Raw genomic sequence first — 57,671 nt, forward strand, 5'->3', positions numbered from 1 at the left:
TCGAACTCGAGATCGTCGTAACCAAAGGTGAGCTTTCCCTCAAGAAGAATCGTAATCAAGATAGCGGAGTGAGCAGTCGAAACTATGTTGCTGTCGACCAATTCAATACAGCGGCCGCCATGCACAAAAATTTGGTCATTATATTGATAAGAAAGAAACTTTCCCTCAGCAAGCGAGGTCTGCTTGGTTTGACCTTGAGTGACGATAATCTGCTTTTCTGTCTGTTCTAGCTTTTTGGTCAAGGCTATTTTCTTAGTTAATGTCGATTTTTTGGCTATTACATTTGCTTTTGCCACAGCCGTTTCGGCAAGTTTAGTCTGCTTTGATGTTACTTCACCCATTTGACCGTTCCTCATAACATCTGTGCGTTTTTGCATAAGTAAATCATCTGTGCATTTATAAATTACAACTCTATCATATTTGAGAATTATTATCATTTACATCTAGGATTGAATTTATGGAAAGCCCCGTCAGCTCAACAATTAAGCTTTCAGCCCTCTGTATTGCTATTGCCAGCGCATTTAGCAGCCCTGTAACTGCAGAAGAGAACACATCGCACTTTGATGAAGTCGTGGTGTGGGGAACGAGAGTATCAAGCAACACTGAATCGATCATTGCCGATGACATGTCACTCAAGCAAGCTGACCATATGTCAGATCTGCTGCGTGAAATACCTGGTGTTGATGTTGGGGGAACGCACTCGGTCAACCAACGAATTACTATTCGTGGCCTAAGTGAAACTGACTTAGATATTCGACTGGATGGTGCTTCTCAACACGCAAATATGTTTCACCATATTGGTAACTTAACCCTAAACCCAGACATCTTGAAGTCGGCGGATATTCAAGTGGGTAATAACTCGGTGACGCAAAGTGGGTTAGGTGGCTCAGTATTGTTTGAAACCAAAGATGCCAAAGACCTGCTTCGTTATGACGAGAGTTTTGGCGCTCGTGTTTATGGCGGCTACGCAACCAACGCAAGCCAGCAAGGTTCACTCACTGTGTATGGTTTGTTGTCAGATAACGTCGATGCGATGCTTTACAGTCATTACATGAGTCGTGATAACTTCGAAGACGGCGCCGGCAATGAAACCTTTGGGTCAGAAGGCGATGTTTACAACATTCTCGGTAAGATTGGTTTTGAACCGAATGACTTACACCGCTTTGAACTCTCTTATGATCTGTATCGTGATAGTGGTGATTACAGCCCACGTCCAGATATGTCAGGTGGTGCTAACGAAGGCTTGTCTAGCGACATCCTGATTCCAACTGATTATGACCGTGACACTATTACGGCAAGTTATGAGCTACGTGGCGAAAGTCATCAAGGTAACGTCACTCTGTACAACACAGAGACCGAGATTCAGCGTGATGAAAGTGTTATGGCACCGCGTTGGCCATCGAACCGCTTATCTAACAATACGGCGAAAAACCAAAACTTTGGCCTGAATGCTAAGTTCCAATCGGACTATCGCCTGATGTCATTTGATAATATCGCGACTTATGGCTTTGACTACATGGACAAGTCATCGAGCAGCTATTACGGCAGCAGTAAGTTTATGGATGAGTCAGCAATTTCTACCGCACTTTTTGTTGAAGACCAGTTCTACTTTACTCAAGCCTTTTCGATCACTGCAGGTGTTCGTTTTGATGATTACCAGCGTAAAGCCGAAACAGGAAACGATGACTTTGACGACGTAACATGGTCGTTGGCAACGCAATGGGACGTGACCCAAGATTGGACGCTGTTCGCGAGCACCCGTTCGCTGTTCAAAGGACCCGAGTTGATGGAGACCTTTATTGCTTACCAAGACGCAGCGTTCTTAGCTGACGACATTAAGGCTGAAACAGGGCAGAACACCCAAGGTGGTGTGCGCTTCGATAAACGTTTAGATAACCACTTTATTGGCGCAAACTTAACTGTATTCCAAACCAATATCGATGATTACATTGCCGAAGAGTATCAGCCCGCAAACCAGAGTTACTTGATTTACAACTTAGGTGATGTCGAGATAAAGGGTTTTGAGGCGAGCTTGTCTTATGGTTACGAGATGTTTAACAGCAAGCTTTCTTATGCTCGTTCAGATACTAAAAACAAAGACACAGGCGGCGCTGTCGCGGGTGGCAATGGACGCAGTATTGATATGGGCGACAGCATCACGCTAACACTGGACTATCAATCTGAAGCGTTGGAAACGATTTTTGGTTGGAATTCAATGTTTGTTAAAGACGAAGACAATGTATTCGATGGTCAGCCGATAAAAGAAAGCTATGACGTTCATAACCTGTATGCTCAGTGGGTGCCATCAAATGTGGATGGATTGTCTGTCACCTTTGGTATCGATAACGTGTTTGATGAGCAATACACCTCACACGCGTCTCGTTCGGGTACAGCAAGAGGCTTTACCTTGGATGACTATGAACCAGGTCGTAACTACAAGCTTTCCGCTGCGTATCAGTTCTAGAGAAGGTTCTAGTTCTCAGGGTTGGTTAGCGCAATAAACTGGCGGTCGTAGGGATCCGCAAAGTTTATTGACCAAAACTGAAGCTATTCCTTTAAGTCAGTCGTTTAAGCATTCATTTAAGTCATTCTTTTAAGTGATTACTTTAGGTGGCTAGTGAAAAGAAAAGCGCCTTTCGAGCTCTAGAGCAAGAAAGGCGCTTTTGCCTTGTTCGTTATTGTGGGAGTCATTCAATAGGCAAAGACACCACACCGCCATTGAGTTCGACTTGTTTTAGCCATTCGGTTGGAATTCCACCATCTTCTTCGTAGAAACACGCCGCTAATACCGCGCCAATAACAATCGCACGCCCGCAGCTGTCACCGCCACATAAGATATTGTCTCGAATACCTTGTTTATAGCTCTGAGCACCCGCAATGATGCGAATCAGCAAGGGAAATGCGGCACTCAGTTCACAATGCAATCCGAACTTCTTCGCGGCATCTGTTATTGAAAGTTCGGGATCAGCCAAAGCCATGTCGATTTGGTCGTGTACAAACTTGCTACAGGTTTGTCGCACCATTTCTACCGACTGCAAGGGCGAGTTGCCTTGAATTGCCGCTTGAACCAATAGGGTGATGGCTTGGGCCCATTCTACGGCTTTGTCGTTGTTGTTGGTTACTCGTACCGCGCTCTCTACCATCGCTGGTAAGGTGTGAGAGGTGTAAGTACACGCCACTAATGGAATGATCTTTGAGACTGCGGGGAGCTGTGTATCATCCGCGCCACACGCTGTAATCGGGGCGTTTGCCAATTCTAATTGATGAATGTTCAACAAGCTCAAACGAGTTGCTTTATCAATGTAGCCCCGCCAACTACCACCAAAATCAAACCAGAAGCGGAAATGTTGAATATAGTTTGCTTCATCGTATTTTTGGTTGTCGATTAAGCTGTCGACCATCGCCAATAACTGAGCACCATATTGCGATTGCTCGCCTGCGGTTTTACCTTGGTGCGCAAAGTAGCCTTTATCTTGATAATCGAACCGATTCGGTGAGCGAAATTCAGGCTCAAAACCAGCCACGTGTAAGATCCTCTCTTGGTCATACAGCCAGTGCAGCCCCATTGAAGCGGCGTCTCCAACCAATGCGCCAACAACGGCGTAAAAAGCTCTTTCTTTATGATTGTCCATGTTGAGTGATGTCCTTGAGAAGAATCAACGTAGTTCGATACTTTAAGTATAGTAATCAGCCGAGTATTTTGCTGCGTTTCTAAGAAGAAATATGAAGGGATAAATCCTGATTGGTCAATAGCTTAAACCAATCAGGTGAAATTGATAAGGGCGATGAATAGCCTGGTGAATTCGTATTTTTGATTGGTGGTGTTATTGATGGTTGAGATAGGCACTAGAGCGCTGCTCAATCACTTTGAAAAGACGTGAAAGCGCAAAGCATAAAGCAAAATATACGAAGCCTACAATCAGCCAGATCTCGAAGATCAAACCCGAGGAGTTTGCCATTTCAGTACCAACGAAAGTCATCTCTTGGATCGAAATCAGAGACACAATCGACGTGTCTTTAACCAAGGAGATTGCTTGGCCAGCCAATGGCGGTGTGATGGCCGTTAATACTTGCGGGCCAACCACAAATCGATACTTAGACAATGCAGACAAACCGAGCGAATCGGCCGCTTCCCATTGGCCTTTTGGAATACCTCCTAAACCGGCTCTAATCACTTCAGCAATATAAGCAGAAGAGAGCAAGCCAATACAGATAACACCAGACGCCAAGTTTTCCCAAAGGTTAGCTGGGCCGAACAGGAAATCTTGAACAGCATTAATCTCGCCGTTGTGTTCACGTAAAATGCTTTCTAAACCAAGCAATGGGATCAGCTGGTTAGAAACAAAGAAGTAAAAGATAAAGACAAACACCAGCGGCGGAATATTACGAACCAACTGGATGAAAATAAGTGCCGGTGTTTTGAAAAAAGCGAGCTTTGAGTGTCTTGCCACACCTAACAATGTGCCAAAAGAGAGTGCTAACACCATACTCCATAAACTTAAGCGCAGCGTTGCGATCAAGCCTTGGAAAAAATAGGGAATACTGCCTTGAGAAGGCGGAATAAAAATTAGTGTAAACGCATCTTCCCAGCGCCATTGGTAGTTAATACCAACAGCAGAGCGATAATAAAACCAGCCTGCAAACACACACATGACAGCGAGTAACACGCCATCCAAAAGGTTAAGGCGTTGATACCAAGGCTTCATATGAACGTTGGGCTTAGGTGTTGTCAATGCGCTAGTACTGCTCACGTCATTCCTGTTTAAACAATAATAATTAGTAGGCTGTTTTGTTGAGTTTTAGATCATCAATAAAGCGAATCAAGTTGCCGATGAGAAGGCAGTGCAGACAACGCACTGCCTCGATTCACTAGCAAAAGTTCTGATTACTGACCTTGAGCAATCTGGTCTTGCCAATCTAGAGTAGAGAACCAGTACTCGTAACGCTCTTTCAACCAACCGTCTTCAGTACGTGCTTTGATCCATTCGTTGAAGAATTCTGCCTTGTCAGTTTCACCTAGGCGAACTGCAAATGCTTCGTTACCTTTGGATAGGCGCTCTTCAAATGGAATAAATAGCGTGTCTGCGTTTTTGATCGCTTCGTGTTCTGGTTTCGGACTAGACGCGATAACTGCGTGCGCGTTGCCGTTTAACACTTCTTGGAATGCTTGAGCATCGTCATCGAACTGTAGAACTTTCGCTTTAGGAAAGGTTTCACGAGCCACTTGAACTGTGAACGCACCACGACGAGCAGCAATTTTCACGCGACGAGAATCAAAATCAGAGATCTGAGTAAAACCTTCCGCTAGCTCTTTGTTAGCCGCCAGTTGAACACCAGAGTGCGAGTATGGTTCAGTGAACAGCACGCTTTTAGCACGAGCTTCAGTGATAGACATACCGCCGATGATTACATCAAACTTCTTCGACAATAGAGAAGGGATGATTCCGTCCCAAGCTGTAGGTACAAATTCGACTTTCCAACCAGAATCTTGGGCAAGGCGTTTCGCCACGTCGATTTCAAAGCCAACGAGATCGCCTTGTTTGTTACGCATCGCCCAAGGAACAAATGTCGACATCCCAACGCGCAGTGAGCCACGTTCGTTGATTTTATCGAGGTTAGGCGTTTCAGAAGCAAGTGCAGGCAAACTTACGGCAAGCGCAAGTAGGGCTGTAATCGCGGTTTTAAATAGCTTCATGCTGATAAATCCTTATTGTGTTCGCCAGTTAGCCCCGAGCTTATGCTCAAGCCAAGCAGCAACGGCAGAAAGTGAAAGTGTAAGAGCAAGATAAATGATCGCCACAGAGAACCAAATCTCGAATGGCATCGCGGTTTCAGAAACGATGTTTCTGGCTTCAGTCGTCAGGTCAAAAATAGCCATGACACTCACAATTGAAGAGTTTTTAATAAGAGAGATCACTTCATTGGTCAAAGGTGGCAAGGTGCGTTGCACCACCTGAGGAAGAATCACATCCCAGTAAGTATAGGTCTTTGATAAGCCCAAGGATTGAGCTGCTTCAAATTGTCCTCTCGCAATACCATTTAAACCGGCACGAAATATCTCGGCGGTATAAGCGCCTTGGAAAAGTGCCAAGGCTAAAACGGCAGTGCTAAAGCGCTCGAGCCCTAATACGGGGCCAAATACAAAATAGAGCAAATAAATTTGTACTAATAACGGCGTGTTACGAATCAACTCAACATAGCTGGTGGCTAAGGTGCGTCCAACCACAGAATTTGAGTTTCTCAATAGCGCTGTCGTTAAACCAATGATCAGTGTGGCAACCAAAGAAATCAAAGAGATATTGATAGTAACCAGTAACCCTTCAACTAATTCTGCAGGCCACCATTCATCATCTTCATAGAAAGCAATATAGTCCGGCACACGCTCCCATTGCCAGCTGTATCCCATGGTTTGTGCGCCAGAGTCTAGAATCCAAACAACAGCAGCCACCAGTACAACAATCTGTACTAAAGCAGATAGGGCGGGTTTAATAATTCGAATCAACATTAATAAGTCAGGATCTGATTTAGGAACGCTTGAGTACGTTCATGTTGAGGGTTTTCAAAGAGCGCTTGTGGCGTATTCGATTCCACAATTTGTCCTTCATCCATGAAGATAACGCGGTCGGCCACTTGTTTCGCAAAGCCCATTTCGTGGGTCACGCACACCATGGTGATACCTTCGCTCGCCAGTTCAACCATCACGTCGAGCACTTCGTTAATCATCTCCGGATCAAGCGCTGAAGTCGGTTCATCAAAAAGCAGTAATTCAGGCTTCATGCACAGCGAACGGGCGATAGCTACACGTTGTTGTTGACCGCCAGAAAGTTGCACTGGGTATTTGTTGGCTTGTTCAGCGATGTGTACGCGCTCGAGATAGTGCATTGCAATCTTCTCGGCTTCTCGTTTGCTTTTTTTCAGCGTACGTATTGGAGACAGAGTCAGGTTTTCAAGCACGGTAAGATGGGGGAATAAATGAAAATGCTGAAACACCATTCCGACTTGGCCTGGTGTGTTAAATTTACTCGGAAGTACTTGTTCTAAAACGCAAAGCTCGCCACTTTCGAAAGGTTCTAGCTGATTGATACAACGGATTAAGGTTGATTTACCCGAACCTGATGGCCCGCAAATCACCACTATCTCTCCTTGTTCAATATTTAAATCGATATCCTTTAGGGCATGAAAATCACCATACCACTTGTTAAGTGACTTAAACTTAACCATTTCCTTGAGATTGTTCAAATCGTTGTTCATACCTAGTAAAGAGACAGGTTTACCTTACCAATATAGAAATCTGAATGCACATAAAATTAAGGACTTATGAGAATTTAATAGCATCTTGTAGGGCAAATTAAAAAGCAGCGCCCAAAATGAACGCTGCTTTGTTTGTACGAAAGAAATAAGTAATGGGTTCAGTCAGATGTCAAAAATCATCTTTGTGTGACCATTGCCTTTGCTTTCTCTCTACTTTAGCAATTCTTAGTGAATCGCAGACTCTAGAATCTCGCGTGTTTTCTGAGGCGTGATTGCTTTGTTCTCGCCAAGCTCTAGGTAACCGTGTGATTCAAGTTGCGCTACAACACTATCAATCGCAGTTGCTTTGTTTGTTTCGTAACCGTCGAACATCGTTGGAACGTCTAGGCTGTGGTAGAACGCTTCGATTGCAGCAATAGTGCGCTCTGCTAAATCCGCACCCGTTTCTAGGCCAAATACGTTACGACCCATTTGCTCTAGCTTGCCACGCTTCGCTTCGATTTGATTACGAAGTAGTGAAGGTTGAACAATCGCAAGAGAACGAGCATGGTCTACGTGCCATAGTGCTGTGAACTCGTGGCCAATCATGTGTGTTGCCCAGTCTTGAGGAACGCCAGTACCAATCAGGCCGTTAAGCGCTTGGTTTGCCGTCCACATTAGGTTTGCACGCCATGCGTCGTTGTCACGCTCGTCGTATTGCTTACCCAGTACAAGTAGGTTCTTCAGCAGTGTTTCAGCGTAACCGTCTTGAACCATCGCGTCTGTTGGCATTGTGATGTATTGCTCACATACGTGAACCCATGCGTCAACTAGACCGTTGATCAATTGACGCTCTGGAAGAGACTTCATTACGTCTGGATCCATAACCGCGAACTTAGGTTGTACCGCAGGGTTCATGAACGCCAGTTTCTCTTGAGTCTCTTTACGAGTGATTACAGCACCCATGTTAGATTCAGAACCTGTCGCAGGAAGCGTCAGTACTGCACCAATAGGAGTTGCTTCAGTAACTTGGTGCTTGCCCGCTAAGATATCCCAACCGTCGCCGTCGTATTTAGCCGCTGCAGCAACGTATTTAGAACCGTCGATTACCGAACCACCGCCAACAGCGATAATGAATTCTACGCTTTCTTCTTTAACAAGAGCGACTGCTTTATCTAGCGTCTCTTTCGTTGGGTTAGCTTCAACACCTGCGAACTCAATCCAAGCGTGATCCTTTAGAGAAGCGACAACTTGGTCGTAAACACCGTTGCTTTTGATTGAACCGCCACCGTAGATGACTAGTACTTTCTTCGAAGTATCAACCGCTTGGCTGATAGCGTTGATTTGACCTTGGCCGAAATGGATTACAGTAGGGTTAACGTAAGTAAATTGCATCAGAGATTCCTTGTGTAAAGCTAAATTTGTTATTTTGGTTTATTGCTCAATTTCTATATTTGCATATTAGTACAGTCATTCGGGGTAATGAAGGGCTGTTTCTCCAAATAAATTGCCTATTTCTACAAAGTTGATATTCTTCCTCTGCTTTAGCTTACATACTCTTAGCACTTGGAATGGAAAGTCGCCACTTATGAAAGAACTCGCGCAGTTATTACAGTCTTACGTTGAACACAAAGGTTGGGATGATCTTGAAGGGATCAGAGAAACAGAAATTGACGGCGTGTGGTTATATAGAAGTAGCGGTGGCAATCAGCGTCAGCCTTTTACTTACCAATCTGGCATCATAATGCTGGGGCAAGGTAAAAAGAACATCTATATTGGCGAACGCCCAGTCACTTACGCAGCTGGTGATTACCTTGTAGTCGGTGTGCCAATGCCGTTGGAGTGTGAGGCCTTGCCTGTTAATGGCGAACCATTGCTTGGTTTATCTATCAACATTGACTCTCAACGTTTGCACAGCTTGGTAAAAAAGTTAGAAGACCAAGGTTTTCTTGAGAGCTACTGCAATAAGCACAAGCAGAATTCTAGCGGCTTAGAGTCCACGCCGATGGAAGAGCAAATGCTAGAAAGTTTTACTCGATTGGTGAAAATGCTGCATTGCGACATCGAAGCCAACATATTGGGTGATGCCATGGTCAGCGAAATTGTCTACCGCGCCCTAACCGGTTCAGAAGGGCGAGTGCTGTTTGATTTGGCTCATCATGACGGTCATTACGCACGTGTTGCTAAAGCACTATCTAAAGTGCATGAAGAGTATGACCAAACTATTACTGTTCAATCGCTTGCCGACGAAGCCAACATGAGTGTGTCTGCCTTCCACAATGCGTTTCGTAATGTCACCTTTGAATCACCTCTTCAATATTTGAAGAAGGTAAGACTCAACAAAGCCAAAGAACTGATTCAGCTAGAAGGCCTTCGCATCAGCGATGCTGCTCGCCGAGTCGGCTACTCGAGCCCATCCCAATTCAGCCGCGAATTTAAGCGCCACTTCAACACTACTCCAAGAGCGGTGTAGTTCTTTATATTGTTGATTGGCGGGAGAAAGTAGAAGGCTTCATTGCTCTTGGAGGCTAGTTAATGTCACTTCCTGATAGTAAGCATTGAAGCCGAGACCTCACCGCTATAACGAGTTGCCCCATAAAGTCAATCGCTAGAATGCCATACCAATAGACACGTTAAACGTATCCTCATCAATGTCATAAGGTAGATCCTCACCCTCTGACTCGCCGCTGTCCACTTGGTAGTTTCTCCATTCCATTTTGAGCTCTGCAAATTTCCATTTAGTCGATACACCGAGGGCGTTGAAATAGGTTGCGTCAGGGTTGGCCGCGTCATCAACCTCGTCGCTGAGCTGAGCGCCACCGATGCCAAAATTATAATAAGGGCGAACCGTGATGCGTTTAAGCGGGAAGCTGTAACCTGCGCCTACCTTTAAAAACGCCATGCCTTCACTGATCGCGTTTTGGTCGTAGTCTTCTAGCTGGTCATCACGCTTTCTGTTCTGGTACTCACCGCCAATCTCCAATATGTCACCACGAAACATCAGGTCGACGTATTGAGATGAGAGTTTATCACCCTCCTGATACCCTAAGCCGAACGCAATATCAGCCATAGAGGGAGCGGAAAATCCTGCTAATAGGGCAGCTATCACTCTTGTTTTAATGAGTTTTCTCATTGCCGAATCTCCTTAGTTCAGGGGGGGTATTTCTTATCAATCATGCAGTTTCTCAACACCGTCGCATACATGGCTTTGTTATCTTCTTCGGCCTGAGCCCCTGCTCGTCGGCCACTAACTCTACCGGATACCACACCAATCGCCGCGCCGGTCTTGGCAGCGTCAGAGCCAGACCCGCCAGATATAGCGCCAACAGCAGCTCCAGCGGCCGCCCCTTTCGCTGCACCTTTTACGCCGCTTCCCTTCTTGGTTTCTGAGGGTACTGTCAGTGTTGACTCAGCAACACCTTGGCATGTTGCAAGTTCTTGCTGAGCAACTTCAAGGGTCACGTTGTCGTAATTGAATGAAATGTGAGTGGTTGGGTCTGTGATGTAGCCACCACTAGCAATAGCAGAGAGGGAGCCCATAACTAGGCTAAGACCTAACAGTTTCGTTCTTTTGTTCACTTTCTAATCCTCAAGTTGATTAAACAAATTGGTTTAATCATTGATATTGAACTCTCTTCGAGGTCGACAAATAGATTTAAACGTAATGAAGCGATAAGTGATCGTCATGTTGCGTGCATACTATCTTGGCGGGCATATGTTGGATAATGACCTTGAAACATAAGAGTTATTTGTCTGATGCATAACATGTTTCAGCTATGAGCTATTTACTCAGGCTGTTATTGAGAGAGCGGGCTTAGAAAAGGGATAGCTTGTGAGAACATCACCCCTTTGTTAATCAAGATGAGCAAATGTATCTAATGGTAGGTAATATTAGTCTGCTGGTATTCGATTTTCGAATATATTATTAATGTGTTTATATAATATCAGCCCTCTAAAATAATTAGTTAACCAGCCTAAGAGTTTATGCACGTAGATAAGATAGTTAGCTCAATAATTAGTCTAGTAAGAGGATTTGAGGACTTTTAATGTGAACAACCTATCAAATCTTTTCTAAACTTAGAAAGTTATCCATCTCTTTATCTGAGTGAGTATTCATGATTGTTGAATATATCAAAAGATAAAGAGAATTTATTACTCGTTTCGCCCTATTATTGCGGATAATTAGTCGTGTTGTGACTAATTATTCTGTAACTCCCTGATTTATGGTTAAGTGATAGCCTGACGGGTATCACGTTTACCCTAAAATAATTCACTTAACATGGCGCTACTTTAATCATTCTTTCCAATACGATTGTTCAATATAAATACGTATTCCTATATTATTAAAAGGATAATTCCGATGAGTAGCGATATCATTAAAATTTCAAGAAATACTGAAAACGCACCAATTAATTCTGTATCTACACAAACGGTCGCTTTTTCTCATTATAATAACTTTTCTGCTCAATTACCTGTTGACCCTAAAACAGGTCAAATAGTAGCTGGTGATATTAAAGACCAAGCAACGCAATGCTTAAATAATATTAAAGCGATTGTTGAAAGCATCGACCATGTTATGGATGATGTCGTGAAGATTAATGTTTTCGCTAAGAATATTTCTGATATCGATGCTATTGATGAAGTTTACAAAAGCTTCTTCCACAACAGCCTTCCGACACGCACAGTCGTGGGTGTCGCTGCGCTGCCGAACAGTGACGCTTTAGTTCAAATGGATGCGCTTATTTCAAACGGCGAAGGCACTAAACCACAAGCACCTTGCGCACTAGTTAAGGTATCAAGGAATACGGATAATGCGCCTCAAAGTGCTGTGTCCACGCAGACTGCGGCCTTTTCTCACTACAACAATCTTTCAGCTCAGTTACCGATAGATGTAACCACAGGTGAGTTGGTTGATGGTGGTATCGAAGCGCAAACGGCCCAATGTCTATCAAACATTAAAGCTATTTTAGAAAGCATCGGACATGTCATGAATGATGTGGTTAAAACGACTATCTACGTAAAAAATATCGCAGATGCGGAAGTGGTAAATGAAGTATGTGCTAAATTCTTCCCAAGCTACGTTCCTGCTCGTACCGTTGTTAACGCAGCTGAATTACCAATGGGTGCTTTAATTCAAATTGATACATCCGTTTCACATGGCGACGGTACACCGCCGCAATTACCAGAAGACACTCGCTTACTGGTTATTGAAACCTATAATACTGTTGCAGCACCATTCATGCCTTATTCGCATACTGTTGCTTTCTCTCACTACAATCATATTTCAGGACAATTGCCTTTAGACCCGAAAACAAATGAAATTGTTGCTGGTGGTGTAAAAGAGCAAGCGGAACAATGTTTAAAAAATATTAAGGCGATAATTGAAAGTGTTGACCATAGCATGGACGATACGGTGAAAATTAATATTCAACTTAAGGATATTTCAGATATTGATGCGGTAAACGAAATCTACACCGCATTCTTTAATGCTGAGCTGCCTGCAAGAACGGTAGTAGGGGTTTCAGAAATTCCAATGAATGCTCTAATTCAAATTGATGCCGTCGTTTCTAACTGCGAAGGCACGCCACCACAAGACGTGGTTGCTTAAATTAATTGCACCCTTCTCGATAATAGCGATCAGATCTCGGCTTTAGTTTCCAAACAGGGAGCAAATTCAACAGGCCGTGATCTGATCCGTTCACCTCATTACTCAAGTCCATCGAAGCGACACACCTAAGCTTATCCCGTAAATATGGTATTTATAAGGTTGAAGTGTTTTAATATGAAAAACAGACGCTTAACGTAATAAAGAAAACCAGCTTATGCAATTTCGAGCCATTTTACTGCTATGCCTTACCCTAATAGGGTGTTCGTCCAATCAAGAGTTGGTACCCGACCCAACAACCATCACGCTATTTTATGGTGATACATCCATCTCTGCAGGTGTTTTAGAGGATAAAACATTTAATTCGGTGCTAGCCAATAGAAAAGAGAGTGTTACTTTCTCGGGCTCAATATCAAAGCAAAACTCAGGCTACTTTGTCGATATGTTAGTGATTCGAGAAATGAAAGAGCCACGTTCAACACGACAGCTGAACGCCTCGCTTGTTATGAAGCCGGGAGAGTTAGTGGATGTTGGCGGCGTGAATAACGATGTGTTCAGGGTAGTCCTCGAGTAACAAAACTAAAGTGTCCAATTAATCTGAATTTTTGCTTTACTTCAACCTAACTTCAAGTCTTAAGCTTCTCTTACTCATTGAAAAGGAGCTTATTATGCAAAATAACTACGTTAAAAAACTCGCTGTTAAAACTTATCAAGAAGATCTTCAGAAAGAGTACGTAAAATCTAAAGCTCGCCCATTTCATGCCCCAAGTTTTATTAGTGGAGTGTTATTGTCAGTTTTGCTGGTTGGGTTGTTTTAGTAAACAGACTCGTGGAATGTTTGATCCACCGCCAACTCTCTCTACTCCAACTTGCTTGTGCTTAAATGGCTACGGCACAATCGCTTATGTTGAATTGTGACGCTAATGTCGAGAGGAAGTATGGCCAGTCCAAGAGTGTTAAAGGTACAGATTACTGACATTACCTGTGGCGAGAATGTCACGATCATCGAACCAAGCAACGTTTATGGCTGTGAGCTTAACGATGATGTGTTCGTTGGCCCTTTTGTTGAGATTCAAAAGAACACCGTGATAGGCGAGAGAAGTAAGATTCAATCTCACACCTTTATTTGCGAGTATGTGACTATCGGAAGTGACTGCTTTGTTGGGCACGGGGTGATGTTTGCCAATGACTTGTTCAAAGATGGCAAACCAGATCCAAACCCAGACAGTTGGGGACGGACCGTTATCGCAAATAACGTTACCATCGGTTCTAATGCGACAGTGTTGTCTGTCAGTGTTTGTGAAGGAGTGGTAATCGGCGCGGGCAGTGTGGTGACAAAAGACATCACCGAGAAAGGTATCTATGCTGGCAACCCTGCTAAGAAGTTAAGAGACTTACCTTAGATTCATAAGACAAGCTGAGCTGTATGAATCATAAGGTGCGGCTTTTTAGATAAGCGACAGAGTATTGATTATGGATGTATTTTTACACTTACTTCACCCAAGCGATGCCAGTGCTTTATTGGAGTTTGAAGTTGAAAATAGAGAGTGGTTTGAGCAATTTGTCCCAGCCCGGGAAGACCGTTTCTATTCTAATACGGGTGTTGTCGAGCAAGTCACTAGCTTTCTAACAGAGTATGACAATGGCGAGATGATTCCTATGTTGATCAAAGACGCTAATGGCACTATTTGTGGGCGAATCAATGTTCGTGATATCGACCAGAACGCTGGAAGTGGGGAGCTAGGTTATCGAGTAGGTCGACCCTTTGCTTCAAAAGGCATTGCGTCTAACGCGGTGAGGAAGTTACTTATCTACTTGGCCGAGCACTCATCCCTTAAATATGTTGATGCCTATGCGTTAGTGGGTAATGTTGGTTCAAACAAAATCTTATCCAATACAGGCTTTGATTTAGTTGAGCGCGTTGAAAGTTACGCCGTGTTCAAAGGGAAGGCTCAAGATGCTCATTATTATCGCAAAGCGTTATCTGTGTAACTGAATACTTTCAATGTTAACTCATCTTATAGTAAGGAAAGATTATGTTTATTGTTTCTCTTGAGTACCAAGTGCCTTTGGAAGAAGTAGATCGCTTCATTCCAGAACATGTTGAGTTTTTAAACAAGCAGTATGAACTCGGGCACTTTCAGTTGTCGGGTCGTAAGAACCCTCGAACTGGTGGTGTTATTTTATCCACGCTTAGTAACAGGGAACAGTTAGACATGATTTTGACCGAGGATCCCTTTCTACGAGAGAATATCGCTAAGTATGAAGTCATCGAGATATTGCCGACCAAGGCGTCTCAAGAGTTCGAGTTTTTGTTATAGAGTGCATTTATTCTACGAAGTTAATTGGTATTTTAACCTGTTGTTTTAGTTGGGCTTTATAGTCTAAACTCTCGCCACTGGCAGCTTGAGATGTGAACTTGTATGAGTAATACTAGCCGCAAATTTGACAGGGCAGTTTTGAAGATTCGAGGCATAGTTTCTCTTGTCTTAATGGCTGCATTACTTATGTGTATGAGTTCGAGGTGATATGAAGTGTTTAATAGGTGTTTTCTTAGGTGCCTTATCTATGTCTGCGACAGCGCAGTCAATGGTCATTGTTGATTCAACAAGAGATCGCTCTATACCTCTAGAGATTGTTTTACCGCAGGATTCTGATAGTTGCACAACGAAAGAACAGTGTGACGTGGCTTTTATTAGTGCCGGTAATCGAGTTCCATTCACCAAATATAGTTTTGTTGGAGAAATGCTCAACGATAGGGGGTACATGACCATTTATGTCGATCACGAACTACCAAGTGATCCTCCTCTATCGAAGACTGGTGACTTGTATCAGACACGAATTGAGAATTGGATGCGAGGGGCACAAACTCTCAACGTACTTCAACATGAGCTAGCGAGTCGTTTCCCTACTTATGATTTTGACAAGTTAACCTTGGTCGGGCATTCGAATGGTGGCGATATTTCTACATGGTTGAGTAACGAAAATAAAAGTTATGTTTCTCAGTTAATTACGCTCGACCATAAACGAGTCACGTTACCTAAAAGTGAAAGTATCCGAGTGCTTTCCATTCGAGCAACTGAATACCCTACTAAAGAGGGGGTACTACCGACTGAATCAGAGCAAAAGCAATATGGTAGTTGTGTTGTTGAGATTCCAAACTCTAAACATATGGATTTAAGTGATTATGGCTCTAATCTCGCGAAGCAAAGTACGAATGATATTATTATTGGCTTTTTGGATGGCTTAGCGTGCGAAGAGTTGAAAGTAAAAGTTGAGTAGAAACATCTAATCCATTAGAAGCTGGCAGCGTCCTTCTAGCCAGCTTCGAGTCTTTTTATTTCAAGGTTTAAGGTTACTTCTAGTTACGGCCGCTTATAGATTTACGGTTACTTCTGAGGTTTGTTACGTTCGATTACGCTAATAGCGATCGCCAAGAACAGGATATCTTTCACTAAAAAGAAGTTAGTGACTAAGATGCCATCCGATACTTTCCAAGCGTTTGGCGTTGTAATTAGGAAGCTAAGTGTCACAACAAAGATGACCGCTGCAGCAATGCCTGAATAGAAAGCAATTGTTGGTTTCTTAAATCCAACGATCAGTCCAATCGCGACAATGATCTCTGCACCACCCACCATGTTAGACACTGCTTGTACCGAGAACAGATTGTAAAGCCAGTTCATTGCTGGGTGGTTTGCGATTAGGGGTTCTATAAGCATCGCTTCAGTTGGTGTAAATTTGTAAATACCAATCCAAGCTAACACTAATGCTACGCCAATCACGCCTAGGTTGTATCCGACATTACTCTGTTTTAAATCATAGGTTTGAACATGCATAAAAGTACTCCATTTAATAAAATCCCTGAATATGACCGCACTAGTGCAAAATTAATTTCGCTATGAGAGTATTAGTTTTCTGTATGAATCATAATGCTTGGCAACTTTTAGTGTTCTCTATGCTAATGATTTGTGTAAAGAAAAAGAAACTAGAGCTTTGAATGAGAGCTTTAGATGACAGAATAAGGAGATAGGTTATCAAAGCGCTTATATATGATGTATTTGGTGGGGAGTCAGCGAAAGGTAACCCTTGTGGGGTCGTAGAACTTGGCCAATGGTTAGCCGACTCGGAATTACTAGAAGTAACGCATCAACTCGCACTGCCAATCACAGCTTTCGTCGTGAAATCAGGGAATGCTTTCGATATTCGTTGGTTTGCCTTAGATGGTGAGATAAACCTTTGTGGTCACGGAAGTTTGGCTGCAGGCACTAGTTTGATCGAAAAGTATAAGTTCAATGAGGTTACCCTAAATAGTGATTATGGACAGGTCGTGATTTCTAGAAAGGAAGGCTTGTCTCAAATAGAGCTGCCAAGCTGGAAGGGTAAACCTTACTCGCAGTTACACGATGTTTCTATTGATTTGGCGGCTTTAAATCAATCTGTTGTCGAAGCTTTTTCTACAAGAGATTTAGTGCTGATTTTGGAATCAGAGGAAGCCGTAAAGAATTTTTCGCCTGACTTTGAATTGTATAAAAAAATTAAAGATCTGCATGCAGTGATGGTGACAGCCAAAAGCTCAGATGACAGTTATGTTCTGCGCTATTTTGCTCCGAAAATCGGTATTTCGGAGGATTTAGCAACAGGTTCGGCACAATGTTCACGGGCTCCATATTGGTTTGATAAGCTAGGGAAAGACAAGCTTTCAGTTCGTCAGCTTTCAAGCTCTGGTGGTTGTTTTGAAGTTGAGAGGAAGACAGACTCTTCAATTGTGGTGTCGGCACGAGTTGAATGCCGTCCATAAGAGAATGGTGATCTCACTGGAGAGGCAGAGCTTTCTAATTTATGTTTTCAATATTAGGAATTTGGATTAGATTACGTTGACGTAAATCCCTAATTATAAGAAGAGAATCGCTCGTGAAAATCCATAGAATTAACCCGACCAAACGTTGGTCAGATGTAACTGTATTTAATGGCATCGCAAGCTTTGTGGAAGTACCAGAGACGGATACAACGGCAGGAATTAGGAGTCAGGTTCAGCAAATCTTCGAACAAGCTGAAGAAATGATGAGTTTGGTCGACAGTGACAAATCTCGCGTATTGTCGGTAACGATTTACCTAACAGATTTTGCTAACTTTGACGCACTAAATGAAGTTTGGGAATCGTGGTTTCCTGAAGGCTGTGCGCCAAGCCGTGCATGTGTAAAAGCTGAACTGGCCAACCCAGAACTATTGGTTGAGATGTCGTTTATGGTTGCTGCAGGTGAAAAATTCCAGTAATTGAAGATACTGGTACCAACAACCTTATAGAACGTTATAAATACAACAAAGCCACTCAGGTGAATCACTTGAGTGGCTTTTTAATTTTATACGCTACCCGAAACTAAATCGGATTAGGCATTAAGCGAGACCTTGATCTCTGGCCATCTGCTTCGCGATTTTCGGTGCGTGCCATAAACACGGCAACAAGATGAACGATACAGGAACCGCAGTGATTACAATGAATGACTGTAGAGCGGAGATGCCGCCAGAACCCATTGAGATAAGCGCGATAGCTACTGCACCCATGATGATACCCCAGAAGGTACGTACGGCTGCGTTTGGCTCTGTAGTGCCTGTCATTACAACACTGATGGTGTAAGTCATCGAGTCACCTGTTGTCACGATGAACGTGGTCGTCAGGATAAGGAACAGAATCGCAATCAAAGTAGGGAACGGCAGTTGAGCGGTAATTGCCAGTAGCACAGCAGGAAGGTTAAAGCCTTCGAACGCGCTAGAAATTACGCCTGGGTTCTCTAATTCAAACGCTAGACCACTACCACCAACGATGCTGAACCAGAAACACGTTACTAGCGGTGCTACGATGCTGATAGAGACGATCATTTGGCGAATGGTACGGCCACGTGAGATGCGAGCAATGAAGATCGCCATCATCGGACCATAGCCTAAGAACCAACCCCAGAAGAATACCGTCCAGCCACCTAGCCACGCTGTATCTTGGCGGTACAGTGCCATTGGGATGAAGTTATCCACCATTTCGCCCATACCTTGTAGGTAGCCATCAATGATGAAGCTCGTTGGGCCTACTAGCAGAATGTAGCCGATTAGGCACACTGATAAGATGATGTTGTAACGGCTAACCAGTTGGATACCCTTGTTCACGCCACTCAATGCAGACAGTGTGTACATTGCGATAGCGAAAACGATAACCACACTTTGAGTTGCGAAGCTGTCGGAAATACCAAACAGTTCGCTCAACGCGTAGCTGATTTGCAGTCCAAGGAAACCGATAGGGCCAATAGTACCTGCGGCTACAGCGACGATGCTGCACGCGTCGACTACGTTACCAATCCAGCTGTTGATTGCTTTGTCGCCAAGTACTGGGTAAAGCAGCGTGCGTGGCTTAAGAGGAAGACCTTTGTCGTAATGCAGGTGCATTAACACGATGGAAGACAAACCACCTAAGATTGCCCATGCAAGGAAGCCCCAGTGCATGAAAGATTGTGATAGGGCGTTGAACGCCATCGCTTGAGGATCAGCGTTGCCATAAAGTGGCGGGGCTGAAACAAAGTGAGCAATAGGCTCTGCGGCTGCCCAGAACACACCACCGCCAGCTAGCAGCGTACATAGGACGATAGACATCCATTTAAAGGTGGTCATTTCAGGGAGAGCAAGCGTTCCTAAACGAACGTGGCCTGTGCGTCCTAGTGCAAGCACTAAGCCGATAATGAAATTGAGTAGTAGTAGGACTTGCCAGAAAGCACCGAACCACTTAGTTGAGTAACTAAAGCCGATGTTTACAAGTTCGGACAACACGGAGGTGTTGGTGAAAGCAAGGACGACAAAGAGGGTTAAAAAACTCCCACTAAGCCAAAATACTGGGTTTCCGAGTTCCAGTTTTTCACCCAAAGATTGAGCTTTATTGAAATCGATAGAAGTAGCTTCTGCGTTGATGTTTTCGTTGGCGACTTGCGTCAAGTTGGACATTATTTCTTCGCTATATTTGGCTCTTTCAAGCCTATGTATTTCTCCCACACTTGCATAGAAATGTGAGGTTCGTCAAAAAAGCCGCAGATACTAACACATTTGTTATCAAAAGGTGGGCGAATTCCAAAAAGAAAGCCAAATCGACTGTAAATCTCTACTTTTTGGTTAGTTTTGATACGAATTTTTCCCCAACGCTGAGTCACATTTCTGATTTTTGAGACATTATTTTTTAGCTTTCCGAAATAAATTAATATTAGTTGTTGGTGCAAAATAAGTGTCGACTCATTGCATGCTATAAACAAATTAATGCGAGTCATTTTATAAATAGAGAATATTTTAGGTGTTAAATTTGCGTTGTTACCTACAGTTGTTTTGCGAAGAGATTTAAGTGGTGAATAAAGTTCCATTTAAATTAAACATCTTGAAACAACAACTTAAGGGATAGCTAACATGCACCTAAACCAAGGAAGAGTGGCCAAGAAGGTTTTTACACTCAGTACTCTCACCGCGTCATGCTTAATGGCGTTCAATAGCTATGCGGCTGTGGATTGCTCAACGTTAGAAACGTGGGACTCTGCCACTGTATATACTGGTGGTGATCAGGTTTCACATGACGGCAGTGCGTACTCAGCAAACTACTGGAATCAAAATAACAACCCAAGCCAATTTGAAGGCGATTACGCACAATGGAAGAAAGTCGATGTGTGTAGTGGTAATGGCGGTGGTGGTACACCAAACGAAGCCCCAACGGCTTCATTAACAACGCCTACAGCATCAGATGTGATTGTTGAAGGCGACAATGTCGTATTAAGCGCAACAGCGCTGGACGCTGATGGTAGTGTTGCTTCCGTAGAATTCTTTGTTGATGGTTCTTCGGTCGCGGTTGTGACAGCGGCACCATTTGAAGCAACGTGGGCTGCAACGTCGGGTAACCATCAGGTTTCAGTTGTCGCGACAGATAACGAAGGTGCGGCAAGCCTTGCTAGTGAAGTTTCAGTGGCTGTTGATTCAGTTCTGCCAGGAAATGAAGCACCGACAGTTTCGGTTGCGCTTTCAGTAGCTTCGGTCGATGTTGGTGGTGTAGTAACGCTTACCGCAACAGCAGCAGACAGCGATGGCACGGTTGATAAAGTAGATTTCTATGTGGCAGGCGCTCTTATTGGCACAGCTGCAACTACCCCTTACACGCTTGATTACACAACTACTCAAGCGGGTTCTTTAGCGGTTTACGCAAAAGCGACTGACAATCAAGGCGCAACGACAGATTCAGCGCTGGCTTCTTTGACGGTGAATGGCGCGCCAACAGTAAGCACATGCCGTCCTGATGGCTTGTATCAAACTCAAGGTGTCGATGTTCCTTACTGTACTATTTACGATGATGAAGGCCGTGAGAAAATGGGCGCGGATCACCCACGTCGTGTCATTGGTTACTTCACCAGCTGGCGTGCAGGGGACGACCCGCAAGCCGCATACTTAGTCAATGATATTCCTTGGGAACAACTTACACACATTAACTACGCTTTCGTGAGCATTGGCTCAGATGGCAAAGTAAACGTGGGTGATGTGAACGATCCGAACAACGCAGCGGTTGGTAAAGAGTGGCCGGGCGTTGAAGTTGATCCTACCTTAGGCTTCAAAGGTCACTTCGGTGCATTAGCGACCGCTAAGAAAAAACACGATGTTAAGACTTTAATCTCAATCGGTGGTTGGGCGGAAACGGGTGGTCACTTCGCCACTGACGGTAGCCGAGTGGCTGATGGTGGTTTCTACACAATGACGACCAACGCCGACGGTTCTATTAACCATCAAGGTATCGAAACATTCGCCACTTCCGCGGTGGAAATGCTGCGTAAATACCAATTCGATGGTCTAGATATCGATTACGAATACCCAACCTCTATGGCGGGTGCCGGTAATCCGTACGACAAAGACTTCATGGAACCACGTCGTCAATACCTATGGGCTTCGTACCAAGTGTTGATGAAAGTGCTTCGTGAGAAGCTTGATGCGGCGTCTGCGCAAGATGGTAATCATTACATGTTAACGATCGCGGCGCCTTCTTCTGGTTACCTGCTACGCGGTATGGAAACATTCGATGTGACTAAGTATCTCGATTACGTGAACATCATGTCTTACGACCTTCACGGTGCGTGGAACGATCACGTAGGTCATAACGCTGCGTTGTTTGATACAGGTAAAGATTCAGAGTTAGCACAGTGGAACGTTTACGGCACTGCGGCTTACGGTGGTATCGGTTATCTGAACACAGATTGGGCTTACCATTACTTCCGTGGTTCTATGCCAGCAGGTCGTATTAATATCGGTGTGCCTTACTACACTCGTGGCTGGCAAGGTGTAACCGGAGGCGAAAATGGTCTTTGGGGCCGAGCTGCACTTCCAAACCAAGCTGAATGTTCAGCAGGTACGGGGGAAGGAGAGAAGAATAACTGTGGCCATGGTGCAATTGGTATCGACAACATGTGGCACGATACCGATCCAAAAGGTAACGAAATGGGCGCGGGTTCTAACCCAATGTGGCACGCGAAGAACCTAGAGAAAGGCATTTGGGGTTCGTATGCAGAGGCTTACAAGCTTGATCCTGTGAATGATCCATCTGATGTTCTAACAGGCACTTACACGCGTAACTACGACAGCGTGGCGGTTGCTCCTTGGTTGTGGAACGTAGAGAAGGGCGTATTCCTTTCAACGGAAGATAAAGATTCTATCAACGTGAAAGCAGACTACGTTATCGACAAGGAGATCGGCGGTATCATGTTCTGGGAACTAGCAGGGGATTACAACTGTTATGTACTCGATGAAAGTGGCAACCGAACGTCTATTGATACTACTGAACAAGCGTGTAATAGCGGTAACGGTGAGTTCCACATGGGTAACACCATGACGAAAGCTATCTACGACAAGTTTAAGTCTGCGACCCCATACGGAAACAAGGTAGCGACGGGCGCTATCCCGACAGAAGCTCTAGATATTACGGTATCGGTTGGTGGCTTCAAAGTCGGTGACCAAAACTACCCAATTAACCCTAAGATCACGTTTACAAACAACACAGGTCAAGCACTTCCGGGCGGTACCGAGTTCCAATTCGATATCCCAGTGTCAGCACCTGATAACGCAAAAGATCAATCGGGAGGTGGTTTAACTGTGATTGCTTCGGGTCATACTCGTGCGGATAACATTGGTGGATTAGATGGAACCATGCACCGAGTGGCGTTTACTTTGCCTACATGGGAAGAGCTTCCAGCTGGTGGCGTGTATGAGCTAGATATGGTGTATTACTTGCCAATCTCCGGCCCTGCTAACTATGCAGTAAGCGTGAACGGTATCGATTATGCATTTAGCTTTGAGCAACCAGACCTACCATTAGGTGATATCAGTTCAGGTGGCGGTAACCCTGGCGATGGTGGTACAAACCCAGGTACATGTGATACAGCCGGTTTAGCGGTTTACCCAGACTTACCTCAGAAAGATTGGGCGGGTAACCCAAGCCATGCAAACACTGGCGACCAAGTGGTTCATAACGGTAGTATTTACCAAGCGAACTGGTGGACAAGTTCTGAACCGGGTAGTGATGGTAGCTGGACTCAGGTTTGTTCTTAATTTAATGCTAACTAATCCATTTATAGACAATAGATCGCAGTAATAGCTAGTAAATACGAATGCTTTTAAGTCTATTTATCAGGGTTTTAGTGTAGTTTAAGTCATCAACTTCAACGTAAAATTAAAACGCCGAACTGAATCCAGTTCGGCGTTTTTGCTTTAAGTCACAGATTGCGTATAGAAACCCTTAAAAATATCGACACTCGTTCAGTAAAAAATAAAACCATGATATAAAACAGTCTGTATATAAGAGAAGTCACAGCGTTACCTAAAATTATAAATCTATGGGGTAATCTTGAAAGTCAGACGTAAATACATTCTTAGTTTTTCCATTGCGCTCGCCATTGTGTCGATGATTCTTTCGGCCTTTCAATTTAACCGAACTGAAAGGTCACTGTTGGAATCCAACCAGCTATTTTTTCGAACGATTGTGAATGCGAGTTACGATATTGTCGACACAACAGTTAATGAGGCGATAAAGACATATCTCAAAGGAATTACCGATACCGTTGCGTCCCATGTATGGCATGCCACACCGGAACAAGAAATTGAACAGGTCAGCCAGATCGCCAGTGAACTGCACATTGGACAATCAGGTTATATCTATTTGATGTCACCGCAAGGCGTTCACCTTTACCATCCTTTCTTGCAAGGAAAGAAGCGCGGGCATCTTACTCATATCCAAAAACAGCTCACTATTGACTCTGGTATGATCGAATACTTTCACGCTAATCCACATGAGATAAGTCGGCGTGCAAAAGTTGCCTATTCGATGAGGCTACCGAGTGGCAATACTTTGGTCGCGACGACCTATAAAGAAGAATTGATGTATTTGGTCGATCTTGAAGGCTTAAAAGATAAGCTGAGAAAGTACGCGTTCGGTGATAGCGGATATGTGTACATTATTGATCTTCAGGGTAACTTAGTGCTTCATCCTGATTATGAACACAAGTCATTGAAAGCCTTGATAGGCTACTCGTCCGAACTGCTCATTGATCGAATCGCAACCCAGCCAGAAGGTCACTTTAGCTATTCAATTTCCAGTGATAATGGTACGACCAACAAAAACGTCTTCTATAAGTTTTACCCCTATCTGAATTGGGTCATTTCCGCCGGTATTTTAGAGCAGGAGCTCAATAGAAATCATAGTTTGCTGTTCATTAGTTTAATGGCTTTGGTCGTGAGCCTATTGAGCATTATCATCGTGTTGGTGCTTTACCTGCGGCATCGTCATCTCAAAATCTTGGATGTTGCGAGCCTCGATTACCTCACTGGCCTTCCTAGCCGGCGGAGTTTTATCGAGCAGTTAAAGCTGAAAATTGCTCAAAGGTCGCCTTACCCGCTAACAAATGTCGGTGTCATTTTGCTTGATATTGACCATTTCAAACGGGTGAACGATCAATATGGTCATGCTCAAGGCGATAGGGTTATCTGTGAGGTCGCAAAATCACTGAAGAGATTTGTTAATCGTCGTCGCTTGATTGCACGCTATGGCGGTGAAGAGTTTATTTTGGTGACGTTTGATTGTGATGAGCGTGAGTTATTCGAATTGTCTGAGGAACTCAGACGAAGTGTAGAGCAACTGCAAGGTTTGGTGTCACCTGTCACAATCAGTGCTGGCTGTTGTCACGATCGAGCGCTCACTGATATTGAAACAGCGATCGATAAAGCTGACAAAGCGCTTTATCAAGCAAAAGAGAGGGGACGTAACAACACTCAGACGTATCAAAAGAACGAATATCGCGTTGCTTATATGTGATCAGTTGAAAGAATCGATGTCTTCAAAGGCTGGAAGGTTGGAAATCATGCTCTTGAGAACGACAGACACAAAAAAGCCCAAATAGATCGCTCTATTTGGGCTTTTTCAGAAATATTTGAAATGCTAATCGCTAATTTAAGCTTTCGCTGCTTTCATCGCTTCCGTTTTTTTTTCCTTTTGCATTTTTGCAAGGAAGTAGATGTTTACACAAGCGATGAAACCGTTGGTCGCGACCACTGGCCATGCGTCAATCATAACGCCGTATGCTGTAAAGAGAGTACAGCCAATAAAGTTAAGGACACGCAGACGAACGATATCTTTCATTGTTAATGAAATTGCGACCATAATAGATGCCGCGTAACCTAAAATTTCAACCATATTGAATTCCATTGTTTGACCCTCTTAAATTTGCCGATACTTTGTCGGTACCAATTCTTCTCTTCATGAGATGATTGAGGAAGCTCCGTGCCTCGAATGGTCTGGTTATGTTTAACGAGGTAGACTATACCAACTCTGTTTTTGTGATTAAACCCCCAAAACGGGCAGAAGTGAAGGTTAGCGATTACGCAAACGTTTAATGACCTTTCTATTAACATAATTACTATTTATGTTGGGAGGTTAATTGATATTTATTCTTATATAGGTAAGGAAGCCGCGAATGATAAAACGATCCATTTGTGCAACAAAAAGCATAAAAAAAGCAGCGTTATTGGCTTTGATAGCGATTGGACTGACAGCATGTACCACACAAGAAATGCCGCCAACGCACAATTATGGTGTGGTCACCAGCGGTGATTTTGAGTTCATGGAACACGGAGTAACGACGTACTCGTGGCACCCTGAATCAGAGCAGGTTTACCTTTCTCAAAAATACGATGAGACCGTAGTAACCGATCTAGTGCGTGATGCGATTGAAGATCAACTCGCTACGAAAGGTTATCAACTGAATCAAAATGGTGCAGTTGGTGATGTTGTTGTCGGTTTTGGATTGGCCGAAGAATCAGAGTTAAATGATGACTCGATTTTCGATGCGATTAAGCTTTCAACAGGGGTGCCATTTTATGATGGTGACGGAAAGGTCGCCGAGAACGGATCGCTGTACATTGCTTTTTTCGTACCTAACTCTCAGGTCGTACAATGGCAAGCATTAGCACAGTCTGGCATTCAACCTGATTTAGAGCCAAGCGAGAGCAAACAGCGTATTACTGGCTTTGTTGAAATGTTATTTAGACGCATGCCTGAGCGATAGAATAAGCCGTTGGATGCATTCGTTGAGTCAATATTAGTTGTTGAGAATATGGTCAGATCGCAGATTGTACTTTTTTATTTGTAACGAATGGTACAAATACGTAAAGCAACGTAAAGTTCGCGCTTCTTTTGCTAGCATTTGTCTATACTGCTCAAAACGTTAACTTAGGTTTGATTCAATGAAACTGTTTTCCAAATACTCTCTCCCTCTATTAAGTATATTCATTGTAAGTAACGCAGCGATGGTAAGTAATGCAGCTATCGCAGCACCTTCTATAGTACCAAGCCCACCTAGCCTAGGCGCAAAAGGGTATGTGTTAATTGATTTTAATTCTGGTGATGTGCTGGTAGAAAAAAACGCACACACTAAGTTAAACCCAGCAAGCTTGACCAAACTGATGACCAGCTATGTGGCAGGGCAAGAGATGAAGCGAGGCAATATCTCTGCTGATGATCAGGTACGAATCAGCGAAAATGCGTGGGCGAAGAACTTCCCAGACTCTTCAAAAATGTTCATCGAAGTAAATACCGATGTAGCAATGATGGATCTTTACCGTGGTTTGATTATTCAATCAGGTAACGATGCAAGTGTTGCGATAGCGGAACACGTTGCGGGCTCGCAAGATGCATTCGTTGACCTGATGAACTCTTGGGCTACCTCTCTGAAGCTAGAAAACACCCATTTTGCCAATGCACATGGTTTGGATGCAGACAACCTCTATTCGACTCCTTATGATATCGCGCTGCTCGGTCGTGCGATTATTCGTGACTTACCGGATGTTTATGGCTTATACAGCGAACGTTCGTTCAGTTACAACGGCATCACACAACACAACCGTAATGGCTTACTGCGTGATAGAAGCTTGACGGTTGATGGCATGAAAACGGGCTATACCTCTGGCGCTGGCTACAGTTTAGCGAGTTCGGCGACACAAGGTGAGATGAGACTTATCGCGGTTGTGATGGGCGCATCAAGCGTTAAGAGCCGTGAGTCAGACAGCAAACAGTTGTTGAGCTATGGCTTCCGCTTCTTCGATACTCTAAACCCGCATCAGGGTGGAGATGAAGTCGCTGAAGAGAAGGTATGGTTTGGTGCTAAAGATACATTGAAGCTGGGTGTTGCAGAAGACACGTTTATCACACTGCCTAAGTCAGACAGTAAAAAGCTAACGGCATCGATTGAACTTGATTCTGAGTTGAAGGCACCGATTGCAGAAGGTCAAACACTAGGTGTGGTTCATTACACAGTCGATGGTGAAGATGTGCAAACTCAGCCATTGATTGCGCTAGAGGCTGTTGAACAAGGTGGAATATTCAAACGTCTGATGGATTACGTTAAGTTGTTTTTCGCGAACCTATTCTAAATAGGGTCGTTATTCAGCTAAAACGAGAAAACTTAATGGGCGTTGTGAGCAAATCACAACGCCCATTGTTATTTCTACATCCATGAAAACACCGTCATCTACTTTCTTTATTAGCCGTAGCGGACGGTTTCGATTACTATACGCAAAATTTAGCAGTGTAGTCACTTATGACCATAGAGATAAAGAACGTAACCGAACCTGAAGTAACTTGTGCCAATTGTCAGGCATGCTGTTGTCGTTTAGAGGTTATGATCATCACAGATACCGGCGTTCCTGAAGAGCATATTGCTTATGACGAGTGGGGCGGCGAGACCATGCTGAGATTAGACGATGGCTGGTGCTCTGCGGTAGATAGAGAAACACTGATGTGTACTATTTACGAAAACCGACCTTGGATCTGCCGTGAGTTCGAAATGGGCTCTTACGAGTGTGTGGAACAACGCACTGATGTTATGGGTTAGGCGTCTGCAACATTGCAGTTAGTAACGAAAGTACGCTACCGGCCTGTGATAAGCACATAAAAAAATTAAACTTCAGGGTTCTATATCTCAAGCAGATTTAGAACCCTGATGCGTTTAATGAGATAAAAATTTCACGAAACAATAATTTAAGTGAAATAAGAGCTTTAACGAGAAAAAGTTTTAATGGGACAAAAATTTTAGCGCGGTAATCGTTTCATAGCGGCAATCGTTTTATCGCACCAATAGTTTTAGCACGATAAGAACAGCTTAAAACTCAGAAGGCACTTCAAATTCCATCCATTCACCGGTTGTTGGGTGAATCAACTTTAGGTAACCCGCATGTAGGTGCAAGCGCTCACGTTTGTATCCGTATAAGTCGTCACCACGAATCGGTACACCGAGCCCTAATGGATGAGCACAATGCACACGCAGTTGATGGGTACGGCCTGTTTTCGGATACAGATGAACCTTGGTTTTACCATTGCTGGTACCAATCGCTTCCCAATAGGTGTCTGCGTTTCGGCCGTGTTCATGGCAAACCAGTTGTCTTGGTCTGTCTGTGATGTCACCGCGCAAAGGCAGGCTGATATCGCCAGATTTACCGTCGATCTCACCATCTAACAGAGCTGTGTATCGTTTCTCGACGGTTCTATCAATGAATTGCTTCTGAATGTGCTTGTTTGACTCCGCCGTGAGCGCCAAGATCAACAAGCCTGACGTCGACATGTCTAATCTATGGATGATTAAAGGCCCTGTCGCATTCGGGTAACGCGCTTTAATGCGTGTATAAACCGAGTCTTCGATAAACTTACCAGGAACCGACAAGAACTCCTCAGGTTTATTCACCACCACGATCTCGTCGTCTTCATAGACAATATCAAAAGACTTACCTAAAGCAGGGTTCACGATAAGCGGATTATCTTCTAATTCAATATCACTTAGCTGGTGGTCGAGGATCTCGAAGCTTTTGCTTTGGCAAACAGGGTATAGGTTTCCGTGCTGGCGAATGACAGCTGTTGGAGGTAATCCCCACCAAAACTCAGACAAAGCTAATGGCTTAAACCCGTGTTCAAAAGCAAAGTTAAGCAGCTTGGGCAGGCAACAGTCGCCAGAGCCTTCAAGAGCGTCTTTGCCATCTAACAATTCAAGTAGGCTCTTTGATTCGAGAGCTTGATTGATAAAGCGATAGTGAGAGAGACGTTGAGTTTCCAACTGTTCTGAAATGGCTTGGTGGTCTTGCTTACGGTTTTTCAGTTCGCTTTCGATCAAATCAACTTGTGATTGGCGTTCTGCGATCTTTTGCTTCCATTCGATACGAAGCGCTTTTAGGTCGCGTTTCTCTTGGCTACTTTGATTGCCCAGTTGTTTGAGCAAATTCGCCGCTGACTCTAGATTCCCCAATGCCTTTTCTTGATTGGCTTGCTCTCTGAGTTCGTTACGTTGAGCTTTATTCGCGGTCATCGCCAACTGAAAGGCTTCGATAGCTTGTGCTGATTCGACTGTTAACTCTTCAAGCTCAGCTACTAATGCGTCTAGGTTATGCGATTGTTGTAGCTTCTTAATGTCATCCGCTAGTTGTGATTGGCGAGTGAGGTTTGCACTATTGTGAGATTGAAACTGTTCTGAATCGAAGGCTGGTAGAACAAAGTTAATGTTGTTTAACTGAGAGGCCAAATACGGATCTAACTGCAAACCTGAAAACGCAGACAAATAGCCTAATTCTTGTGTGGTTGGATCCTGAACAAGAAGCACGGCATAGAGGTTGCCTTGCGATGTTTCATTCACACCACAGTCGATGAGCGACTGTTGAAGCTGCAACATAGCTAATTCACACGTAGGGTGCGGGGTATAGTAATACGGAAACGTAAACCGAGTCGGTATCGACAAGTCTTGAGTCGCGGTTTGGTTTAAGGGAAGCAGTGGAGTGTATTGAGCAAGGTTTGCTGACATGAAAATCAAACTCTATGGCTGTTCAGTTAGAGTTCGGTATTGTTGTCGAAATGAAGGCAAATGAGAAGCCAAAGCGAAAGATAAATCGGCTTTGGCTTCATTTAGTTGCTTGTGCTTATCCTAAGTGTGTCCGAGCTTGATTGAAACTCGATCAGTTCGAGTGTTCTAGCTCTACTTGCTCTGCTTTTTGGTAAGCAGGGTGGTCAGCCAAAAGCTTACCGTATTTAGCAATGTTAGGGTAAAGCGCAGTTGCACCAAAGTTACCAACGATTTCTACGATGAACGACATCATAAAGTCTGCACCTGTTAGTGTGTCTGCAACCAAGTAGGTTTTACCTTCAAGTGCATTATTCACGTAAGTTAAGATCTTTTGGTTTTCATCGTCAGCGTAGCCGCCAAGGAAATTAGTCTCGCAACCGTCTTTCATCACAAAGATTTTAAGCAGCATCGGCAAAATACCTGAACTCTCAGCAAAATGTAACCACTGTGAATATTCTACGTAGTCAGCTGTGCCGCGTGTTGGTGCGAACTTGCCCTGACCGTATTTGTCGATTAGGTATTCCGTGATAGCGCCAGATTCAGTGATCACGATGCCATCGTCTTCAATGACAGGAGATTTACCCAATGGGTGAACGGACTTAAGCTCTGGTGGCGCAAGAAAAGTGACACTGTCTCGTTGGTATGGTTTGATTTGGTAATCTACACCAAGCTCTTCCAACAGCCAGATGATGCGCTTTGAGCGTGATTTATTCAGGTGATGCAAAGTAATCATGATTCTACCTAGTTAACTAACGGGTTCAGTTTTGAATTTATTTAGCTTCGTTTGTTTTGATAACAAGCTTACCGAAGTTTTGGCCTTCTAATAGACCCATGAATGCTTGTGGCGCCTCGTCTAGACCTTCAATTAGGTGCTCACGATAGTGCATCTTGCCTTGAGACAACCATTCGGTCATTTGAACAGCAAATTCGTTATAACGGTGCGCGTAGTCATCAAAGATAATGAAGCCTTGCATCTTAATACGCTTGACCAGCAGCGTACCCATAAGGCTAGACATGCGATCCGGGCCTTCAGGCAGTGATGTCGCATTGTATTGAGAGATAAGGCCACATACAGGAATACGAGCACCGGTGTTAAGCAATGGCATTACGGCATCGAAAACCTTGCCGCCAACGTTTTCAAAATAAACGTCGATGCCGTTGTCACATGCTTTAGCCAGTTGCTCCGCGAAGTCGTCAGCTTTGTGGTCGATACATTCGTCAAAGCCAAGCACGTCTTTCGCGTACTGACACTTCTCTTGACCACCAGCAACGCCGATAACACGACAGCCTTTTAGTTTGCCGATTTGTCCAACGGTTGCGCCTACTGCACCTGTTGCCGCTGCAACGACTAGAGTGTCGCCTTGTTTAGGTTGGCCGATATCAAGCAAACCCATATAAGCCGTAAAGCCAGGCATACCCATAATGCCAAGTGCATAAGAAGGGTGCGTTGGTTCTATGCCTAGTTTGATGAGGCCTTCACCGTTAGACACACCAAGATCTTGCCAACCTGTGTAACCCAGTACCCATTCGCCAACTTCGTAATCAGCGTGGTTTGACTCTTCAACCTGACATACGGTTGCTCCAACCATCACTTCATCGATCGCAACTGGGTCTGCGTAAGATTTAGCATCGCTCATACGACCACGCATGTATGGGTCGAGAGAAAGATAAACTGAGCGAAGTAACATCTCGCCGTCTTTAATTGTTGGTGCGGCTACTGACTCTAAACGGAAGTTATCTTGAGTCGGTGCGCCAACTGGGCGAGAAGCCAATACGATGCGGCGATTGTCTTGTTGAGTCATTGGATATCCTTAATTTTATATTATGTTTATTTGGAATTAGACCAGTCGTCTAGTCTTGTTGTCTAAAAATCCCGCCGTCATCAAATTGATAAGAGGGCGGGTTATCTGTCGTTAATAAAGACTAAACACAGTACGTGGTTAGTTTTTACCTTTTAAAATCTGTTGGGTTAGGTTTAAAGCTGATTCTAAGCTGCTTGAGCTCTGGCTTAGTTTGCTCAACAAACTTGCGCCCAACCACATAGAATATAGATTTTGAGCGGTTTCTTGGCTGTCTTCAACTTTAATGGAGCCATCTTCAATACCACCAGCAACACAGTGTTGTATCGTAGAGGTCACTTTTTCAGCCCCTTTTAGTAAGGCTTGACGCATAGGATCAGAAAGATCAGAAACTTCAGCGCTGAGCTTAACTACTAAGCATTTATGAGCGTTACAGGTACCGTTTTCAATCTGTGACCATCGAGTGAAATAACTGATAATTCTCTGATAATGGTTGCCTTCACCATGAACCAAAATAGTTTCAACTCTGCTGATGTAGGTCTCAAAATAGTGCTGGATCAGAGCCTCGCCAAATTGCTCTTTCGATTTAAAGTAGTGGTAAAACGACCCTTTCGGCACGTCCGCTTCTTTAAGCAATTGCGATAAGCCAACGCCGTTAAAGCCGTTGTTCACTATTAATTGGTAGCCAACATCTAAAACATGCAGGCGTGTGTCATTCGTTTTTTCGTTCATAGGCAGTACTATAAATTAAATTAGACCAGTCGTCTAGTGATCGGTTTTTGACGGTATATTCAGTCGTTGCAAAAGTGGCTTCAACTATTCAAACGTTCACATATAAAAAAGCCCCAACATAGCTCGTATGTTGGGGCTTAAATCAGTCACTTCGGTTATTTGATAGAGATTAACTCAACATCAAAGATCAGAGTTGATGACGGTGGAATAGGGCCTGAACCGCCTTTACCGTAAGCCAATTGGCTCGGGATAAACAGGCGAACTTTTTGGCCTTCAACCATGTAAGTCAAACCTTCTTGCCAGCCTTTGATTACTTGCTTAAGAGCAAATGAGATTGGCTCGCCGCGCTCAACAGAGCTGTCGAAAACAGTGCCGTCGATAAGTGTACCGTGGTAGTGAACCGTTACTTTGCTGTTCTTAGTTGGGTGCTCTGTACCAGTACCTTCTTCAAGCACTAGGTATTGAAGACCGCTTTCAGTCGTAACAACCCCTTCTTTAGCACCGTTTTCGACAAGGAACTGTTGGCCTTGCTCGATATTTTCTTCGCCAGATTTATGATTCATCCAAGTGCGGTAGATCATGAAGCCAGCCAAAATAAAGACAATGACCGGGATGATAAATTTAGACATAGTAAAACCTATTTATAGTTAATGCTGTATTTCATAGTTAATGCAGTAATTGATAGTTAATGCAGAATTTCGCAGTTAATACAGAGTGTGTTAATCAATTGGCTAAAGCCGTGATTAGGGTTGAGTCAAAAGGTAGTTGATCGTTTTTGCGATGCCAGCAACGTCTTGGTGACCTGCTGTGAGTACTTGGTATTTACCGTTGATGATAAATGTTGGTACTGAGTTGATTTGACCTTTTACTGAGATCTCTTCTGCTTTCTTAACGTAGTCAAATAGAGCAACTTGCTGTTCTTTGTTCAGTTGGTATGGGCTAACCAAACCACGAGAAGTGAACGCTGTCTCTAGTGCTTGTTGACGCTGTTCTGGCGTTGCATCTGCACCCATTTGAACGGCACCAAATAGGTCGTCCATGAACGCGTGGTCAGGTGTCGCGTCAAGTTGCATCACCGCTGTGTAGTAGATCATTGCGCTGATTTGAGCACTTTCATTGAACGTTACGTGCATCTTGCCAATAGTTTGGTCTGTTAGCGACTCAATCTCTGGAATTGCACTTTCCATTTGACGACAGTGACCACAGTTTAAAGAGAAGATTTCAGTGATCGGAGACAGGTTAAATTCAGTTAGAGCAGTAGGAAGTGCTTCGTATTGAACACCTTTCTGTGGCTCGTCTGTTTCACTACAACCCGCAATAATAAGTACGGCAGCGAGTGCTGTGATGAATTTAGTAAATGGTTTAAACATAATGTTTGCTCTAGCGTTGAGAAGTCGTGAGATTCTAACTATTTAGTACGAATTGGAAAACAATTATAAGGTAAATAAATGCAAACAGTTCGAACTAGAGGGTGATGACAGGCTAGTTGACGGTTAACTGTGATCAAAAGCACTTTTTTTGGATGTGCTTTCTTTTCGTATAAAGTTTTTATCTAAAGTTTTTCCCTCGGTGCCGATATAGACATTAGTGAATGGTTTATCTGCATGAGTGGTTGGTGAAGTAATGAGATATTTAGCGATAATGTTAAGCATAGCTTTGGCAGGGTGTGAAACGACGTTACCAACGGGTATGTTAGGTGACGATCTGCTAGAAACTGCGCCGCAAACCGATTACGACCTTATGCATCCTGAATGGGGTGTGGTTCAAACGACATCTGTAGCGAGCAATCGCAGCTACTCAGTCCAGAACAGCACTCATCAACAAAAAACCATCACTACCAACTATGGACGTGGTGTCTCGACTAATGACCCACTGGAAGTTTTTTTAAGACAAAACCGTATCGATTTTGAAGTACTGCCGGGCAACCATGTGATGGTAAAGCTGGAACAGCACGTGAACTTTAAAACGGGTTCAGCATTCCCTGAGCCAGCCTACAATCAATGGTTGGATACTTTAGGCAGTTACCTTTCTCAACGCCAAGATATTGATGTGGTGATTGAGGGCCATACTGATAATACGGGCAGTGATCGTGTTAATGATCCGCTTTCTGAGCTACGTGCAAAAGAAGTGAAAGCGCGCTTGGAAAGTAACTATGTTTCGAGTCGTGCTATTTATACTCGCGGCTTTGGCGAATACGTTCCGGCTTGTACTAACGCTTCTCCGCAAGGCAAGGCGTGTAATCGCCGTGTAGAATTGATGCTGATTGTGTCGAAGTAGTCATTTGAGCTTTCTTCCCTAAATTGAAAGCGACGAGTTCCAAATAATAGACATAAAAAATCCCTCATATTTGAGGGATTTTTTGTATCTGACTTTCGTTTCGCAGATTAGCTTATGCGAATTGCTTTTCTAAGTAAGTAACGATATCCGAAGATTCATACATCCACTCAGTTTTGCCGTCTTTTTCGATACGTAGGCAAGGCACTTTAACGCGACCGCCACCAGCTTCAAGCTCAGCACGGTGTTGATCATTGTTCTTTGCATCACGAAGTTCAAATTGAACCGATTGACGTTTCATCGCGCGGCGCACTTTTACACAAAATGGGCACGCTTCGAATTGGTATAACGTGTGCGTCTTTGCTTGCTCATTCACTTTGCTTTGATCTTCTTGAGAGCGCTTCACACCACGTGGGCTGAATACAAAATTCAATAACAAGATGACACGACCTAAGAACCAACGGATAAACTTCATAACTCTCTCTACATATTTAAAATTAGCGTTACAATTTGCAGCATTATATACACAAGTTTTGCTAGATGCTCGCAACAAACCGCTAATATCTATTTTGTCCGTTCGATCGTGTGAGACTTAGCCACATTTAGCCCTAAACGCTTAGACAGTCGAGTCAGATTTGCTCGGTCTGTTTTCAGAACTCGTCCTGCTTGCGCCCAGTTAAAGTTGGCATCTTCCAACACTTCAGTAATGATGCTGCGTTGAAAATCGTCCGTCGCGCCACGTAAACCAGCGGATAGGTCGATCGTTGGTGTTGATAATGGTGTGTTTTTTACCTGTGTCGTCGCAATCGGTTGATCTTGGTCGAGTGGACCACAATCTTCTTTAGTGATTGTCACGAGGTTTTTGTTAGTGCTGCGAGCCAATGCTTTCAGTGCTGAACGGCTGATAACGTGTTCAAGCTCACGAACGTTACCTGGCCAACCGTAACGGTTTAGGAATACCAGAACATCAGAACGGAACTTAACTTGGTTTATACCAAGCTTACGGCGCGCTTGTTCTAGGAAGAAACCAGCTAATAAGCTGATGTCGTCACCACGCTCTTTCAATGCAGGTACCGCGATAGGGTACACACTAAGTCGGTGATACAAGTCGGCTCTGAATCGTCCTTCTTCAACTTCTTGCTTTAAGTCTCGGTTGGTTGCAGCCAGAACACGAACATCAATGGTTTGGATGTTGTCTTGGCCTACCGGTTGGATTTCGTTGTTTTGCAGCGCACGCAGTAACTTACTTTGTGCTGCCAAAGGCAATTCACCAATTTCATCTAAGAACAGTGTGCCGCCATCGGCTAGAGCAAACTTACCTAAGCGGTTTTTGTCTGCGCCAGTAAATGCGCCACGAACGTGACCAAATAGTTCACTCTCAACCAAGTTCTCAGGAATAGCAGCACAGTTCACGTAGACCAGCGGATTACGCTTACGTTGTGATTGGTGGTGCAGGGTACGAGCAACGAGCTCTTTACCAACACCAGTATCACCATGAATCAGAATATTAAACTCAGACGGTGCTACAACCGCGATGTCGTTCTTAAGCGCGACCATGGTGTCACTGTTACCAATCAACTCGCCGCCGTCACGTTCCCACGCTTCTACGTTCAACTCTTCCAGTAATTGCTTTGACTGTTTTGCTTGATGCTCAAGTTGCGAGAAAGTCATCGCCATCTGCATGGTTGAAGCCGCAATAGCAGCGAGAACTTCTAGGTTACGAGCTGGAATATTCGCAAAGACATCAGGTTTTAGGCTGTCTAGGGTTAGCACTCCTAACAATTTGTCACCAAACAGCAGAGGCAAACCCATGCAGGCATGCATTGGTAAATCGCCGTCGTGGTCGATCAGTAAGCCATCGAAAGGATCAGGCAATGAGCTATCAGCATCAAAACGAACAGGAGAACGTGATGCGCAAATCTCATCAAAGCGAGGGTGTTCCGAAATGATAAAGCGGCGACCGAATGTATCTCGACTGAGCCCTTGCATTGCGATGGGTACTAGCGTGTCGCCTTGAAGGCTTAAAAGCGCGACGCAATCACACGTTATGGTTTTACGAATGGCATCGATTAGGCGATTAAAACGGTCTTGATCGTTCACACCGCTGGCTAAACCAATGGTCATTTCCATGAGAGTGGATGCTGAGATATCTTGCATAAAGGGCTCATACTGTTTGTATTTTCATACATGGTAGAGTCTTTATGACACAAAAAAAAGGTCTTTTTGACTAAAGTTTGAAGTGGATTTTTGAAAGGATGCCAGACACAGCAAGCTTTCGCATGTTGGCACCGTTTGTGCAATGTGTCCATTACGTGTTGTCTATATGACTGAATAACTGACCTATAGTTGATTTGAATCAATTAATGCCCATTTATCAGTCCACGTGATTCTCATAAAAAATGTAGCCAGAGAGCTCATTGAGAATGAATTGGTATAAAGTCATCTTTAAATAAAACTAGTCAATTTGACTCAAGTGGTCAAAAGACTAAGTGTTCGGAGTAAATCAATGCTAAACAATCTACATATCAACATCATCAAATCGACGATTCCTCTTTTAGAAAGCGCAGGCCCTGCTTTAACTCAACACTTCTATCAACGTATGTTCACGCATAACCCTGAATTGAAAGATATCTTCAATATGACTCACCAAAGAACAGGTCGCCAAGGTGTGGCACTGTTTGAAGCTATCGCGGCTTATGCTAAAAACATTGAAAACCTAGCAGCGTTAACCACCGCGGTTGAACGTATTGCACAGAAACACACAAGCTTTAACATTCAACCAGAGCACTACCAAATTGTTGGTTTGCACCTGATTGAAACACTACGTGAATTAGCTACTGAGGCATTTACTCCAGAAGTGGAAGAAGCATGGACTGCCGCTTACCTATTCTTAGCGCAAGTATTCATCGACCGTGAAGCTGAACTTTATCTACAGCGCAAGCAGGCTGTTGGTGGCTGGGAAGCAGCACGTGCATTCGTAATTGCAGACAAGATTGAAGAGTCAGCACTCGTAACAAGCTTTATCTTACAGCCAAAAGATGGCGGTGAGGTTTTGGATTACACACCAGGTCAATACATCGGCATTGAAGTGAAACCTGAAGGCGCACAATACAGCGAAATTCGTCAGTATTCACTGTCAGACAAGCCGAACGGAAAATACTACCGTATCTCTGTGAAGCGTGAAGGCCAAGGTCAAGAAACGCAAGGTGTTGTTTCTAACCACATGCACGATACCGTTGCTATCGGCGATGAAGTTAGCCTATATGCACCAGCAGGTGACTTTATGTATCAAGAGCGCAGCAAGCCAGTAACGCTCATCTCTGCAGGTGTGGGTGTAACGCCAATGCAGTCTATGCTTGAGTTCTTGAACAACGAGCAGAAAAACGAACCGGTTCTTTACCTTCACGCTTGTGAAAACGTAGGCCAACACTCTTTCACGACTCGTGTTAAAGACATTGTTGCCGACAAAGGTTGGGAAGCGAAAACGTGGTACATGAACAAAGACGAGTCTGCATGTGAGAACACACATCAAGGTCAAATGGATCTAGCGTCTATCTCCGATACTAAAGGCTTTGAAGAGAGCGATTTCTACATCTGTGGACCTGTTGGTTTCATGAAGAACATCGTAGAGCAATTAGACGCACTCAAAGTAGATCGCTCACGCGTACACTACGAAGTATTTGGCCCTCACGCTAACTTCTAATAGCTCTCGCCAGTTCTATTAACACTCGCCTGAACTATTAACACCTTGCCTATTCAAAGGTCTCACATTGTGAGGCCTTTTTTTGTTTGGTTCTGCTGTCTGACATATCGAATATTGGAGAATTCGATCGAGCAAACTAAGCTCTTCTAGCTTAGGTCTAAGAACGTTTGACCTTTTTAGACATGTAGTCAGTATCAAAAAACTCAGGCCAGTACATTTTCACGTAACCACCTGCAACCCAAATCACTAGGATGGTCGCGATGGTTAACTCGAAGAAACCAAACTTGTGCAGCCAATACCATTGTGGGTATTCCGCGCCGAAAAACGTAGTTAGACGATGCATGGCAATAGCGCTGATCACGGAAGGGAAAGTGACGGCAGCAATTGAAGGTTGGAATTTCAGACGCATCAATCGTATGTAACACAAGTAGATCAATAGTGTCATGGTGATAGCAATGCCAGCCAACGCGCCTGTTAGAATCGGGTCTGGGTCGTCGAAGTTAACCAAGTAAGCCGCTAAAGACAGGTTCACAGGTGCTGCCATGATGGCTAAGGTTGGTCTTGCTCGGCGTGGCAGGTTTCCTTCGAATACCAAGCGGTACAACACCACTGGCAGCATTAGGAAATAGATACCGATACAAGTGGCCGCAAGTGTTTCTGAAAAAACGGTGTGCCCAAATTGTGAACCTGCTAAGGAACTGCTGATTAACCCCACCGGATACAGAAACCAACTCGGTACAATGTTCGACATTTTGAAGTTGATGATCTGGAAACTAAAGAACAACACCATCATGGTAAAATGCAATAACAACGCGCAGAACCAGACTGGGTAAGCAATGACTGGAGAGATTTCGGCTAAATAGTCGCATAGAATCAATAACGCCATGCTCATTGGTGCCATCAAGCTTCCACTAAGCGGATGACGAATGTCATTGATGAAAGTATTAAAGCTGGTGAGATAACGAAGTAAAACGGGTAGCAATAACAGTGCGCCAAATGCAGCAAGGTAAGGGCGAATGATCTCACCAACCCCAGGCAGATATAATGCCCAAGCTTGTCCTAGTCCAATAACGCCAAGTGCCAAAGACGCCTGAGATGGCGGCACATTTTTTACTTGGGTTAACCTTCTCCAGTTCAACGCCTTTCTCCAACTAGTTATTTATAGGATATGAGTTATATAGAATGTGAGCTGTTTATATAATATGAGTCAATTATAGAATTTTTGCTCTAGAGTGAGCGCTCAGCTGCGTCCTCAATAGATGTTAAGGACACTCAAATAATTTTGAGTGGATGATAGCAAGTTTAACGTTTGCTTTTTTGATTTTGATACGAAATCGGGACATTAAGCACGAGGAAAGTGTGCTTTATTTTTTTGAGTGATTTATAAATACCGAGCTTGGTTTGCTCATGTATTAGTGGAACTTAACGAGTTACGTTTAAGTCCCACATTTGAACTGAAGTTTTCAATGTAATTAACGAACTTCCTCTTGCTGAGGGAGATCTTGCTGTCTTAGTTTCTCGTTTTTCAGCGTACGGTTAAGTAGTTGGCTGTAAATTGGCTGACCACCTAACATCTGAGCAATGATTACCGCGCCTAAGCAGGTGATGATCAACGGTAAGATGAGGTAGTAGTTATTGGTCATTTCAATAACCAACAGTATGCCAGTGATAGGCGCTCGCACGGTGGCGGCAAATAAGGCGCCCATGCCGGCAATCGCAAACATACCCGGCTCTATGTTCAGTTCAGGAAAGAATGCAGCCGCGATAAGCCCAAACGCGTAACCAAAGAGTGTTCCTAGGGCAAGCATTGGTGCAAAGATACCACCCGGTGCACCAGAGCCGAAACAAAGTAGCGTGGTGAGCACGCGCCCTAAGAAGATTAACAGCAGCACGTTTGCGTTGTAGTTGCCATTCGTGATGTTCGGGATGATACCAATACCACCGCCAGTCAACTCGGGTATATAGAGCAGCAATAAGCCAAAGCAACCGCCCAGCAGGGAACCTGTCATTAAGTAGCGTTTACGGTCATTCTTGTGTATTGCCACAAACAGGTCTTGCGAAAGTGTAATCAGCTTATTGAAAATCACACCAAACAGGCCGAACAACACGCCTAACAACAAGAATAACCACAGAGCATCCAGTTCAGGCGGTTGGTATTGAGGCATAGTGATAACGGCAGATTGTCCGTTGATTGATCGAAAAACGATGTTGGCTGAAACCGCGGAGATGATGACGGCTTTAATTGATATGAGTGAGTAGCGAAACTGTGGTCTCATCTCCTCGACTACAAACATGATGCCAGCCAGTGGTGCATTGAATGCGGCGGCTAAACCACCTGCGGCACCCGAAGCTAATAGTGAGTGGCGAGTATCGTCATCTTTAACTCGAAAGATATCGGTGACCATGCGACCAATACTGCCGCCCATTTGAACGGTTGGTCCTTCTCGACCTAAAACCATACCAGAGCCTAATGCGCCCATACCGCCAAAGAATTTTACTGGCAATACTCTCCACCATCGAACAGGGCGCATACCGTCCATAGCACCTTCAATTTCGGGGATGCCTGAGCCTGCAGCCTCTGGAGCAAAGCGGTGAACGAGGAAGTAACCAATAAAGGCAAATGCAGCACTAATAAGGAAAGCGGCCAGCCAAAGGGGTAAATAGCTACCGATTTCATCTTTAAGCCAATCGGTACGAGTTTCTGTGATGAAATGAACCGCGACTTCGAAATAGGTACCCACTACGCCAGCAAGTACACCTACAATACAAGAAAGAAAGAGAACGGAAGCGGGTGTCTTATCTCTTGAGAGAAATTGATTAATAGCATCCCTTGGCATTTTGGCTAATAAGGATTGCTTAATTTTCTCTCTTCTGGTCATTGAGATAAGGCTCCTGAATGGGTTAAGGCGGGGTTGTCATAAATTATACGCGTCCTCTGCATATCCTATAGCAGCAAAGATGAAAAGTTGAATTTCATTTATGGAATGTACGTGTTACATAAATGGAATCTATGGGCAATTGTGGAATCGCCGTCACAATTTTGATCGATTCTCTGGTGGTGGCTTGAATATCCCCAAAAATGAACCATAGTTAAATCGTAAAGCAAAATAACGAACCGCAAGGAGAAGTGAGGTTTTACACACAATTTGGATGGATTCAGAAAAAAAGTTTTAGTTCCTCGTTAAATGTTCAGGTCGATATTTAAGGCTTCCTGATTCGCGAACTCACGATTGAGTAACGAGGGTGAGGCGTACTGAGTAAGTACGCCTTTAGTTCGTCTGGAGCATTCATTTTTCATCGTTACCCCCTTTCTAGTGACACTCATACAACTTCTGGCTTAAATCATTCTCCGTATAAACAAGCGATTGGGGTCAATTTCTTCGTGATTGTGTATATACTCCCTTAAAAAGGAGAACTGATATGACCAAAAAAGTTCCTACAAACATAATTACGGGTTTCTTGGGTGTTGGCAAAACGACAGCTATTTTGAACCTGCTCAAAAATAAACCTGAGAATGAAAACTGGGCTGTCCTGGTTAATGAGTTTGGCGAAATCGGCATTGATGGCGCATTAATGACAGACCAAGGTGCTTTAATTAAAGAAGTACCGGGTGGCTGCATGTGTTGTACTGCAGGTGTGCCTATGTCGGTAGGTATTAATGCCTTACTGCGCCAAAAGCCGGACCGTTTATTGATTGAGCCAACTGGGCTTGGTCACCCTAAACAGGTTATTGCGACACTAACTTCAGAGCAATACACACCTTATGTTGATTTAAAAGCGACGCTTGGCTTGGTTGACCCACGAAACCTATCCAATGAAAAGTACACGTCGAATCAGAATTTCAATGATCAACTGGACAGTGCAGATGTGATTCTTGGTACTAAGGTTGACCTTGTTCATTCTGAAGACATCGATGTGTTCAATGATTGGGTGACGGATCAAACGCCAGCAAAAGTCTTCCATAAGCTAATTCACGATGGTGAAGTGCCATTGGAAGTGTTGGACATTGAAAGAGTATACGGCAGTGCTTCCTCTCATATTGAAGCGCACCATCACGATCACGCTGAACAAGAGCCTCAATTCCAACTTCCTCCCGGTGAAGCGTTCATCCGTAAAGAGAATAAAGGACAGGGTTATTTCAGTTGCGGTTGGCTATTTGGTGCAGAGCATAAGTTCGACTTCGATGCGCTATTCTCAATGTTGTCGGATCTAACGGCTGAACGTGTAAAAGCCGTGGTGAATACTGACCAAGGTTGCTACGCATTCAATGTGGCGAATCAAGTGGTGTCCGTGAATGAAATTTCCCTTGATGGCTTTGAGTCTCGTCTTGAAGTGATCGACTCGCAGTTAATGCCTTGGGACGATCTCGAGCAGATTCTACTCAAGCTGTGTGGCATCAAATAGCGCCATTTTTACTGTTTGAACTGATGATCTCGGTGTTTACTTCGTTGAAGGTGGGGTAAACACCAGATTAAATGAGAAAGTTTGCGTTATATCACGATAAATGTGAGATAAATCACTCTAATTACTTTATAGTGCTCGGCTGAAATAAGAATGTAGGCTGTCTGCTTAAGGAACCCGTAACAATGTCATTTTCCTCTCAAGGTTTTGCTCCTGAATTAGTCAAAGCGTTGACTGAGTGTGGTTATGAAAAACTCACTCCAATTCAACAAAAGGCGATTCCAATGGCTCGTAAAGGCCATGATATTTTTGCTACTGCTCAAACCGGTACGGGTAAAACAGCGGCATTTTCATTGCCTGTTATTCAGCACCTTTTGAACAGCGGTAAAAAGGCGTCTAGAGGAACGGCTCGCGGCCTTATTCTTGCTCCAACTCGAGAGCTCGCTGCGCAGATCGCTCAAAACATTAAAGACTACGTTAAATACACTGAACTAAGCGTTTCAGCGGTTTACGGTGGTAACAAAATGTCTTCACAAGTTCGTCAATTAGAACTGGGTGTGGATATTTTGGTTGCAACACCTGGCCGTTTGGAAGAACACTTAGAAGCGGGTAACGTGTCTATCGCAAACCTAGAATTTCTAGTATTCGATGAAGCTGACCGTATCCTTGATATGGGCTTTATCAATGCCGTTCGTAAGATCATGTTGGATGTAGAAACATCGCCGCAAATCATGATGTTCTCAGCAACGACTTCTACTCAGTTAAACCAACTGTCTGTTGATATTCTACGTAAACCAAAACGTATCAGTGTTGAGCGCGAAAACTCAACGGCTGCTACTGTTGGTCACGTGGTTTACCCTGTGGATCAAGAGCGTAAAACAGAACTGCTTTCTGAGCTGATTGGCCGTAAAAACTGGCGCCAAGTGCTTGTGTTCGTGAACTACAAAGAAACAGCGAATGACGTCGTTAAAGAGCTTAAATTAGACGGCATTAAAGCGGTACTTTGTCACGGTGATAAAGCACAAAGCGCTCGTCGTCGTGCTTTGGATGACTTCAAAGAAGGCAGAGCACGTGTGATGGTAGCAACCGACGTTGCAGCTCGTGGTCTTGATATCGAAGACTTACCACATGTAATTAACTACGACATGCCTTTCCTAGCGGAAGATTACGTTCACCGTATTGGCCGTACAGGTCGCGCTGGTAAACAAGGTCATGCGATTTCTTTCGTTAACCGCGAAGAAGAGTTGACTGTTGTTCAAGTTGAAACACTGATTCAACAACGTATTCGTCGTGTTGAACAACCGGGTTATGAACCGAAGAAACGTGATGCTTACATCGAGAAGCTGAACACTAAATCGGCGTACAAAAACCGTCAGGGTCGTAAGAACAACGCGAACGAAGAACCTCAAGATCAAGCAAGCGCTGAACGTCGTTTGACTATGATGAAGCGAATTAAAAACCGTCGTAAGTAAAATTACGGTTGGTAATGGAAAAGAGCCACTGTATTGTGGCTCTTTTTCGTTGTGTCGCTAAATATAAGGTAGCTCCTTAGAAAGACAGCTCAACAAGCTAAACACTTAAATAAAAATAAGTCGATAAGGTAATAATATGGATAGCGCACTACTTTGGGCTTTTATTCCCACATTTTTCTTTGTGTCAATTACGCCCGGTATGTGTATGACCTTGGCTTTGACGCTAGGAATGAGTGTTGGATACAAGCGTACATTATGGATGATGATCGGTGAATTGGCTGGTGTTGCGGTGGTTTCTATTGCTGCGGTATTGGGTATTGCATCTATCATGTTGAATTACCCATGGTTATTTACGGGTTTCAAATTTGTTGGTGCAGCTTATTTGTTCTATTTAGGCGTCCAGATGTGGCGCTCAAGAGGCAAATTGGCGATTAGTACTGACAACCAAACAACAAAAGTCAGTAATGATTGGGATTTGGTGGTGCAAGGCTTCGTGACAGCGATTGCGAATCCGAAAGGTTGGGCATTCATGATTTCGTTATTGCCTCCTTTTATTAACAGTAATAAAGACTTAGCACCGCAGTTGTTGATTTTAGTGTCTATTATTCTGGTTTCTGAGTTTGTCTGCATGACCTTGTATGCGACAGGTGGTAAGAGCCTAAAACATATGCTTGGTAAAGCCGATAACGTTAAGTTGATGAACCGCATTGCAGGTACGTTAATGATGGGCGTTGGTGTGTGGTTGTTCGTTAGCTAATTCTGGTTAGCCTACAACGAGCAGAGATCATCGACTCAGTCGTTCCTCCTTCTCGAGGATGACGGTGCGTGATTTGGTTTGGAGTGAAGAGCAGTTTACAAAGCCGCAGACCATTAGTTGAGTCAAAGAGCGTATAGAATATAAAAAGAGCGATAGGGCGTTTGGCCTTATCGCTCTTTTTGATTTTACTTAGCTAGCGAACAGAAACTAGATAACAGTAAGGTTGCTGATCTTTTCTGATCTTAGCTAGATTTGCTTATTAAACCGCGATTTCACCGCCGTCTTCACGGCGAATCACAACGGTAGATGCTCTTGGGCGAACATTGCCTTGAGTTTGTGCCGTTGCATCTTCTGAAGATGGCCAGTTTGCTGGGTGTTGAATGTTCACAAACAGTGATTTGAAATCTGGGCTGATGGTAAAGCCAGTTACTTCACATCCGTTTGGACCAACAAAGAAGCGTTTAAGTTGTGCTTGGTTGTTTGCATCAATTACCGCGCTGTTGCCGTTGTCATCCGTTAACTGAGATGGAACCACTGCCAGCATTTGGTCATTGGTGTAGCCAGTGACTTCGTCTGCGCCGTTATCTGTCTGAATCCACAAGATGCCACGAGCATCAAACGCTAAGCCGTCAGGACTCGCGAATTGGTTCATGTCTGTTAGACCTGAGCGGTTAATAGTCTTGTCTTCCACTGCTGGAGAGCCAAATACGAAGATATCCCAATCGAAGTCGCCTGCCGTTTTTCCTTCATCCCAACGGATAACATGACCGAACTTGTTGTCTACGCGAGGGTTTGCAGAGTTCGCTTCTTTACGCTTGTTGTTATTAGTCAGCGTTAGGTAAGCCGTGCCTGTCATTGGGTCAACAGAGCACCATTCAGGGCGATCCATTGGCGTTGCACCAACAAGGTCGGCAGCGCCTGCTGTATTGATGATAAGCGCTGCTTGAGAATCAAATGAATCACCTAACTTACCGCCGTTTGTGGTCTTACTGCTCAGAGTCAGTGGTAGCCAAGTGCCTGAACCATCATCGTTGAACTTAGCCACATACAGTGTGCCTTTGTCCATGTACTTGTCACCCGCACTTAGGCGATTGCTCGGCTCTGCATCACGCGGGTCCCATTTCTCTTCAGAAACGAATTTGTACAGGTATTCAAAGCGCGAATCGTGACCAGAGTAGAATACGATCGGCTCGCCTTCAGTCAACTTACCAAACGTACAGCCTTCGTGACGGAAACAACCCAGTGCAGAACGTTTCTTAGCGCGAGAGTTTGCTGTGTATGGGTCGATTTCAACAATGTAGCCGTGACCGTGTGCTTCGTTACGGTAATCGTCCATTGCTGACTCACCTGTTGGTGTTACGTCAAAGCGTGCAAACTCGTCTAAGCGTTCTTGTTTGTTACCTGAAAGTGTGTCCCAACCGTAACGTGTTTTGTCGGTTGCGATACCAATACGCTCTTGTGCTGGCGTTGTCTCGCCTTTGTTCACGAAATAACCCGGCCAGTTTTCTTCACACGTTAGGTAAGTGCCCCATGGCGTGTAGCCATTACCACAGTTGTTCAACGTGCCACGAGCTTGGCTGCCGTCTTGTGAGAACTTGGTTTTGGTAAATTCACTGTGAGCAACAGGGCCAGATAGATCCATCACTGTTGCGCCGGTGTAGCGGCGGTTCAGTGGATCGTTATCGACCATCACCCATTGGTTGCCTTCAAGTTTCACTCGAACAACACTCACGCCGTGCGCGTTGATCTCTTTACGTACTTCATCAAGGCTAGGGCGAGCGCCTTCGTTGTATGTTGGGCCGTTGGCGTGCAGCGCTTTTTGGTCGATGTATTCGTGGTTGATCACCAACAAACCGTCGTTGCTGTTGCCATTAAGCGGGAAGAAGTGCATACCGTCGTGGTGCATGCCCAGTGAGTTAGCTTGATCTTGTGCATTGTTGGTGCCGTCTTTTAACCAAGCCTTGCCTTGCTTGTTAAGTGGAGTACCCCAAGGAACTAATACCTGTGCTGTATAGCCTTTTGGCACAACGACACTGTCTGTCAATGATCCTTTAACCGATTCGAATGCAAGTGTTGCAGTGCTTTTTTGTGCGCCCGTTGCTTGCATTGTCGCAGCGTTAGCCGTGCTGTGACCCGCTAAACCAAACGCGCCAAATGCGGTCATTGCACTGATGCCTAAACCGCCTTTAAGAACGTTTCTTCTTGAAAGGTTCGCATCTAGAACTTCTTCGAAAGGCTTGTTGTTACTCTTGTTAAAACGAGTGCTATCAAATGTTTCCTTGCTCATCGGGACTGCTTCCTGTTGGCTGACTTTATTATTTGTTATTTATGACTTACCCACTTACTAATGAATTGGTTAATAAGTTGGGCAGATGTGTGAGCAATCGTGAAGCAGTTAAGTGACAGATTTTTTTAGTTTTGATTAAGGTTTTGTTTCTGTAGCACGATTTTTGCTGCTAAGCCTCTCGTGCAATACAAAACTCTTGGGAATTAACGAAGAACTGTGTATAAATGCTTTATCAAACGAAAAGAGAGACAGTTATGAAATTAGATAAAATCGAAAACAAAAATCGCCGCCTACGCAAGAAGTTATACCTAGGTGAATTCGCTATTCTAGGTTTTGAAGTAAGCTGCACGACTTCGATTGCTGATTTTGACCAATACGATGTGTTCATCGATGAATTTATCGATTTTATCGACAGCATCGGCCTGTGCTTTGGTGGCGGTGGTTTAGAGCTGTTCGAAGGTTTCTTATGTTCTATTGAGCGCTACCGTTCAGTGACAGAAGCAGAGCAACTGCAAGTGGCGCAGTGGCTTGAAGCTCGCGCAGAAGTAAGCAAAGTTGAAGTAAGCGAACTTGTTGACGCAAACTACGCATTCTAAATTGGTGTTGTTCGGCGAACTCAGTTGGAAGCGAATAGAGCTTTCCTGAGATAAGCTTTATACATCAGTGAAAGGCCCAGTCGGTATATCGATTGGGCCTTTTTGCGTTTGGTCTGCGCTATTCTTGAACCATGATTTCTTGTGTAACTCTCATTTCTAGAACGAGAGTTTCTATTTATATACCAGTCTCTTAGATCTATATCTCTGGATAGTAAGAAGTTTGAATAAACTTGTGAGAGTTTTATGAGAATTCAATGAAGTTGCTGATAGATTTGATCGCCATTCTTAGAGTCAACAACACCACAGTTCGTTCTGGCAAAGGTAACGGTATATCGCTGTTATTCGTTTTGTTGGCAACGATAGGACTCGATAAAGGATGGAATCAAAATGAACAAACGTACTCAAATCAGCTTAGTGATCAGCTCGGCTATGTTGACCCTCGGAGCGGCTCAGGTTCAGGCTGCAGAGCTTGAGGTGACCGTTACCAACGCAACAAAAGGGATCTACTTTACGCCTATCTTGGCAGCCGCTCATGACTCCAGCTTGTTCATGTTTAGAACGGGTGAGAGTGCTTCTGCGGAATTGGAATCGATGGCCGAAGGTGGCGATATTTCAGGTCTATCGAGTTTGATTGCAAACGCGGGTGGTGTGGTGGTTGAAAACCCAGCTACCGGTATTCTTAATCCGGGCGTCGCAACTACGTTTGATATCGACACTGGTGATTTAGCTTACTTGTCATTGGGTGCCATGCTGCTGCCAACCAACGACGGTTTTGTTGGCTTAGACAGTTGGAAAATCCCAACTCAAGCGGGCACCTACAAAGCGACTCTAAATGGCTATGACGCAGGCACTGAAGCGAATGATGAGTTGGCTGGCAGCATGCCAAACCCTCCATTTATTACCTTTGGAGCTGGTGGTACAGGTGTAGAAACTGCGGTATCAAACGCTAAGGTTCATATTCATCCGGGCAACATTGGTGATAGTAACGCAGCTGGCGGCATCAGTGACCTCGATAGCAGTAGTCATCGTTGGTTAAACCCTGTAGCTACTATCACCATTGTTGTGAAGTAAGGGGGATGTATGAAAGCTAGAATTCTATTTATCGCTGCATCAGTAGCTGTGTTAGCAGGTTGTCCGGACGATGACGACGATTACTATCGCTATGATGTCAGTGTGACTAACCTCACCCCCAATCAACCTATGTCACCCCTCGCGGTATTGACTCACAATAATAGCTTCAATCTGTTTGAAGTTGGGCAAAGCGCCTCTGTCGATCTGGAATACTTGGCGGAAGGAGGCAGTAATGCACAATTGCTTGCGCTCAGTGACAATGACGCCAATGTTTATCAAGGCATCTCAGGCAATGGGCTGATTCTTTCAGGTGAGCAAGACACGGTGTCTATTCGTGTTGACCCAAATCAAGAAGGGTATATCTCAGTTGCTTCCATGTTGGTGAACACCAATGATGCGTTTGTTGGTGAATCCGGTTTGTCACTCAAGTCATTAGCGGTGGGTGATACCTTTGTGATGAACATGAATGTTTGGGATTCAGGAACGGAATTGAACGACGAGCTTGCTGCAACGATTCCGGGACCTGCGGGCGGTGGTGAGGGTTTTAATACCACACGAGACGACACCGATGTAGTGAGTTTCCACTCTGGTGTAATCAGCCAAGATGACGGCCTTACGACGTCTGCTTTAAGTGCTAACCATCGTTTCCTCAACCCAGGAGCAAGAATCACCATTACTCGAACTGAGTAATAGGGTTGAAAGTACGATGAAAGAATTCCTGCTCTGTTCCGGTCAATTGAAAGGTAGGCAGACTCCGAATAGAGCAGGGATCATGAATAGTGCTGCGGTAAATTTGATGGCAAACATATTGTTGGTTGAAGACGATGATGACCTAGCTGAACTGGTGCAGATGCATCTTAAGTTCCAAGGCCATGACGTAATAAGAACTAATGTGATTGAAAAGGCTCAGGCGCTCTATAAAGATGGTTATTTCGATTTAATCGTACTGGATCGTGGCTTGCCTGACGGAGATGGACTCGATTTTTGTCGAATGTTACGTCAGCAAGAAGATTGGACGCCGGTACTCATGCTAACCGCAAGGGATGCTGAGCTAGATAAGGTGTCAGGTTTAGAAGCCGGTGTTGATGACTACATAACGAAACCTTTCAGCGTTCTCGAGTTTCAAGCAAGAGTGAGGAACGTACTTCGCCGTTTAAACCATGTTGAATCAGTCACTCAAGAGGCTATGACAACAGAATCGGTTATGAATTTTGGTGGACTCATTATCCAACCTGAACGCCATCAGGTTTCACTCAATAACCGAGATGTACCGCTTACTGCTACCGAGTTTACCTTACTTCACTTCTTAGCAACCCGCCCGGGACGTGTGTATAGCAAAGACGAGCTGCTCGATCACGTTTGGAATACTCATCACTCTGGCTATCACCATACTGTGTGTAGCACGGTCAACCGTCTAAGAACCAAGCTTGCGATGCCCAATAGTGATGATGATTTCATTAAAACCGTTTGGGGTGTTGGCTATAAGTTTGAGTCAAAAGCTTAGGTCTATGTGTCGCGTCCTAAGTTTACTAAAAAGCCAGTAAGACCTACGAGCCATCGAGGAGATAACATGAGTTTCAAATCACGTTTAGTGCTGTTCACAAGTTTGTGGTTTTTGTTGGTAAGTGTGGTGATTGCTTACACTTATCATTGGCAAAAAGAGACCATAGAACAAAGAACCAAGCAGAGCTTACATAAAGAGCTCGCAGTTCATATGCGCGATGATAATCCTCTCATGATCGGTACAGACTACAATCCCAAAGCACTCAAATCTATATTCCATACCTTGATGTTGATAGGGCCTGATTTTGATATCTATTTTCTGGATAGTCAGGGCAATATCACCACTAATGCGGCGCCAGAAGGCACTGTGTTAGCCAATCAGATAGATCTAGCGCCCATTCAACAGTTCTTAAATGACGAGCCTTATCCGATTTTGGGCGAAGACCCGATCAACCCAGGCTCTCCTAAAGTATTTTCTGTGGCGGCGATTGAAGAGCTAGGGTCGACGGTAGGTTATTTGTATGTGGTGATAGGAAGTAATCGCCATACTGTGATCACCAACTCTCAGGTTGATACACCATACATCGCACTTGCAGGGCTTGTGCTGGTTTCTATTTTTGGCTTTGCGATTGGAGCTTATCTGCTAGTGAAACGCAGTCTGTTGAACCCAATAGAGGCGGTAACCAATAAATTGCAGCAACAAGCTGAGCAAGATTTTAGATTGGAACCTAACTTTGTCCATCAAGTGCCAGAATTGGTGCCCATTGCACGTTCTTATCAATTGATGGCGAAACACATCCAACAACAGTTTTTGCAGCTTGAGTATCAGTCATCACACCGCAGACAAAGCTTATTACAGCTCAGTCATGATTTGAAAACGCCATTATCGAGTGTTCTTGGCTACCTAGAAACGTGGAAGATTCAAAATCCGAAGTCAGACCCGTTGATTGACGTCGCTTACCGCAATGGCAACAAGTTGTCTGAACAGCTCCATTCACTACTCGATAGCGCCAAGAATGATAATCCTGTGCCTAAGTATCAATACGCTTCAATCGATTTTAATGTGTTGATGAACGAATGCTTAGAAACGATACAAAGCCAGTATCACCATAAGAATGTTGAGTTGAACGTCAATATACCTATTGGAATCAAGGCTGTGGGTGACGGTGATTTACTTGAGAGGCTGATCTTGAATCTGCTAGATAATGCATTGAGGCATAGCCCGAGCGGAACAATGGTGTCGTTAGATGTAGGTTTAGAATCGGATTCAAAACGGGTGAAGGTCGTTATCCATAATGAAGTTGAACTAGAGGCCCCTAATGGTTCGTTAGGTATTGGCACCAAAATCGCTCAGTCGATACTGATGTTGCATCATAGTGTTTTAGAAACAACAAAAGCAGACAACTCATTTCAACAAAGTTTCTATTTGCCTTCGGTTTAGCCCTGTCTGCCTTCGATTTAGTTCCAATTTCTTTCGATATCGTTTTTCTTGCCGCCGTTCTAGGGGATAGGCGAGTTGTTCCTTGAGTAACGAACAACTCGTTGAGCCGCTTTTAAGTTGAGAAGTTGAGAAGTTTTTAAGTTGAAGGGACTTTATGCGTCTTTTTTGTCTTCATTGCCTTCATTTAGTTCAGCATAGAAGTGCAGCAACTCTGTGAGCTCTTTTACCCAACCAAATGCTTCTGTCGGTGCTTTCAACAAAATCTTTTCGACTTTGTCACAGTGAGTTTCAAGGCTGATCGCTTGCTCAAGGTTGAACGACATTGCATAGAAGTGCCAAAGCAATAGTCGAGTCATGCGCTCGATGTTTTGCTGTGAGTTATCCGACTCACTAAATGCAAGGTTCACTTCACTCAGCGCGATTGCGGTCATTCGTAGCATTGCATCGAACTTCGCTGACTGCATGCGCTCTTCATTGGTCACTTCTTCTTGTTCGAACGTAAACAGTTCCGTCATTGCATCTTCAGGGACAAGGCGATGAATCATTCTTAAACTAAATTCTTCTAGTTCTTCACGAGGCATGTTGTTTAAGCAAGTTAAAGTGTAATCGCGTTGCATGGTGTTCTCTTGGATCTGCAAAAAGGTCGGACAGTTTAATGGAGAAGCGAGTTCAGAAAAAGCAGATTTTAGATAAGCCTACGTTTGTAGGCTTATCTATGTACTACAAGCCCTAAAATTGATGTTTAGGGGAACTGTATTTAGGTTTGAACGCAGTATCAGGCTTTGCTATGGCTTGGCGGTTGATACTGCATAGACTGGTCGTTTCTCATGAAAATGTTGCTCGCGACCAAGCTGCCGATACAAATCGAACCAAGCGCTAACCAAGTCATCGTATCTGGAATCTCGTTAAACAGTGGGATCGCCAACAAAGTTGCAACGGCGGGTGTTGCACTGCCAAAGGCGGCTGATCGCTCGGCTCCTAGTGTATTAACAGCATAGAGATAAGTGAATGCCGCTATTAGGCCTGCGCCGACGCCTTGCACCACTGAATGTACGGCAAGCTCTGTGACTGGCCACTGAGCAATTGGTGTGCTCATTAAATGGCTAGGGAGGGTTCCTGTAAGGATAAGGATCAGTAATAGCAAAGTGGAACAGAATGAGATAAAACCTGCACTCACGAGCGCATTAAGATTGGCAACACGTGCTGAGATGGTAAAAGTCGCCCACATTAAGCTGCCACACAAAAACAACAAGTGACCTTTGGTGTATTCAAAGTTGAAGCTGCTTAAGCTATTTCCTAGAAACAACAATATCCCGAGTAAAACAAGACCTAAACCAACGACACGGTGTCGGCTAAGCGGTTGTTTAAAAAAGAGTACCGCGATCCCTGTTACGAACAAAGGAAGCGTTCCCGGAACCAAAGCACTCCCGTGTGATACCGGAACAAACTGCATGGCTGTCCCTGCAACGAGTAAATAAGGCAACCCGCACCCTACAAACATACCGGCCAAGTATCGATTCGGGACAGCAGCGATCGTGCTGCGTGCTTTCCACATCAAAGGCAATAGCACCAATGCAGGTATGAGGAATCGAGTCAGTGCGATGTCTGCAGGTGTTAAGTCTGAATTTGCGCCGCCTTTAAGAGAAAGGAAAAAGCTCGCCCAGATGAGCAGAGTGACAATAATAGATAGGTAACCAAGCTTCATAATAAACAAGGAAAGTGGATGATGACTCATTATGGGGTACTTGGTGTGCCACAAGTTGGCAAGTTTTGTTCGAACTTGAGTCACGGTTGATGATTTCTGCTAATATTTCCCAAATTGTTAACGAATTTAACCAATGATCGGTATTTGCTATGGATAGGATTGATAGACATCTTCTTGAGTTGCTTCAGAAAGACGGCAGGCTAACCACGGCTGAGTTAGCTGATGAGGTTGGCTTATCGGCTTCACCGTGCGCGAGACGCATCAAAAGACTGGAAGAAAAAGGGATTATTGATGGCTATCGTGTGAGCCTGTCACGAGAACAGGTCGGCATCGCAATGAGTGTGTTTGTTGAGGTGAGCTTAAACAACCACCAAGAAGTGTCGATCGATAAATTTGAAAGTGCAATTGTCGAGATGGAAGAGGTCATTAGCTGTCACGTTGTATCCGGAGCTTATGACTATCTTTTAGAAGTTGTCAGCCCAAATCTTATGGCTTATGAAGCATTTACAAGAAAGCTACAGCGACTCTCTAACGTAAAAGATATACATACTCATCTTGCGATTAGGCAAGTGAAAGGCAATGCGCCACTTCCGGTTTATACTGACTAAGCTATAGGTAGGGGAGATGTCTTTGGGTGAAATGAGCTGAAAACGAAATGACTTTCGTTGTTAAACTAGGGTGCCGCTGCTCTTAAAGACAGTCGTCAAATACCAGATGCGCAGCAATAAAAAACGGAGCGCCTCGTGAAAGGCACTCCGTATATGATAGGTGCAAAACTTAGTGATACTTAAAGTTAGAGATTGAACAATCCCCAGTTTGAGCGTTAATTCTGAATGAGAAAGCATGTGAATGATAATCCACACCGTCATTCCAAATCGTCTCTCCAAATATCTTACATAGCTCTAGCTCACTTACTGAACCGAACTCTTCCATGTGTTTAGCTACAGATAAAAGTTTACCTCTTATCTCCGCAGTCCATTCCGTGTTACTCAAGCAGTTGAAAGCCATAGTTTTTTGCATATTACCTAGCCAAAATGTTTCTTGTTATTAAGTTATATGAATAATCATGATAACAATTTCTTGGCGTTTGTAAATCTATTTTGTGATGAATATCTCACATACTCGCTTGCATTGGTCGGAAATTGAACTTTATTGTTGATAGTTCGCACATTAGTTTTACAACTTATTGATAAAGCTTTGATTAACGAGTTATCTGACTATTTTGGCTTGAGGGAAGCATATTTATCGGAAAAATCCAGTCGATAAAGCGATGAAACCTAGTAATGTTTTCAGTTTGGGCCATCGTTTGTCGGTTGGTTTGCGTGACGTGCTTCGTCAATCATCGTGGCTTCTTTGCGGTATTTTGAAGACAGCCGACGGAACTTTTCACTGAGTGTATGGAGATCTTGCGAGAGTGATTGTGAGCTTTGTACATGCACCTGCGCACTTTCTGTCTGTTGCGGTAGTTTTGCGTTGGTGCAATGTTTAGCGACGGCTTGCCAAGAATGCGTTAGAGATTCCGCCCCGTCTAGCTCGGTAGACACAACGTATGCCTGTTTTAATAGAACCTCAGAGACATCGTAAGCGGTATTCATATGACTATTGAGCTGTACATTAAACCTTTGTTCGTACTTTGCCCAAAGTTCAATGATCTGCTTTCTGGTGAAATGTTTGGATAACAGCGTTTGTGATTCATAGGTTGAGAGAACTTGGTTGAATTCTTTAGTGTATTGGTTGTACCGCCCTTCAAATGAGAGTTGGCGGTCCAACAGTACTTGCCAGTTTTCACGGTCACAATGGTTTGCTAGCGCGACATTAGCACTCAAAGGTACACTCACAATGATAACCTTCACCCAAAAACTCATGACTTTCCTCTACTTACTGCGTTCTCTATAGAGAGTATAGATGAGCAGCAGCATGAGTTGATGTACACTTGAAAGATACCTAAAACGGAAGAGCTGGTGGATTTGATGAAAAAAGCGCTGATCGCTTTACTTGTGTTGTTAATATTGGGCGGAGGAGCGGCGTATTACTTCTTGGTCATGAATAAAGACCCAATTCCACCAGAGAAAATGGAAGAGCCAGCTGCAGAAGTTGCTCAGCAGTCAGATTCTGAGCTCGCACCCATCATGGATCTTCAGCCTGAACTAGAACAGACCGAATTTTACGTTTTGGATAGAAAGCTCGAAGTGGTAGAGCAGCCTGAAATTGATGGGTTGATAACAGATTACCTCTATAAAGGTGAAAAGGTCGAAGTTTTAGAGAAACAAGGCGAATGGGCTCGTATCTCAGATTACATCGTTCTAAAAGAAGGCGGGCCACAGACAGCCGAATGGGTTTCGATGTCTGGCCTATCTAATGATGAAGTGATTATTTCCGAGAAAGAAAGCATAGAGATATTGGATTCATATTTGGTTAAATCCGACGATCTTAAGATCCATAAAGAGACGTTCCGCAATACGGTTGCAGAGCTGATCTCTGATGGCGAATGTGACCCAAGTGACTTCGAGGAGTTAGGTGGTTGGGTGAAATCGGTGAAGTACAGTGACCGAGATGTCTATTTTATTTATTGCGGCGGACTGTCTCTTGAAAATAAAATTTATTTAGATGTAAATACAAATGAAATATTTACGAAGTAGAATCCCACGCTCTATTTATTAATAATGTTTACTTAAGCCCACTCATAGATTGAGTGGGCTTTTTTTGTCTATTCATAATGTTCATCTTTCCAATCCAGAACGTTAATTATATTGAGGTTCATATAGAATGATAAGGAACCATTTATTAATGGCTAATTAAAGTTTCGTTATTATTCTCATGATCAATCATTTCAAATTCCCATATTGCATTCTTCTTGAAACAAGCTGAGAGATATAGGTTTGTCTCGTATTAACAAAGACTTATCTGCTTGGTGATAAAAGTGAAATTAAATAAACCTTATTAAAATCAAAGCATTATGTCGATTTACATCCATGTAACATTTCATTGGTTTTGGAACGTAAGTCTAGTTTTTAATCATAATACGAAAATATTTTTTATTTGTAATAATAATTTTTGATTTTGAGTTGTAGGGTTTAATTAAAGCAAAACGTAAAGTTTAATTATCAACTAAGACATTATCTTATTAACATCATTGTTATTTAATTGCTTGTAAGGGATGGAACCATTAATGAAAAAGCTTGCTTTAATTACAGGGTCAAAAGGCGGTATCGGCTCAGCAATTTCCTCTAAATTAGTTGCAGACGGTTATCGTGTTATCGCGACCTATTTTACTGGGAATTATCAGTGCGCACTGGATTGGTTTAACGAAAAACAATTTACTGAAGACCAAGTGCGATTGTTTGAATTAGATGTCACCAACACCGCTGAATGTGCACAGAGCCTAAGCAAGTTGTTAGAAGAAGAAGGCACGGTGGATGTTTTGGTAAACAACGCAGGTATTACTCGTGACAGCGTCTTCAAAAAGATGGATGCCGAAGCTTGGAAAGATGTGATTGAGACTAACCTCAACAGCCTTTTCAATGTGACACAGCCTCTGTTTGCACCGATGTGCGAAAAGGGCAATTGCCGAGTCATCAACATCTCTTCCGTCAATGGCCTAAAAGGTCAGTTTGGACAAACTAACTACTCGGCGGCTAAAGCGGGAATGATTGGTTTTTCAAAAGCTTTGGCAGC

At 43.9% G+C, this 57,671-nt stretch carries 56 protein-coding genes and 1 pseudogene (1 of these 57 cut by a window edge); 29 read left to right on the forward strand and 28 right to left on the reverse strand.

Annotated elements, in window-relative coordinates; translation table 11 throughout:
• Positions 1-437, reverse strand: a pseudogene (locus AACR09_RS15340) (AraC family transcriptional regulator); the annotation flags it as partial.
• Between the two features lie 20 nt (positions 438-457).
• Between AACR09_RS15340 and AACR09_RS15345 the strand changes: the two are divergent.
• Complete coding sequence (locus tag AACR09_RS15345; protein WP_193835326.1) at positions 458-2,464, forward strand: TonB-dependent siderophore receptor; 2,007 nt, start codon at positions 458-460, stop codon at positions 2,462-2,464.
• Positions 2,465-2,687: 223 nt separating this feature from the next.
• Here the strand turns inward: AACR09_RS15345 and AACR09_RS15350 are convergent, their stop codons facing one another.
• The 6 genes from AACR09_RS15350 to AACR09_RS15375 form a co-directional block, all read right to left on the reverse strand.
• Positions 2,688-3,632 carry an ADP-ribosylglycohydrolase family protein gene (locus tag AACR09_RS15350; protein WP_193835327.1) on the reverse strand — a complete coding sequence of 315 codons (945 nt, stop codon included), beginning with the start codon at positions 3,630-3,632 and terminating at the stop codon, positions 2,688-2,690.
• A gap of 192 nt (positions 3,633-3,824) precedes the next feature.
• Entirely contained in the window at positions 3,825-4,751 is a 927-nt protein-coding gene (locus AACR09_RS15355) for an amino acid ABC transporter permease (RefSeq protein WP_193835328.1), read from the reverse strand.
• Between the two features lie 134 nt (positions 4,752-4,885).
• Complete coding sequence (locus AACR09_RS15360; protein ID WP_193835329.1) at positions 4,886-5,695, reverse strand: transporter substrate-binding domain-containing protein; 810 nt, start codon at positions 5,693-5,695, stop codon at positions 4,886-4,888.
• A gap of 12 nt (positions 5,696-5,707) precedes the next feature.
• On the reverse strand, positions 5,708-6,505 hold the full coding sequence (locus AACR09_RS15365; protein ID WP_193835330.1) for an amino acid ABC transporter permease: 798 nt from the start codon (positions 6,503-6,505) through the stop codon (positions 5,708-5,710).
• Positions 6,505-7,251 (reverse strand): amino acid ABC transporter ATP-binding protein, encoded by a 747-nt coding sequence (locus AACR09_RS15370; RefSeq protein WP_017078274.1) that lies wholly within the window; start codon positions 7,249-7,251, stop codon positions 6,505-6,507. Before AACR09_RS15370 ends, AACR09_RS15365 begins: the two co-directional genes overlap by 1 nt.
• A gap of 225 nt (positions 7,252-7,476) precedes the next feature.
• A complete protein-coding gene (locus AACR09_RS15375) occupies positions 7,477-8,625 on the reverse strand; it encodes an iron-containing alcohol dehydrogenase (RefSeq protein ID WP_193835331.1) in 1,149 nt (382 codons plus the stop codon).
• Between the two features lie 193 nt (positions 8,626-8,818).
• Between AACR09_RS15375 and AACR09_RS15380 the strand changes: the two genes are divergently transcribed.
• Positions 8,819-9,703 (forward strand): AraC family transcriptional regulator, encoded by an 885-nt coding sequence (locus AACR09_RS15380; protein ID WP_017108095.1) that lies wholly within the window; start codon positions 8,819-8,821, stop codon positions 9,701-9,703.
• A 135-nt stretch (positions 9,704-9,838) separates the two neighbouring features.
• On the opposite strand, the gene AACR09_RS15385 is transcribed toward AACR09_RS15380, so the two are convergent.
• Both AACR09_RS15385 and AACR09_RS15390 read right to left on the reverse strand, forming a co-directional pair.
• Entirely contained in the window at positions 9,839-10,363 is a 525-nt protein-coding gene (locus AACR09_RS15385; RefSeq protein ID WP_065605141.1) for a hypothetical protein, read from the reverse strand.
• Between the two features lie 17 nt (positions 10,364-10,380).
• Positions 10,381-10,809 (reverse strand): hypothetical protein, encoded by a 429-nt coding sequence (locus AACR09_RS15390; protein WP_193835332.1) that lies wholly within the window; start codon positions 10,807-10,809, stop codon positions 10,381-10,383.
• 781 nt (positions 10,810-11,590) lie between these two features.
• On the opposite strand from AACR09_RS15390, the gene AACR09_RS15395 reads away from it, so the two are divergent.
• From AACR09_RS15395 to AACR09_RS15425, 7 genes are all read left to right on the forward strand, one after another.
• Entirely contained in the window at positions 11,591-12,838 is a 1,248-nt protein-coding gene (locus tag AACR09_RS15395) for a RidA family protein (protein WP_193835333.1), read from the forward strand.
• A 214-nt stretch (positions 12,839-13,052) separates the two neighbouring features.
• Entirely contained in the window at positions 13,053-13,409 is a 357-nt protein-coding gene (locus AACR09_RS15400) for a hypothetical protein (protein ID WP_193835334.1), read from the forward strand.
• A gap of 94 nt (positions 13,410-13,503) precedes the next feature.
• Positions 13,504-13,653 carry a hypothetical protein gene (locus tag AACR09_RS15405; protein ID WP_193835335.1) on the forward strand — a complete coding sequence of 50 codons (150 nt, stop codon included), beginning with the start codon at positions 13,504-13,506 and terminating at the stop codon, positions 13,651-13,653.
• 120 nt (positions 13,654-13,773) lie between these two features.
• The gene (locus tag AACR09_RS15410; protein WP_193835336.1) at positions 13,774-14,238 is read left to right on the forward strand and encodes an acyltransferase; all 465 of its coding nucleotides are present in this window, start codon (positions 13,774-13,776) and stop codon (positions 14,236-14,238) included.
• Positions 14,239-14,308: 70 nt separating this feature from the next.
• The gene (locus tag AACR09_RS15415; RefSeq protein ID WP_193835337.1) at positions 14,309-14,827 is read left to right on the forward strand and encodes a GNAT family N-acetyltransferase; all 519 of its coding nucleotides are present in this window, start codon (positions 14,309-14,311) and stop codon (positions 14,825-14,827) included.
• A 44-nt stretch (positions 14,828-14,871) separates the two neighbouring features.
• Positions 14,872-15,156: a YciI family protein gene (locus AACR09_RS15420; protein ID WP_065682785.1), complete on the forward strand. Its 285-nt coding sequence runs from the start codon at positions 14,872-14,874 to the stop codon at positions 15,154-15,156.
• A gap of 208 nt (positions 15,157-15,364) precedes the next feature.
• On the forward strand, positions 15,365-16,117 hold the full coding sequence (locus AACR09_RS15425) for an alpha/beta hydrolase (protein ID WP_193835338.1): 753 nt from the start codon (positions 15,365-15,367) through the stop codon (positions 16,115-16,117).
• Between the two features lie 107 nt (positions 16,118-16,224).
• Here AACR09_RS15425 and AACR09_RS15430 read toward each other — a convergent pair whose 3' ends face one another.
• On the reverse strand, positions 16,225-16,671 hold the full coding sequence (locus AACR09_RS15430) for a DUF417 family protein (RefSeq protein ID WP_193835339.1): 447 nt from the start codon (positions 16,669-16,671) through the stop codon (positions 16,225-16,227).
• A 197-nt stretch (positions 16,672-16,868) separates the two neighbouring features.
• Between AACR09_RS15430 and AACR09_RS15435 the strand changes: the two genes are divergently transcribed.
• Positions 16,869-17,633 (forward strand): PhzF family phenazine biosynthesis protein, encoded by a 765-nt coding sequence (locus AACR09_RS15435; RefSeq protein ID WP_193835381.1) that lies wholly within the window; start codon positions 16,869-16,871, stop codon positions 17,631-17,633.
• Positions 17,634-17,746: 113 nt separating this feature from the next.
• On the forward strand, positions 17,747-18,109 hold the full coding sequence (locus AACR09_RS15440; protein WP_193835340.1) for a RidA family protein: 363 nt from the start codon (positions 17,747-17,749) through the stop codon (positions 18,107-18,109).
• Positions 18,110-18,229: 120 nt separating this feature from the next.
• Here AACR09_RS15440 and AACR09_RS15445 read toward each other — a convergent pair whose 3' ends face one another.
• Both AACR09_RS15445 and AACR09_RS15450 read right to left on the reverse strand, forming a co-directional pair.
• Positions 18,230-19,816 (reverse strand): BCCT family transporter, encoded by a 1,587-nt coding sequence (locus AACR09_RS15445; RefSeq protein ID WP_004731433.1) that lies wholly within the window; start codon positions 19,814-19,816, stop codon positions 18,230-18,232.
• On the reverse strand, positions 19,816-20,223 hold the full coding sequence (locus AACR09_RS15450) for a hypothetical protein (RefSeq protein WP_193835341.1): 408 nt from the start codon (positions 20,221-20,223) through the stop codon (positions 19,816-19,818). The genes AACR09_RS15445 and AACR09_RS15450 overlap by 1 nt, the downstream gene beginning before the upstream one ends.
• Positions 20,224-20,266: 43 nt before the next feature.
• Here AACR09_RS15450 and AACR09_RS15455 point away from each other — a divergent pair, with 43 nt between their 5' ends.
• Together AACR09_RS15455 and AACR09_RS15460 are read left to right on the forward strand one after the other, a co-directional pair.
• On the forward strand, positions 20,267-23,434 hold the full coding sequence (locus AACR09_RS15455; RefSeq protein ID WP_193835342.1) for a chitinase C-terminal domain-containing protein: 3,168 nt from the start codon (positions 20,267-20,269) through the stop codon (positions 23,432-23,434).
• 295 nt (positions 23,435-23,729) lie between these two features.
• Complete coding sequence (locus AACR09_RS15460) at positions 23,730-25,193, forward strand: sensor domain-containing diguanylate cyclase (RefSeq protein WP_102548580.1); 1,464 nt, start codon at positions 23,730-23,732, stop codon at positions 25,191-25,193.
• A 135-nt stretch (positions 25,194-25,328) separates the two neighbouring features.
• On the opposite strand, the gene AACR09_RS15465 is transcribed toward AACR09_RS15460, so the two are convergent.
• Complete coding sequence (locus AACR09_RS15465) at positions 25,329-25,583, reverse strand: YgjV family protein (RefSeq protein WP_010430226.1); 255 nt, start codon at positions 25,581-25,583, stop codon at positions 25,329-25,331.
• A 268-nt stretch (positions 25,584-25,851) separates the two neighbouring features.
• Here AACR09_RS15465 and AACR09_RS15470 point away from each other — a divergent pair, with 268 nt between their 5' ends.
• From AACR09_RS15470 to AACR09_RS15480, 3 genes are all read left to right on the forward strand, one after another.
• Positions 25,852-26,442 (forward strand): DUF4136 domain-containing protein, encoded by a 591-nt coding sequence (locus AACR09_RS15470; RefSeq protein WP_193835343.1) that lies wholly within the window; start codon positions 25,852-25,854, stop codon positions 26,440-26,442.
• A 178-nt stretch (positions 26,443-26,620) separates the two neighbouring features.
• Positions 26,621-27,805, forward strand: coding sequence for a D-alanyl-D-alanine carboxypeptidase family protein (locus AACR09_RS15475; RefSeq protein ID WP_193835344.1), 1,185 nt, complete (start codon positions 26,621-26,623; stop codon positions 27,803-27,805).
• A 167-nt stretch (positions 27,806-27,972) separates the two neighbouring features.
• A complete protein-coding gene (locus AACR09_RS15480; RefSeq protein ID WP_017076090.1) occupies positions 27,973-28,266 on the forward strand; it encodes a YkgJ family cysteine cluster protein in 294 nt (97 codons plus the stop codon).
• A gap of 267 nt (positions 28,267-28,533) precedes the next feature.
• Here AACR09_RS15480 and AACR09_RS15485 read toward each other — a convergent pair whose 3' ends face one another.
• From AACR09_RS15485 to AACR09_RS15510, 6 genes are all read right to left on the reverse strand, one after another.
• The gene (locus AACR09_RS15485) at positions 28,534-30,216 is read right to left on the reverse strand and encodes an RluA family pseudouridine synthase (RefSeq protein ID WP_193835345.1); all 1,683 of its coding nucleotides are present in this window, start codon (positions 30,214-30,216) and stop codon (positions 28,534-28,536) included.
• Between the two features lie 151 nt (positions 30,217-30,367).
• The gene (locus tag AACR09_RS15490) at positions 30,368-30,988 is read right to left on the reverse strand and encodes a glutathione S-transferase family protein (RefSeq protein WP_004731417.1); all 621 of its coding nucleotides are present in this window, start codon (positions 30,986-30,988) and stop codon (positions 30,368-30,370) included.
• A gap of 37 nt (positions 30,989-31,025) precedes the next feature.
• Entirely contained in the window at positions 31,026-32,057 is a 1,032-nt protein-coding gene (locus tag AACR09_RS15495) for an NADP-dependent oxidoreductase (RefSeq protein ID WP_193835346.1), read from the reverse strand.
• A gap of 138 nt (positions 32,058-32,195) precedes the next feature.
• On the reverse strand, positions 32,196-32,786 hold the full coding sequence (locus tag AACR09_RS15500) for a TetR/AcrR family transcriptional regulator (protein ID WP_029222534.1): 591 nt from the start codon (positions 32,784-32,786) through the stop codon (positions 32,196-32,198).
• Positions 32,787-32,941: 155 nt separating this feature from the next.
• Entirely contained in the window at positions 32,942-33,415 is a 474-nt protein-coding gene (locus tag AACR09_RS15505) for an FKBP-type peptidyl-prolyl cis-trans isomerase (protein ID WP_004731366.1), read from the reverse strand.
• Between the two features lie 114 nt (positions 33,416-33,529).
• Positions 33,530-34,156: a thioredoxin domain-containing protein gene (locus AACR09_RS15510; RefSeq protein WP_004731367.1), complete on the reverse strand. Its 627-nt coding sequence runs from the start codon at positions 34,154-34,156 to the stop codon at positions 33,530-33,532.
• Between the two features lie 271 nt (positions 34,157-34,427).
• On the opposite strand from AACR09_RS15510, the gene AACR09_RS15515 reads away from it, so the two are divergent.
• Positions 34,428-35,063, forward strand: a complete 636-nt coding sequence (locus AACR09_RS15515; protein ID WP_029222001.1) for an OmpA family protein — start codon at positions 34,428-34,430, stop codon at positions 35,061-35,063.
• 112 nt (positions 35,064-35,175) lie between these two features.
• Here AACR09_RS15515 and AACR09_RS15520 read toward each other — a convergent pair whose 3' ends face one another.
• Together AACR09_RS15520 and norR are read right to left on the reverse strand one after the other, a co-directional pair.
• A complete protein-coding gene (locus AACR09_RS15520; protein ID WP_102447758.1) occupies positions 35,176-35,535 on the reverse strand; it encodes a glutaredoxin family protein in 360 nt (119 codons plus the stop codon).
• Between the two features lie 89 nt (positions 35,536-35,624).
• Positions 35,625-37,217 (reverse strand): nitric oxide reductase transcriptional regulator NorR, encoded by a 1,593-nt coding sequence (gene norR / locus AACR09_RS15525; protein ID WP_193835347.1) that lies wholly within the window; start codon positions 37,215-37,217, stop codon positions 35,625-35,627.
• Positions 37,218-37,566: 349 nt separating this feature from the next.
• Here norR and hmpA point away from each other — a divergent pair, with 349 nt between their 5' ends.
• On the forward strand, positions 37,567-38,763 hold the full coding sequence (hmpA, locus tag AACR09_RS15530; RefSeq protein ID WP_017078299.1) for an NO-inducible flavohemoprotein: 1,197 nt from the start codon (positions 37,567-37,569) through the stop codon (positions 38,761-38,763).
• A 157-nt stretch (positions 38,764-38,920) separates the two neighbouring features.
• Here the strand turns inward: hmpA and AACR09_RS15535 are convergent, their stop codons facing one another.
• A complete protein-coding gene (locus AACR09_RS15535) occupies positions 38,921-39,868 on the reverse strand; it encodes a TDT family transporter (RefSeq protein WP_102492179.1) in 948 nt (315 codons plus the stop codon).
• A gap of 367 nt (positions 39,869-40,235) precedes the next feature.
• On the reverse strand, positions 40,236-41,642 hold the full coding sequence (clcA, locus tag AACR09_RS15540; protein ID WP_193835349.1) for a H(+)/Cl(-) exchange transporter ClcA: 1,407 nt from the start codon (positions 41,640-41,642) through the stop codon (positions 40,236-40,238).
• A 541-nt stretch (positions 41,643-42,183) separates the two neighbouring features.
• Here clcA and AACR09_RS15545 point away from each other — a divergent pair.
• From AACR09_RS15545 to AACR09_RS15555, 3 genes are all read left to right on the forward strand, one after another.
• Complete coding sequence (locus tag AACR09_RS15545; RefSeq protein WP_017082085.1) at positions 42,184-43,167, forward strand: CobW family GTP-binding protein; 984 nt, start codon at positions 42,184-42,186, stop codon at positions 43,165-43,167.
• A gap of 182 nt (positions 43,168-43,349) precedes the next feature.
• Entirely contained in the window at positions 43,350-44,636 is a 1,287-nt protein-coding gene (locus AACR09_RS15550; RefSeq protein WP_017078304.1) for a DEAD/DEAH box helicase, read from the forward strand.
• Between the two features lie 136 nt (positions 44,637-44,772).
• Positions 44,773-45,393 carry a LysE family translocator gene (locus AACR09_RS15555; RefSeq protein WP_004731394.1) on the forward strand — a complete coding sequence of 207 codons (621 nt, stop codon included), beginning with the start codon at positions 44,773-44,775 and terminating at the stop codon, positions 45,391-45,393.
• 259 nt (positions 45,394-45,652) lie between these two features.
• Here the strand turns inward: AACR09_RS15555 and AACR09_RS15560 are convergent, their stop codons facing one another.
• The gene (locus AACR09_RS15560; protein ID WP_193835350.1) at positions 45,653-47,680 is read right to left on the reverse strand and encodes a PhoX family protein; all 2,028 of its coding nucleotides are present in this window, start codon (positions 47,678-47,680) and stop codon (positions 45,653-45,655) included.
• A 254-nt stretch (positions 47,681-47,934) separates the two neighbouring features.
• On the opposite strand from AACR09_RS15560, the gene AACR09_RS15565 reads away from it, so the two are divergent.
• From AACR09_RS15565 to AACR09_RS15585, 5 genes are all read left to right on the forward strand, one after another.
• Positions 47,935-48,276 (forward strand): YggL 50S ribosome-binding family protein, encoded by a 342-nt coding sequence (locus AACR09_RS15565; protein ID WP_004731398.1) that lies wholly within the window; start codon positions 47,935-47,937, stop codon positions 48,274-48,276.
• A gap of 387 nt (positions 48,277-48,663) precedes the next feature.
• A complete protein-coding gene (locus AACR09_RS15570) occupies positions 48,664-49,347 on the forward strand; it encodes a spondin domain-containing protein (protein ID WP_017078307.1) in 684 nt (227 codons plus the stop codon).
• A gap of 9 nt (positions 49,348-49,356) precedes the next feature.
• Positions 49,357-50,037, forward strand: coding sequence for a spondin domain-containing protein (locus tag AACR09_RS15575; protein ID WP_102455263.1), 681 nt, complete (start codon positions 49,357-49,359; stop codon positions 50,035-50,037).
• Between the two features lie 82 nt (positions 50,038-50,119).
• Positions 50,120-50,851 carry a response regulator transcription factor gene (locus AACR09_RS15580; RefSeq protein WP_193835382.1) on the forward strand — a complete coding sequence of 244 codons (732 nt, stop codon included), beginning with the start codon at positions 50,120-50,122 and terminating at the stop codon, positions 50,849-50,851.
• Between the two features lie 66 nt (positions 50,852-50,917).
• Positions 50,918-52,291: a sensor histidine kinase gene (locus AACR09_RS15585; protein ID WP_193835351.1), complete on the forward strand. Its 1,374-nt coding sequence runs from the start codon at positions 50,918-50,920 to the stop codon at positions 52,289-52,291.
• Between the two features lie 152 nt (positions 52,292-52,443).
• Here the strand turns inward: AACR09_RS15585 and AACR09_RS15590 are convergent, their stop codons facing one another.
• Together AACR09_RS15590 and AACR09_RS15595 are read right to left on the reverse strand one after the other, a co-directional pair.
• Positions 52,444-52,929 carry an exoribonuclease R gene (locus tag AACR09_RS15590; RefSeq protein ID WP_102258330.1) on the reverse strand — a complete coding sequence of 162 codons (486 nt, stop codon included), beginning with the start codon at positions 52,927-52,929 and terminating at the stop codon, positions 52,444-52,446.
• A gap of 137 nt (positions 52,930-53,066) precedes the next feature.
• Positions 53,067-53,996, reverse strand: coding sequence for a DMT family transporter (locus tag AACR09_RS15595; RefSeq protein WP_193835383.1), 930 nt, complete (start codon positions 53,994-53,996; stop codon positions 53,067-53,069).
• A 149-nt stretch (positions 53,997-54,145) separates the two neighbouring features.
• Between AACR09_RS15595 and AACR09_RS15600 the strand changes: the two genes are divergently transcribed.
• Positions 54,146-54,604 (forward strand): Lrp/AsnC family transcriptional regulator, encoded by a 459-nt coding sequence (locus tag AACR09_RS15600; RefSeq protein WP_017078313.1) that lies wholly within the window; start codon positions 54,146-54,148, stop codon positions 54,602-54,604.
• Between the two features lie 169 nt (positions 54,605-54,773).
• Here the strand turns inward: AACR09_RS15600 and AACR09_RS15605 are convergent, their stop codons facing one another.
• Both AACR09_RS15605 and AACR09_RS15610 read right to left on the reverse strand, forming a co-directional pair.
• Positions 54,774-55,016, reverse strand: coding sequence for a hypothetical protein (locus tag AACR09_RS15605; protein ID WP_017062621.1), 243 nt, complete (start codon positions 55,014-55,016; stop codon positions 54,774-54,776).
• Positions 55,017-55,285: 269 nt separating this feature from the next.
• Complete coding sequence (locus AACR09_RS15610) at positions 55,286-55,861, reverse strand: hypothetical protein (RefSeq protein WP_193835352.1); 576 nt, start codon at positions 55,859-55,861, stop codon at positions 55,286-55,288.
• Positions 55,862-55,957: 96 nt separating this feature from the next.
• Between AACR09_RS15610 and AACR09_RS15615 the strand changes: the two genes are divergently transcribed.
• Both AACR09_RS15615 and AACR09_RS15620 read left to right on the forward strand, forming a co-directional pair.
• Positions 55,958-56,635: an SH3 domain-containing protein gene (locus tag AACR09_RS15615; RefSeq protein WP_193835353.1), complete on the forward strand. Its 678-nt coding sequence runs from the start codon at positions 55,958-55,960 to the stop codon at positions 56,633-56,635.
• Between the two features lie 530 nt (positions 56,636-57,165).
• On the forward strand, positions 57,166-57,671 hold the 5' portion of the coding sequence (locus tag AACR09_RS15620; RefSeq protein WP_017109528.1) for an SDR family oxidoreductase. It continues 235 nt past the right edge of the window; 506 of the gene's 741 nt are visible here — the first part of the coding sequence; its start codon is at positions 57,166-57,168; the stop codon falls past the right edge of the window.

Origin of the sequence: Vibrio sp. OPT20, assembly GCF_963889365.1 — a bacterium.
Taxonomy (GTDB): Bacteria; Pseudomonadota; Gammaproteobacteria; order Enterobacterales; family Vibrionaceae; genus Vibrio; species Vibrio splendidus.

Coding starts and splice junctions, on each gene's coding strand:
- AACR09_RS15345 (WP_193835326.1), top strand. CDS start 458: ATGGAAAGCCCCGTCAGCTCAACAATTAAGCTTTCAGCCCTCTGTATT.
- AACR09_RS15350 (WP_193835327.1), bottom strand. CDS start 3,632: ATGGACAATCATAAAGAAAGAGCTTTTTACGCCGTTGTTGGCGCATTG.
- AACR09_RS15360 (WP_193835329.1), bottom strand. CDS start 5,695: ATGAAGCTATTTAAAACCGCGATTACAGCCCTACTTGCGCTTGCCGTA.
- AACR09_RS15365 (WP_193835330.1), bottom strand. CDS start 6,505: ATGTTGATTCGAATTATTAAACCCGCCCTATCTGCTTTAGTACAGATT.
- AACR09_RS15370 (WP_017078274.1), bottom strand. CDS start 7,251: ATGAACAACGATTTGAACAATCTCAAGGAAATGGTTAAGTTTAAGTCA.
- AACR09_RS15375 (WP_193835331.1), bottom strand. CDS start 8,625: ATGCAATTTACTTACGTTAACCCTACTGTAATCCATTTCGGCCAAGGT.
- AACR09_RS15380 (WP_017108095.1), top strand. CDS start 8,819: ATGAAAGAACTCGCGCAGTTATTACAGTCTTACGTTGAACACAAAGGT.
- AACR09_RS15385 (WP_065605141.1), bottom strand. CDS start 10,363: ATGAGAAAACTCATTAAAACAAGAGTGATAGCTGCCCTATTAGCAGGA.
- AACR09_RS15395 (WP_193835333.1), top strand. CDS start 11,591: ATGAGTAGCGATATCATTAAAATTTCAAGAAATACTGAAAACGCACCA.
- AACR09_RS15400 (WP_193835334.1), top strand. CDS start 13,053: ATGCAATTTCGAGCCATTTTACTGCTATGCCTTACCCTAATAGGGTGT.
- AACR09_RS15405 (WP_193835335.1), top strand. CDS start 13,504: ATGCAAAATAACTACGTTAAAAAACTCGCTGTTAAAACTTATCAAGAA.
- AACR09_RS15410 (WP_193835336.1), top strand. CDS start 13,774: ATGGCCAGTCCAAGAGTGTTAAAGGTACAGATTACTGACATTACCTGT.
- AACR09_RS15415 (WP_193835337.1), top strand. CDS start 14,309: ATGGATGTATTTTTACACTTACTTCACCCAAGCGATGCCAGTGCTTTA.
- AACR09_RS15420 (WP_065682785.1), top strand. CDS start 14,872: ATGTTTATTGTTTCTCTTGAGTACCAAGTGCCTTTGGAAGAAGTAGAT.
- AACR09_RS15425 (WP_193835338.1), top strand. CDS start 15,365: ATGAAGTGTTTAATAGGTGTTTTCTTAGGTGCCTTATCTATGTCTGCG.
- AACR09_RS15430 (WP_193835339.1), bottom strand. CDS start 16,671: ATGCATGTTCAAACCTATGATTTAAAACAGAGTAATGTCGGATACAAC.
- AACR09_RS15445 (WP_004731433.1), bottom strand. CDS start 19,816: ATGTCCAACTTGACGCAAGTCGCCAACGAAAACATCAACGCAGAAGCT.
- AACR09_RS15450 (WP_193835341.1), bottom strand. CDS start 20,223: ATGGAACTTTATTCACCACTTAAATCTCTTCGCAAAACAACTGTAGGT.
- AACR09_RS15455 (WP_193835342.1), top strand. CDS start 20,267: ATGCACCTAAACCAAGGAAGAGTGGCCAAGAAGGTTTTTACACTCAGT.
- AACR09_RS15465 (WP_010430226.1), bottom strand. CDS start 25,583: ATGGAATTCAATATGGTTGAAATTTTAGGTTACGCGGCATCTATTATG.
- AACR09_RS15470 (WP_193835343.1), top strand. CDS start 25,852: ATGATAAAACGATCCATTTGTGCAACAAAAAGCATAAAAAAAGCAGCG.
- AACR09_RS15475 (WP_193835344.1), top strand. CDS start 26,621: ATGAAACTGTTTTCCAAATACTCTCTCCCTCTATTAAGTATATTCATT.
- AACR09_RS15480 (WP_017076090.1), top strand. CDS start 27,973: ATGACCATAGAGATAAAGAACGTAACCGAACCTGAAGTAACTTGTGCC.
- AACR09_RS15485 (WP_193835345.1), bottom strand. CDS start 30,216: ATGTCAGCAAACCTTGCTCAATACACTCCACTGCTTCCCTTAAACCAA.
- AACR09_RS15490 (WP_004731417.1), bottom strand. CDS start 30,988: ATGATTACTTTGCATCACCTGAATAAATCACGCTCAAAGCGCATCATC.
- AACR09_RS15495 (WP_193835346.1), bottom strand. CDS start 32,057: ATGACTCAACAAGACAATCGCCGCATCGTATTGGCTTCTCGCCCAGTT.
- AACR09_RS15500 (WP_029222534.1), bottom strand. CDS start 32,786: ATGAACGAAAAAACGAATGACACACGCCTGCATGTTTTAGATGTTGGC.
- AACR09_RS15505 (WP_004731366.1), bottom strand. CDS start 33,415: ATGTCTAAATTTATCATCCCGGTCATTGTCTTTATTTTGGCTGGCTTC.
- AACR09_RS15510 (WP_004731367.1), bottom strand. CDS start 34,156: ATGTTTAAACCATTTACTAAATTCATCACAGCACTCGCTGCCGTACTT.
- AACR09_RS15515 (WP_029222001.1), top strand. CDS start 34,428: ATGTTAAGCATAGCTTTGGCAGGGTGTGAAACGACGTTACCAACGGGT.
- AACR09_RS15520 (WP_102447758.1), bottom strand. CDS start 35,535: ATGAAGTTTATCCGTTGGTTCTTAGGTCGTGTCATCTTGTTATTGAAT.
- norR (WP_193835347.1), bottom strand. CDS start 37,217: ATGCAAGATATCTCAGCATCCACTCTCATGGAAATGACCATTGGTTTA.
- hmpA (WP_017078299.1), top strand. CDS start 37,567: ATGCTAAACAATCTACATATCAACATCATCAAATCGACGATTCCTCTT.
- clcA (WP_193835349.1), bottom strand. CDS start 41,642: ATGACCAGAAGAGAGAAAATTAAGCAATCCTTATTAGCCAAAATGCCA.
- AACR09_RS15545 (WP_017082085.1), top strand. CDS start 42,184: ATGACCAAAAAAGTTCCTACAAACATAATTACGGGTTTCTTGGGTGTT.
- AACR09_RS15550 (WP_017078304.1), top strand. CDS start 43,350: ATGTCATTTTCCTCTCAAGGTTTTGCTCCTGAATTAGTCAAAGCGTTG.
- AACR09_RS15555 (WP_004731394.1), top strand. CDS start 44,773: ATGGATAGCGCACTACTTTGGGCTTTTATTCCCACATTTTTCTTTGTG.
- AACR09_RS15560 (WP_193835350.1), bottom strand. CDS start 47,680: ATGAGCAAGGAAACATTTGATAGCACTCGTTTTAACAAGAGTAACAAC.
- AACR09_RS15565 (WP_004731398.1), top strand. CDS start 47,935: ATGAAATTAGATAAAATCGAAAACAAAAATCGCCGCCTACGCAAGAAG.
- AACR09_RS15570 (WP_017078307.1), top strand. CDS start 48,664: ATGAACAAACGTACTCAAATCAGCTTAGTGATCAGCTCGGCTATGTTG.
- AACR09_RS15575 (WP_102455263.1), top strand. CDS start 49,357: ATGAAAGCTAGAATTCTATTTATCGCTGCATCAGTAGCTGTGTTAGCA.
- AACR09_RS15580 (WP_193835382.1), top strand. CDS start 50,120: ATGAATAGTGCTGCGGTAAATTTGATGGCAAACATATTGTTGGTTGAA.
- AACR09_RS15585 (WP_193835351.1), top strand. CDS start 50,918: ATGAGTTTCAAATCACGTTTAGTGCTGTTCACAAGTTTGTGGTTTTTG.
- AACR09_RS15595 (WP_193835383.1), bottom strand. CDS start 53,996: ATGAAGCTTGGTTACCTATCTATTATTGTCACTCTGCTCATCTGGGCG.
- AACR09_RS15600 (WP_017078313.1), top strand. CDS start 54,146: ATGGATAGGATTGATAGACATCTTCTTGAGTTGCTTCAGAAAGACGGC.
- AACR09_RS15605 (WP_017062621.1), bottom strand. CDS start 55,016: ATGCAAAAAACTATGGCTTTCAACTGCTTGAGTAACACGGAATGGACT.
- AACR09_RS15610 (WP_193835352.1), bottom strand. CDS start 55,861: ATGAGTTTTTGGGTGAAGGTTATCATTGTGAGTGTACCTTTGAGTGCT.